The sequence below is a fragment of the Paenibacillus sp. B-A-8 genome, from assembly GCF_048572915.1.
GTDB lineage: Bacteria > Bacillota > Bacilli > Paenibacillales > Paenibacillaceae > Paenibacillus_AQ.
In genome coordinates this window covers 4,729,065-4,786,735 of sequence record NZ_CP183882.1, presented here as the reverse complement: position 1 = coordinate 4,786,735, position 57,671 = coordinate 4,729,065, and the positions used below count along the sequence as shown (strand labels likewise).

Annotated in this window: 56 protein-coding genes, 1 pseudogene and 2 riboswitches (2 of these 59 cut by a window edge); of the genes and pseudogenes, 44 read left to right on the top strand and 13 right to left on the bottom strand. The window is 43.7% G+C overall.

Translation table 11 applies throughout. The annotated features are described in order from the left end of the window. Positions 1-1,043: the 3' portion of an FtsX-like permease family protein gene (locus ACN6MV_RS21565; protein ID WP_419884794.1), read on the top strand. Its footprint begins 946 nt before the window's first position; the window shows 1,043 of its 1,989 coding nt (coding positions 947-1,989); its start codon lies off the left edge, out of view; it ends in the stop codon at positions 1,041-1,043. A gap of 36 nt (positions 1,044-1,079) precedes the next feature. Next, positions 1,080-1,301: a hypothetical protein gene (locus ACN6MV_RS21560; protein ID WP_042129712.1), complete on the top strand. Its 222-nt coding sequence runs from the start codon at positions 1,080-1,082 to the stop codon at positions 1,299-1,301. A 91-nt stretch (positions 1,302-1,392) separates the two neighbouring features. On the opposite strand, the gene ACN6MV_RS21555 is transcribed toward ACN6MV_RS21560, so the two are convergent. Then, positions 1,393-2,400, bottom strand: a complete 1,008-nt coding sequence (locus tag ACN6MV_RS21555) for an ABC transporter substrate-binding protein (protein ID WP_419884793.1) — start codon at positions 2,398-2,400, stop codon at positions 1,393-1,395. A 213-nt stretch (positions 2,401-2,613) separates the two neighbouring features. Between ACN6MV_RS21555 and ACN6MV_RS21550 the strand changes: the two genes are divergently transcribed. From ACN6MV_RS21550 to ACN6MV_RS21525, 6 genes are all read left to right on the top strand, one after another. Beyond that, entirely contained in the window at positions 2,614-3,672 is a 1,059-nt protein-coding gene (locus ACN6MV_RS21550) for a FecCD family ABC transporter permease (RefSeq protein WP_042129709.1), read from the top strand. A gap of 2 nt (positions 3,673-3,674) precedes the next feature. Then, complete coding sequence (locus ACN6MV_RS21545) at positions 3,675-4,709, top strand: FecCD family ABC transporter permease (protein ID WP_419886790.1); 1,035 nt, start codon at positions 3,675-3,677, stop codon at positions 4,707-4,709. A 43-nt stretch (positions 4,710-4,752) separates the two neighbouring features. Continuing rightward, on the top strand, positions 4,753-6,468 hold the full coding sequence (locus ACN6MV_RS21540) for an ABC transporter ATP-binding protein (RefSeq protein ID WP_375103472.1): 1,716 nt from the start codon (positions 4,753-4,755) through the stop codon (positions 6,466-6,468). Positions 6,469-6,510: 42 nt separating this feature from the next. After that, positions 6,511-7,551, top strand: a complete 1,041-nt coding sequence (locus ACN6MV_RS21535) for an NAD(P)/FAD-dependent oxidoreductase (protein ID WP_419884792.1) — start codon at positions 6,511-6,513, stop codon at positions 7,549-7,551. A gap of 141 nt (positions 7,552-7,692) precedes the next feature. Further along, on the top strand, positions 7,693-7,929 hold the full coding sequence (locus ACN6MV_RS21530) for a hypothetical protein (protein ID WP_042129705.1): 237 nt from the start codon (positions 7,693-7,695) through the stop codon (positions 7,927-7,929). 31 nt (positions 7,930-7,960) lie between these two features. Continuing rightward, positions 7,961-8,101: a hypothetical protein gene (locus tag ACN6MV_RS21525; RefSeq protein WP_419884791.1), complete on the top strand. Its 141-nt coding sequence runs from the start codon at positions 7,961-7,963 to the stop codon at positions 8,099-8,101. Between the two features lie 139 nt (positions 8,102-8,240). On the opposite strand, the gene ACN6MV_RS21520 is transcribed toward ACN6MV_RS21525, so the two are convergent. Continuing rightward, the gene (locus ACN6MV_RS21520; protein WP_249923658.1) at positions 8,241-9,266 is read right to left on the bottom strand and encodes an ABC transporter substrate-binding protein; all 1,026 of its coding nucleotides are present in this window, start codon (positions 9,264-9,266) and stop codon (positions 8,241-8,243) included. A 103-nt stretch (positions 9,267-9,369) separates the two neighbouring features. After that, positions 9,370-10,956, bottom strand: a complete 1,587-nt coding sequence (locus ACN6MV_RS21515; protein WP_419884790.1) for an ABC transporter substrate-binding protein — start codon at positions 10,954-10,956, stop codon at positions 9,370-9,372. Between the two features lie 231 nt (positions 10,957-11,187). Here ACN6MV_RS21515 and ACN6MV_RS21510 point away from each other — a divergent pair, with 231 nt between their 5' ends. The 5 genes from ACN6MV_RS21510 to ACN6MV_RS21490 all read left to right on the top strand — a co-directional run bounded on the left by ACN6MV_RS21510 (position 11,188) and on the right by ACN6MV_RS21490 (position 15,537). Beyond that, positions 11,188-11,547 (top strand): (2Fe-2S) ferredoxin domain-containing protein, encoded by a 360-nt coding sequence (locus ACN6MV_RS21510; RefSeq protein ID WP_042129701.1) that lies wholly within the window; start codon positions 11,188-11,190, stop codon positions 11,545-11,547. A 214-nt stretch (positions 11,548-11,761) separates the two neighbouring features. Then, a complete protein-coding gene (locus ACN6MV_RS21505) occupies positions 11,762-12,391 on the top strand; it encodes a GNAT family N-acetyltransferase (protein ID WP_419884789.1) in 630 nt (209 codons plus the stop codon). Between the two features lie 71 nt (positions 12,392-12,462). After that, positions 12,463-13,617 carry an AI-2E family transporter gene (locus tag ACN6MV_RS21500; RefSeq protein WP_419884788.1) on the top strand — a complete coding sequence of 385 codons (1,155 nt, stop codon included), beginning with the start codon at positions 12,463-12,465 and terminating at the stop codon, positions 13,615-13,617. A 19-nt stretch (positions 13,618-13,636) separates the two neighbouring features. Continuing rightward, positions 13,637-15,109, top strand: coding sequence for a carboxylesterase/lipase family protein (locus ACN6MV_RS21495; RefSeq protein ID WP_419884787.1), 1,473 nt, complete (start codon positions 13,637-13,639; stop codon positions 15,107-15,109). A 23-nt stretch (positions 15,110-15,132) separates the two neighbouring features. Further along, the gene (locus ACN6MV_RS21490) at positions 15,133-15,537 is read left to right on the top strand and encodes a VOC family protein (RefSeq protein ID WP_419884786.1); all 405 of its coding nucleotides are present in this window, start codon (positions 15,133-15,135) and stop codon (positions 15,535-15,537) included. 50 nt (positions 15,538-15,587) lie between these two features. On the opposite strand, the gene ACN6MV_RS21485 is transcribed toward ACN6MV_RS21490, so the two are convergent. Both ACN6MV_RS21485 and ACN6MV_RS21480 read right to left on the bottom strand, forming a co-directional pair. Then, positions 15,588-17,090 (bottom strand): N-acetylmuramoyl-L-alanine amidase, encoded by a 1,503-nt coding sequence (locus ACN6MV_RS21485; protein ID WP_419886789.1) that lies wholly within the window; start codon positions 17,088-17,090, stop codon positions 15,588-15,590. A 207-nt stretch (positions 17,091-17,297) separates the two neighbouring features. After that, positions 17,298-18,488 (bottom strand): substrate-binding domain-containing protein, encoded by a 1,191-nt coding sequence (locus ACN6MV_RS21480; protein ID WP_419884785.1) that lies wholly within the window; start codon positions 18,486-18,488, stop codon positions 17,298-17,300. 208 nt (positions 18,489-18,696) lie between these two features. Continuing rightward, positions 18,697-18,845, top strand: a riboswitch (FMN riboswitch). 126 nt (positions 18,846-18,971) lie between these two features. Between ACN6MV_RS21480 and ACN6MV_RS21475 the strand changes: the two genes are divergently transcribed. From ACN6MV_RS21475 to ACN6MV_RS21420, 12 genes and pseudogenes are all read left to right on the top strand, one after another. Continuing rightward, positions 18,972-19,931: a DMT family transporter gene (locus ACN6MV_RS21475; RefSeq protein ID WP_419884784.1), complete on the top strand. Its 960-nt coding sequence runs from the start codon at positions 18,972-18,974 to the stop codon at positions 19,929-19,931. A gap of 297 nt (positions 19,932-20,228) precedes the next feature. Continuing rightward, positions 20,229-21,980, top strand: a complete 1,752-nt coding sequence (locus tag ACN6MV_RS21470) for a sensor histidine kinase (RefSeq protein ID WP_419884783.1) — start codon at positions 20,229-20,231, stop codon at positions 21,978-21,980. 11 nt (positions 21,981-21,991) lie between these two features. After that, complete coding sequence (locus tag ACN6MV_RS21465) at positions 21,992-23,632, top strand: response regulator transcription factor (RefSeq protein WP_419886788.1); 1,641 nt, start codon at positions 21,992-21,994, stop codon at positions 23,630-23,632. Positions 23,633-23,741: 109 nt separating this feature from the next. After that, positions 23,742-25,445: an extracellular solute-binding protein gene (locus ACN6MV_RS21460; protein ID WP_042129687.1), complete on the top strand. Its 1,704-nt coding sequence runs from the start codon at positions 23,742-23,744 to the stop codon at positions 25,443-25,445. Between the two features lie 247 nt (positions 25,446-25,692). Beyond that, on the top strand, positions 25,693-26,583 hold the full coding sequence (locus ACN6MV_RS21455; protein WP_042129685.1) for an ABC transporter permease: 891 nt from the start codon (positions 25,693-25,695) through the stop codon (positions 26,581-26,583). A 24-nt stretch (positions 26,584-26,607) separates the two neighbouring features. Then, the gene (locus tag ACN6MV_RS21450; protein WP_042129682.1) at positions 26,608-27,486 is read left to right on the top strand and encodes a carbohydrate ABC transporter permease; all 879 of its coding nucleotides are present in this window, start codon (positions 26,608-26,610) and stop codon (positions 27,484-27,486) included. A 2-nt stretch (positions 27,487-27,488) separates the two neighbouring features. Continuing rightward, positions 27,489-28,535 carry a glycoside hydrolase family 53 protein gene (locus ACN6MV_RS21445; protein ID WP_349651472.1) on the top strand — a complete coding sequence of 349 codons (1,047 nt, stop codon included), beginning with the start codon at positions 27,489-27,491 and terminating at the stop codon, positions 28,533-28,535. A gap of 208 nt (positions 28,536-28,743) precedes the next feature. Further along, positions 28,744-29,406 (top strand): stage V sporulation protein AA, encoded by a 663-nt coding sequence (locus ACN6MV_RS21440; RefSeq protein ID WP_042129678.1) that lies wholly within the window; start codon positions 28,744-28,746, stop codon positions 29,404-29,406. Further along, on the top strand, positions 29,403-29,828 hold the full coding sequence (locus tag ACN6MV_RS21435; RefSeq protein ID WP_042129676.1) for a stage V sporulation protein AB: 426 nt from the start codon (positions 29,403-29,405) through the stop codon (positions 29,826-29,828). The genes ACN6MV_RS21440 and ACN6MV_RS21435 overlap by 4 nt, the downstream gene beginning before the upstream one ends. 834 nt (positions 29,829-30,662) lie before the next feature. Continuing rightward, positions 30,663-32,237, top strand: a pseudogene (locus ACN6MV_RS21430) (spore germination protein); the annotation flags it as partial. Between the two features lie 127 nt (positions 32,238-32,364). Continuing rightward, on the top strand, positions 32,365-33,699 hold the full coding sequence (gene lysA, locus ACN6MV_RS21425) for a diaminopimelate decarboxylase (protein ID WP_042129674.1): 1,335 nt from the start codon (positions 32,365-32,367) through the stop codon (positions 33,697-33,699). A 145-nt stretch (positions 33,700-33,844) separates the two neighbouring features. After that, complete coding sequence (locus ACN6MV_RS21420; protein WP_042129672.1) at positions 33,845-34,276, top strand: peptidylprolyl isomerase; 432 nt, start codon at positions 33,845-33,847, stop codon at positions 34,274-34,276. 58 nt (positions 34,277-34,334) lie between these two features. On the opposite strand, the gene ACN6MV_RS21415 is transcribed toward ACN6MV_RS21420, so the two are convergent. From ACN6MV_RS21415 to ACN6MV_RS21380, 8 genes are all read right to left on the bottom strand, one after another. After that, positions 34,335-35,093 (bottom strand): TIGR02206 family membrane protein, encoded by a 759-nt coding sequence (locus tag ACN6MV_RS21415; RefSeq protein WP_419884782.1) that lies wholly within the window; start codon positions 35,091-35,093, stop codon positions 34,335-34,337. 419 nt (positions 35,094-35,512) lie between these two features. After that, positions 35,513-36,652, bottom strand: a complete 1,140-nt coding sequence (locus ACN6MV_RS21410; RefSeq protein WP_419886787.1) for a stalk domain-containing protein — start codon at positions 36,650-36,652, stop codon at positions 35,513-35,515. Between the two features lie 30 nt (positions 36,653-36,682). After that, complete coding sequence (locus ACN6MV_RS21405; protein ID WP_419884781.1) at positions 36,683-36,949, bottom strand: hypothetical protein; 267 nt, start codon at positions 36,947-36,949, stop codon at positions 36,683-36,685. A gap of 20 nt (positions 36,950-36,969) precedes the next feature. Continuing rightward, the gene (locus ACN6MV_RS21400; RefSeq protein WP_419884780.1) at positions 36,970-38,349 is read right to left on the bottom strand and encodes an MBOAT family O-acyltransferase; all 1,380 of its coding nucleotides are present in this window, start codon (positions 38,347-38,349) and stop codon (positions 36,970-36,972) included. Positions 38,350-38,476: 127 nt separating this feature from the next. Then, positions 38,477-39,580, bottom strand: coding sequence for a sensor histidine kinase (locus ACN6MV_RS21395; protein WP_042129663.1), 1,104 nt, complete (start codon positions 39,578-39,580; stop codon positions 38,477-38,479). Further along, positions 39,577-40,287: a response regulator transcription factor gene (locus ACN6MV_RS21390; RefSeq protein ID WP_042129662.1), complete on the bottom strand. Its 711-nt coding sequence runs from the start codon at positions 40,285-40,287 to the stop codon at positions 39,577-39,579. The genes ACN6MV_RS21395 and ACN6MV_RS21390 overlap by 4 nt, the downstream gene beginning before the upstream one ends. A 73-nt stretch (positions 40,288-40,360) precedes the next feature. Beyond that, a complete protein-coding gene (locus ACN6MV_RS21385; RefSeq protein ID WP_419884779.1) occupies positions 40,361-41,320 on the bottom strand; it encodes an acyltransferase family protein in 960 nt (319 codons plus the stop codon). Positions 41,321-41,336: 16 nt separating this feature from the next. After that, positions 41,337-41,540: a hypothetical protein gene (locus tag ACN6MV_RS21380; protein WP_419884778.1), complete on the bottom strand. Its 204-nt coding sequence runs from the start codon at positions 41,538-41,540 to the stop codon at positions 41,337-41,339. A 174-nt stretch (positions 41,541-41,714) separates the two neighbouring features. Between ACN6MV_RS21380 and mscL the strand changes: the two genes are divergently transcribed. The 19 genes from mscL to ACN6MV_RS21285 all read left to right on the top strand — a co-directional run. After that, a complete protein-coding gene (mscL, locus tag ACN6MV_RS21375; RefSeq protein ID WP_042129658.1) occupies positions 41,715-42,119 on the top strand; it encodes a large-conductance mechanosensitive channel protein MscL in 405 nt (134 codons plus the stop codon). A gap of 232 nt (positions 42,120-42,351) precedes the next feature. Beyond that, a riboswitch (FMN riboswitch) is annotated at positions 42,352-42,527 on the top strand. Positions 42,528-42,741: 214 nt separating this feature from the next. Beyond that, positions 42,742-43,842, top strand: coding sequence for a bifunctional diaminohydroxyphosphoribosylaminopyrimidine deaminase/5-amino-6-(5-phosphoribosylamino)uracil reductase RibD (gene ribD, locus ACN6MV_RS21370; RefSeq protein WP_076119796.1), 1,101 nt, complete (start codon positions 42,742-42,744; stop codon positions 43,840-43,842). Between the two features lie 78 nt (positions 43,843-43,920). Further along, the gene (locus tag ACN6MV_RS21365; RefSeq protein WP_419884777.1) at positions 43,921-44,589 is read left to right on the top strand and encodes a riboflavin synthase; all 669 of its coding nucleotides are present in this window, start codon (positions 43,921-43,923) and stop codon (positions 44,587-44,589) included. 61 nt (positions 44,590-44,650) lie between these two features. Beyond that, entirely contained in the window at positions 44,651-45,904 is a 1,254-nt protein-coding gene (locus tag ACN6MV_RS21360) for a bifunctional 3,4-dihydroxy-2-butanone-4-phosphate synthase/GTP cyclohydrolase II (RefSeq protein ID WP_076119794.1), read from the top strand. Positions 45,905-45,940: 36 nt separating this feature from the next. Continuing rightward, positions 45,941-46,408, top strand: coding sequence for a 6,7-dimethyl-8-ribityllumazine synthase (ribE, locus tag ACN6MV_RS21355; RefSeq protein WP_036676377.1), 468 nt, complete (start codon positions 45,941-45,943; stop codon positions 46,406-46,408). A 135-nt stretch (positions 46,409-46,543) separates the two neighbouring features. Beyond that, positions 46,544-47,335: a segregation and condensation protein A gene (locus tag ACN6MV_RS21350; protein WP_076119793.1), complete on the top strand. Its 792-nt coding sequence runs from the start codon at positions 46,544-46,546 to the stop codon at positions 47,333-47,335. Beyond that, positions 47,304-47,906 carry an SMC-Scp complex subunit ScpB gene (gene scpB / locus ACN6MV_RS21345; protein ID WP_042129648.1) on the top strand — a complete coding sequence of 201 codons (603 nt, stop codon included), beginning with the start codon at positions 47,304-47,306 and terminating at the stop codon, positions 47,904-47,906. The genes ACN6MV_RS21350 and scpB overlap by 32 nt, the downstream gene beginning before the upstream one ends. A gap of 184 nt (positions 47,907-48,090) precedes the next feature. After that, positions 48,091-48,804: a DUF2953 domain-containing protein gene (locus ACN6MV_RS21340; RefSeq protein WP_042129646.1), complete on the top strand. Its 714-nt coding sequence runs from the start codon at positions 48,091-48,093 to the stop codon at positions 48,802-48,804. Between the two features lie 84 nt (positions 48,805-48,888). After that, the gene (gene ytfJ, locus ACN6MV_RS21335; protein ID WP_419884776.1) at positions 48,889-49,392 is read left to right on the top strand and encodes a GerW family sporulation protein; all 504 of its coding nucleotides are present in this window, start codon (positions 48,889-48,891) and stop codon (positions 49,390-49,392) included. A gap of 166 nt (positions 49,393-49,558) precedes the next feature. Further along, positions 49,559-50,758: a D-alanyl-D-alanine carboxypeptidase family protein gene (locus ACN6MV_RS21330; protein ID WP_076119791.1), complete on the top strand. Its 1,200-nt coding sequence runs from the start codon at positions 49,559-49,561 to the stop codon at positions 50,756-50,758. A 36-nt stretch (positions 50,759-50,794) separates the two neighbouring features. Continuing rightward, positions 50,795-51,460 carry a nucleoside recognition domain-containing protein gene (locus ACN6MV_RS21325; protein ID WP_042129641.1) on the top strand — a complete coding sequence of 222 codons (666 nt, stop codon included), beginning with the start codon at positions 50,795-50,797 and terminating at the stop codon, positions 51,458-51,460. Between the two features lie 52 nt (positions 51,461-51,512). Continuing rightward, a complete protein-coding gene (locus ACN6MV_RS21320; RefSeq protein WP_042129639.1) occupies positions 51,513-52,001 on the top strand; it encodes a spore maturation protein in 489 nt (162 codons plus the stop codon). A 66-nt stretch (positions 52,002-52,067) separates the two neighbouring features. After that, the gene (locus ACN6MV_RS21315) at positions 52,068-52,412 is read left to right on the top strand and encodes an N-acetylmuramoyl-L-alanine amidase (protein WP_042129637.1); all 345 of its coding nucleotides are present in this window, start codon (positions 52,068-52,070) and stop codon (positions 52,410-52,412) included. Positions 52,413-52,432: 20 nt separating this feature from the next. Continuing rightward, positions 52,433-53,191, top strand: coding sequence for a pseudouridine synthase (locus ACN6MV_RS21310; protein WP_042129634.1), 759 nt, complete (start codon positions 52,433-52,435; stop codon positions 53,189-53,191). 120 nt (positions 53,192-53,311) lie between these two features. Further along, complete coding sequence (locus ACN6MV_RS21305; RefSeq protein ID WP_042129633.1) at positions 53,312-53,833, top strand: redoxin domain-containing protein; 522 nt, start codon at positions 53,312-53,314, stop codon at positions 53,831-53,833. Beyond that, positions 53,833-55,518: a cytochrome c biogenesis protein ResB gene (gene resB / locus ACN6MV_RS21300; protein WP_419884775.1), complete on the top strand. Its 1,686-nt coding sequence runs from the start codon at positions 53,833-53,835 to the stop codon at positions 55,516-55,518. The genes ACN6MV_RS21305 and resB overlap by 1 nt, the downstream gene beginning before the upstream one ends. Next, positions 55,515-56,777: a cytochrome c biogenesis protein CcsA gene (ccsA, locus tag ACN6MV_RS21295; protein WP_419884774.1), complete on the top strand. Its 1,263-nt coding sequence runs from the start codon at positions 55,515-55,517 to the stop codon at positions 56,775-56,777. Before resB ends, ccsA begins: the two co-directional genes overlap by 4 nt. A gap of 77 nt (positions 56,778-56,854) precedes the next feature. After that, entirely contained in the window at positions 56,855-57,571 is a 717-nt protein-coding gene (locus ACN6MV_RS21290) for a response regulator transcription factor (RefSeq protein ID WP_036676174.1), read from the top strand. After that, a protein-coding gene (locus tag ACN6MV_RS21285; RefSeq protein WP_419884773.1) for an ATP-binding protein crosses the window boundary here: on the top strand, positions 57,572-57,671 show its 5' portion. 1,337 nt of this gene lie beyond the right edge of the window; 100 of the gene's 1,437 nt are visible here — the first part of the coding sequence; the start codon lies at positions 57,572-57,574; its stop codon lies beyond the right edge, outside the window.

Here is a 57,671-nt window from a genome sequence, read left to right as displayed (position 1 = left end):
ATATTTCCTATGCAGAAGTATTTGGAAAAAATAGTATTCCACTAGAGACACTCAACGAAATCACGGATCATGGTGCTACACCGCTGCTGTCACATCAAGAGCTGCAGTATATTGACTTGTTCTATTTTAAAGTGTTTTTGGACCAGAACATCAACACTTTAATCGGCAGTGATTATCATGTGGAGAATGGTCACTTTCTAAATCTTGCCTTAGTTGCTCGAGGCGAAGAATGGAAGAACCAAAGACCGGAAATGCCGACCTTCGATATGAAGCTTTCTACCGGGAACCGTACGTTACATTCACAAGGTCTCGTATTAAAAATGATATTTAATCCTGTGCCGAATCTCATGAATGGTCTTCATGTCATAGTAAACGAAGTTGATTATAAAGCGTTGAAAGCGGAGAATATGGATGCGATCGGGAGTCTTCAACTCCTAAATTTCAAGGATTGGAAAAAGACTTCAGGTATAGATGCTGAGCTAAATGCGGCTTTAGCCAAATATAATAAGGACCATACGAAATCCTGGTATGGAAATGATCGGCAAGAGGCGCTCGTATTTTCTACGAAGTCTAGAATAAGTGAGTATTTACAGTTGAAGGAGTCCGGCAAATTTGGGATCATCGTCATTACATTCGTTGGTCTAATATTCTTTGGGGCTTCTGGTATAGTGCTTCATTTCAGTATCCAGACCGATTTAGAGCGAGAGAGGATCAAATTCAGGAAGTTGAATAAGATTGGAATCACTTCTAAAGACGTGGCTCAAATGATTGGCGGCCCCTTAAAAGTGTTGTTTTTTCTCCCGTATGTACTAGGTATTGCGTTAGCTACTGTGTATGTTGTAAGTTCTTCAAGATTCGAAATGTCCGTAGCTCTGGCACCATTTTGGTTTTGTTTGTTAGTAGGTGGGGCTTATCTTTTATTTCAAGTCCTCTTTTATTATCTATATACCAAAATATATACTCGCAAGATGCTGGATCATCTCCAACTACTCGAAGTTCCCTTAACAGAACAAGATTCGACACCCATTTACCTTAAAATATGATAGTGTATAACATACAAAACTATAGGGGGATTCCATTTGAAAAAGATTTTTTCCAGAATTGCAGTCGCATTAATGATTTTGACCCTTGTTGCGATAGTCACCTGCTTTTATATTGGTGAATTCACCTATGCGTATGGATTAATTTTGGTGCTGTTTTTCGTATTTGCGGGGATGGGGCAGCTCTATAAGCTTAAAAATGATGAGTATATGTACAAAAAATTAAATAACACCGATGAGTATAATGGATATACTAGATGATATATATTTAACAGAAACTTCTTATGTATAATCAAAACACCCCACTTTAGGCGATGCCTAATCAGTGGGGTGTTTCTTTATGTGTCTATTCTTATTTCTTACCGTTACGCTCAAGAATCATATCAACGAACAGATCGATTTGTGCGGTAATTGCAATAGGATCATAGCGATAGAACGTATCAAAATCGTTGTAGAACAGATGGTCGTTCTTCGCAGCAGCAAGTCCGTTCCAAACAGGTGATTCCTTCAGCTCTTTCAGCTTATCGCCTTTTTTATCAGGATCATAAGTGGTTAGGAACATGTAGTCCGCTGCATATTCTGGCAATAGCTCCATGGACAGCTGCAGTGTTTGGTTGTCGTTGCTGTTCTTAGTAGGCATTTTCAGCTTAAGCGCATTATAAAGGGCTTGTCCACCACGACCAGCATTATTACCGAAGGTCCAAAGCTCACCTTTGTCAGTCAGCTCATAGATTCCGAAAGTATCATTTTCATTCACAATCCCTTTAAGCTTCTCACGGCCTTCAGCGGCCTTTTTCTCAAAGTCAGCTATGAATTGTTCAGCTTTGTCAGGTGCCCCTACAATATCACCGAACAGTTTTACGGTTTCATAGATATTCGTAGCAGTTCCGTAAGGGATATGAATGGTTGGCGCAATTTTGGATAAAGCATCGTAATTATCATCGTACATAACGACAATTAGATCAGGTGCAAGCTCTAAAGCTTTCTCAGCGTTGACTGGAGCACCGACATCTTGTGTGTTTTTGAGTAAATCTTTCAAGAAAGGGTTGTCAAAAGTACTAGGTTCAACTCCTATAACGTTAGCTCCAACGGAAAGCAATTCACCGCCATAATAATCGGTAACGATACGCTGAGGTTTAACTGGAATTTGCACAGTACCTTTGGCAGTTTCATAGCTGCGCATTTCAGCATTGGAAGCATCAGGAGCAGGCGTTGCCTCTGCACTCGGCGCAGTTGTTGCTTCGGTTGTAGCTGTTGGTGTATTAGATGAAGCATTGCTATTTCCCCCGCAGGCGGTCACAAATACGGACAATAACATTGTGAGTGCCAGGATGGGGAAGAGGGTCTTTCTTTTAAACATGGTAAACCTCCCTATGTATACATGCTAATTAATAATAATGAGAATCATTATCATTAATATTTTCAATTTGAACTTTATCAAATGCAAGAATGCCTGTCAATGCAATAAATTAAATAGTAGCAATTAAATCTATCTATTGCCAAACCTAGGAAATGTAATTTACAATAGGCTAATGATAATGAGAATCAATTTCATAGAAATAGGGTGGCATTCATGAATCAACAGATAACTTCCAGGATAGGAGCCGATAAAGGAGCTGTTAAACGAGAATTTCGTTCACGACCTTGGGCGGCAACATTAATCCTGGTTGGCGGTCTGGCGCTATTATTATTAGGTATCGCTGTTTCCGTCTCCTTTGGCGCAGCAGATATTAAGCTGTCTGTAGTGTGGTCAGCTGTATTCCACTTTGATCCGGAAATCATGGATCATCAGATTATTAGAGAATTAAGATTACCTCGTGTACTTGGCGGGGCAATGATAGGGGCCAGCTTTGCAGTTGCAGGTGCCATTATGCAAGGAATGACGCGAAATCCATTGGCAGATTCAGGTCTGATGGGTATCAACTCAGGTGCAGGATTTGCGCTAGCATTGTGTTTTGCTTTTTTTCCAAATTTATCGTTTATGTATTTGATTCTATATTCATTCGTGGGTGCCGGCGTTGGCGCGGGTGTGGTATACGGAATTGGATCACTTGCAAAGGGCGGATTAACTCCTGCTCGGTTGGTACTGGCGGGTGCTGCTTTTAGTGCGCTATTATCGGCACTCAGCGAAGGGGTAGCTTTATATTTTCACATTGGGCAAGATTTGGCTTTCTGGTATGCGGGAGGCGTGGCTGGAACGAAGTGGATTCAGCTCAAAATCATGTTCCCTTGGATAGGGGCGGCATTAATTGGTGCGATGATAATCTCCCGATCGATCACAATGCTCAGCTTAGGTGACGATGTTGCGAAAGGTCTAGGCCAGCGCACAGGGCTTGTGAAGTTGGCAGGCGCGTTAATTGTATTGATTTTGGCCGGATCATCGGTTGCCGTAGTCGGTGCAGTTGGTTTCATTGGACTTATTATTCCGCATTTAACACGATTTTTTGTGGGTGTCGATTACAGATGGATCATTCCTTGTTCGGCGATTCTTGGCAGTCTGCTTGCAGTATTTGCCGATCTAACAGCACGGATGATTAATCCGCCTAATGAAACGCCACTTGGCGCCATTATAGCACTGATAGGTGTACCTTTCTTCCTTTATCTTGCACGTAAAGAAAGGAGGGAGCTGTAATGATGGAGAAGACGACATTCGGTTCCTTCGAAGCCGCCAAAAACAAACGGGGCTTAATTATCATGATTTCGTTGGCTGTACTAATTGTGATTGCTTTTATTATTAGTATGAATACAGGATACATACGTTTGACTCCTATGGAGCTGATTAATACATTGTTCGGTAGAGGCACTGATAAGCAGGAATTAATCTTGTTTCAGTTTCGGCTTCCACGTATTGTGATCTCCGTTCTGATTGGTGCAGGTCTGGCAGTGTCTGGAGCTGTGATGCAAGGCGTCTTCCGTAATGCCTTGGCGGATCCTGGAATTCTAGGGATTAATGCCGGCGCAGGAATTATGGTGATGCTGTTAATTTCTTTTTACCCGACGGCGACCGCGGCTCCAGTGTATCTGCTGCCAATGGTAGCGTTCGTCGGTGCGGGGCTAACAGCTGCCTTAATCTATGCTCTAGCTTATAAGCGGCACCAAGGAATATCGCCTATGCGCTTACTGTTGACTGGTGTAGCTGTCGCAGCTGGGATGAGTGCAGCTATGATCGTGCTGACGCTCCGCTTAGATCCAGAGAAGTACCAGTTCGTGGCTACCTGGCTTGCGGGCAGCATTTGGGGAACAAGCTGGAAGTTTGTACTTTCTCTCCTGCCGTGGATTCTTATTCTGGTGCCTTATGTAATCTATAAGGCAAGAGTGATGAACGTACTGAATCTAGGGGAGCAGACTGCTGTGGGACTTGGTGCCGCAGTAACGAAGGAACAATTTCGACTTCTTGCGGCTGCAGTTGGGTTAGCAGCGGCGAGTGTCGCTGTCAGCGGTGGAATTGGTTTTGTGGGATTGGTCGGACCCCATTTGGCGAGACGGCTGGTTGGACCGAAGCATCAACTCATGCTTCCAACCTCGGCACTGCTTGGGTCACTGCTCGTTATTACAGCGGATACCATTGGACGCTGGATCCTTCAGCCGTCTGAGATTCCTACGGGTATCGTTGTAGCAGTAATTGGAGCACCATACTTTTTGTATTTGTTAGCCCGTACGAAATCTTGATGAAAGTAGGCTGATCTCTCACCAGAAGGAGCGAATTCTTACCATGTTGCGTCGTTTTTTTGCTTACTATAGGCCCTATAAGGGATTGTTTATTCTTGATTTTTCTTGTGCTATTGCTGCTGCACTACTAGAACTAGTCTTTCCATTAGCTGTTAACCGGGTAGTAGATGATCTGCTGCCAACAGGCAATTGGAGATGGATCCTCTATTCCTGCCTCGGCTTGCTGGGGATATATATTGTCAGCGCCTTTATGCATTTTGTCGTCACTTACTGGGGGCATAAGCTGGGGATTAATATCGAATCGGATATGAGAAAGAAGCTGTTTGATCGAGTACAAAAGCTGTCTTTCAACTTTTTTGACAATAACAAGACGGGTCATCTGGTATCCCGTATGACAAATGATCTGATGGATATCGGTGAGATTGCCCACCATGGACCGGAGGATCTCTTTATAGCAGTCATGACGCTGCTCGGTGTATTCGGCATCATGCTGAGTATCAATTGGCAATTAGCTATTCTGACGTTTGTGATCGTTCCGCTTATGATTTATTTATCCATGTACTTCAGCCGAAAAATGTCTAAAGCCTTTCACATCATGTTTGCGGACATTGCCGACTATAACGCTCGCGTAGAGAACAATGTGAGCGGGATCCGCGTTGTGCAAGCTTTTGCTAACGAGAATCATGAAATTTCCCGCTTTGCGGTGAATAATGAGCGCTTCCGTATTACGAAGCTGATGACCTATCGGATTATGGCATGGAACTCCTCTTTTAGCTTTGTATTGATGAAACTAGTCTCTTTATTTGTCCTACTGTGCGGAACCTATTTTGTGATTCAGAAGCAAATGACTTACGGTGAATTCATTGCATTTGTGATGTTGTCCAATGTTTTCTTAGGACCGTTGCAACAGATTAACTCAGTCATTGAGACGTATCCCAAAGGGATTGCAGGCTTCAAACGTTATCTCGAACTGCTGGAGACGGAGCCGGATGTTGCTGATGCACAAGATGCGAAGCCAGTTCATCATCTTACGGGGAATATAGCCTTCCATGATGTGGCTTTTGCCTATAGCGATAAAGAAAAGGTACTCGAGCATGTGAATCTATCAATTCCAGCAGGAGAGACCGTTGCTCTGGTTGGTCCATCGGGTGCGGGTAAGACAACGTTGTGTAGTTTGCTACCTCGCTTCTATGATGTAACTGAAGGCAACATTACTATTGATGGAATGGACATTTGCTCCATGACGCTTGAATCTCTCCGTTCCCATATTGGGATTGTACAGCAAGATGTGTTTCTGTTTGACGGAACGATCCGTGAGAATATTGCTTACGGGCGGTTGGGTGCCTCCGATGAAGAAATCTGGGAGGCAGCGCGGCGCGCTCAACTGGAAGAACTGATCAAATCCCAGCCTGCTGGGCTGGATACGATGATCGGGGAGCGGGGCGTGAAGCTCTCTGGAGGTCAGAAGCAGCGGCTGTCCATTGCCCGGATGTTCCTTAAGAATCCAACGATTCTCATTCTAGACGAAGCTACATCAGCACTGGATACTGAGACGGAGTCCGCTATTCAGGAGGCGCTTGCGGAGTTGTCACAAGGGCGTACGACGCTTGTTATTGCACATCGGCTGGCAACGATCAAGAATGCCGACCGTATCGTTGTTGTTGCGGAAGGCGGTATCGCAGAACAAGGCAGACATGAAGAACTGTTACAGACAACCGGAATTTACAGCCGATTACACGAGGCTCAGTTTGGGGCGTAAGCAGCTCAGAACATCGATAGAATATACTATTGGAGGGACATAATGAACAATCAACTGGAATTATACGATGTAACGATTATTGGCGGCGGACCTGCTGGGATGTATACAGCTTTTTATAGTGGAATGAGAGACCTAAAGACGAAATTGATTGAAGCGAAGGATGAGCTCGGGGGGAGAATGCTCGTATATCCTGAGAAAATGATTTGGGATGTAGGTGGGGTAACACCTGTACTATGTAGTCAATTGATAGATCAGCTTGCTCAACAGGCACAGACCTTTGACCCTACGATTATTTTTGGACAGCAGATCACGCATCATGAGCGTCTGGAAGATGGAACTTATATTCTGACCTCGGCTACAGGTGAGCAGCATTGGACTCGTACGGTCATCCTGGCTATTGGTTACGGAATTTTACAAATGGCTAAGCTCGAAATTGAAGGTGCGGACCGTTATGAGGTGACGAATCTTCATTATACCGTTCAGGAGCTAGAGCCATTCCGTGGTAAAATAGTACTGATCTCCGGCGGAGGAGACTCCGCAGTAGACTGGGCGAATGAACTGGAGTCCATCGCAGCAAGTGTAACGATTGTACACCGTCGCGAACAGTTTGGTGGTCATGAGAAAAATATTGTGCGAATGAAGGAATCCTCAGTTAATGTTCGCGTGCCCTACGCAGTAAGCCAATTACACAGCAGTAATGGTGAGACCATTGATCAGGTTACGATTAGCCATATCGAAACAGGTGAGAGTGAGCAGTATGAGGTAGATGCTGTTATTGTTAATCATGGCCTGAAAAGCGATTTTGGTCCGTTACGGGAATGGGGCATTGATATGGGCGAGTGGTGTGCGAATGTGAGCGGAAAGCTGGAGACGAATCTTCCGGGTATTTTTGCAGCAGGTGACTTTGTGGATTATAGCAGTAAGGTCCGGTTAATCGCCGGAACCTTTACCGATGCAGTGCTTGCGCTGAACAGCGCCAAACTGTATATGGACCCCTCTGCACCTAAGGCTGCATATGTTTCTTCTCACAATGAGCGGTTCAAAGAGAAGAATAAGGCGCTTGGCGTCGTTGATGACCATTAATACCGGTAACTTCTCAAGGTATAGAGTTGGAGTTTAGTGTTGAGCGTATAGGGTTTCTTATCCATTTCGAGCGGATAGAAGCCTTATGCGCCTTCTTTATATTTCAAGGTTCAAAGCCGGATGTTCTGGAAGGGAGAAGAAATGAAGCCACACAATCATAACGTGATTCATAGAAATTATAAGTTAGAAGAGGCTGGAATACGCAAGTGTGGAGACATGCATACATCTAATCCTCTTATTGTCAGATCGCCGCTCTTTCTGGCTCCGCTGGACGGAACGGTTCATATTATTGTAGAAGGCGAGGTCGTGATTCTAAAAATAGGTGAAATCCTTTTCTTAAACCTAGGCACGACTTATCAAATGAAAGGAACATCCTGATCTTGTACAAGATGTCGCTTTTAAAGAAGGCTTGGCGTCTCTTTCACACGAAGCCATCCCAGAGTATCTAGGGGAAGCTAATTACGATGTCAAAACCTATTACTTCTCGGATGCTTATGCACTGGACAAGCAGCTTGATGAGATTGTAGCAGTGCTGAAGTCTTTTCAATAAGTTTAAACTCCAATTATGAGATAAAATCTCTTCAGAATGTAATGAGATTTTTGTAGGAATTATAAAAGAATAAAGGGATGTCTGCTAAGCCTCTATGGCTTCGGACATCCCTTTTTACTCTTGCATTATTAATTATTTATTATTTATTATTTATTAGCCAATCGGCGAGGTCTTCGGTCTGGGTTAATACCGCGATAGGGTCATAGTACCAGGAACGTTCTTCTTTCCATACATAGAGGTGTCCATTTTTGACAGCAGGAAGGTTGCCCCAGAATGAATCTGCCTTGTAATCCGCTTCAGTAAGGTTGTTGGAGGTTAAGATAATATAATCTCCGGCATACTTAGCAAGCGCTTCTTTTGAGATTTCCGCCCATTGCTTCTCCATAATCTCTGCTGCCACAGCTGTAGGCGGCTTGCGACCTAACGCCTGATAGATGGGTTGTCCACCTCTACCAAAGTTATCACCATAGACCCAGATGGATTTCCCACCGTCTTCCATGATGGAGAAGGTTGCATCTGCCGGGAGGACCTTGTCCACTTTTGCTTTAGCTTCGGCTATCCGTTTGTCATAATCTGCAAGCCAAGTCTTTGCTTCTTGTTCCTTTCCAAGGAGCTCTCCGAAATAGGTTAATTCTGCATGAGCATCTTTTAGATCCCCGTAAGGCACAATGATGGTAGGGGCAATTTTGCTAAGCGTTTCATAGCTTTCTGCTTGTCCCGAAATAATCAAGTCAGGATTTAGTGCGATGATTTTTTCTGGTGACATTTTACCGTACGCTCCTGTGTCTGCAACACCGGTAAGAGCCTCCTTATAATACATATTTTCTAGGGTCAAACCTGGAGCTCCGATTGGAATAGTATCAAGTGCTATTAGACTTCCCAAGTATTCCTCAGCGACAATTCGTTTAGGATGAACAGGGATTTCAACATCACCTTTTACGGTATTTACTGTTTTGACAGTAGGGGTTTCAGCACTTTCTGCTTCTTGATTCTTTTCGGTTGGTGTTTGGGTTGCTGCTGAATTACTTGTGTTGCTGGTACCGCCTGTATTCTCCACCGAAGTATTGGAATTTCCACAAGCTGAGATGATTAGAATTAACGTCAGCATGAGGGGAAATAGAAGCCAATGATTCCGTTTGGTAGTGTTCTTTTGTAGATTATGCAATTTGTTGTTCCTCCTATGGTAATTGATTATCATTCTCAATAAAAACTTTACAATCTTCTTTGGGTATTTACTATGGACGAATATGATCTTTGCTTGTGCATATTTATGATGTCATCACACGTAGCAATTCTTGAAGCTGTGCTTGAGAAGACAATGGATCAAATCCATAGAACATGTCCGCTTGGTTCAGAATGTATACCCGGTTGTTACGAACTGCATCTAATTGCTTCCAAGTACGGGAATGCAGAAGGCGAGTGAGGCGATTTCTTCCCTCTGATGATGATGGGATGCTAGTGATAATAATATAGTCTGCAGGATAGTTTCCGATTTCCTCAATAGATGAAACAAGATACCCGGAGTCCATTATTCCGTTCTCCATAATGATGGATGGTGGTTTGAATCCAAGATCTCCGTATAAAATCTGGCAACCCCTTCCGTAACTGCTACTGAAACAATACGCTGCTCGGGAACTAAGCTCCCAAACGATGGCTGTCCCTCTTTCCGATCCTATCGAATGGTTCAGTTTCTTATTGGCAGCATGGCAGAGCCCATCGTAATGACCTAACCATTTTTCTGCTCGCTCCCGCCGATTGACTACATCGGCGATCAAACCAAATTGCTCTCGCCAGCTCATTTGCATAAAGGGGAGTTCAATAACCGGAGCAACAGGAGTCAGGAGCTTATTCTCAGGAATACTGTAGCTGATAATGACATCTGGCTCTGCTGAGGCTACTGAATCGAATAGGAGGGAAGAACTACCTTCGCTCATTATTAGTTGTTTGGAAGGTGGAACTTGCTCTAAGCTCCGTTGCCAATCGGAATAAACGCCGAGTTGAGGCATAATTTCCAGTACCCGTAGGATAGCCGTGTGATTGTAGTTCAAGGCTACAATTTTTTTGTTCATGTGCTGATAAGCTGTAGGTGAAATACCGACAAGTTGCTTGAATTTACGGCTCAGATAAGTCCCTTCTTCATAACCAACCTCGTGGGCTAGAGTTGTTAGATTTGGGGAACTTGTGAGGATTCGTTGCTGCGCTTTACGGATTCTTAATAGAGTAATATAAGCACTAAAAGTTTGACCCATGATTTTACGAAAGGTACGAGAGAAGTGTTCGGGGCTTACTCCAGCTAACGTAGCCATCTGCTCCCGTGTGATATCTTCGTTGTAATGAGCTTCTATGTATTCAAATACAATTTCAAGCCAGCTTCCTGATCTCTCCTTTTTTGTAGCCAGTTCCTGATAAAGCTTCGCAATGAATTGAGTGAACAGCTGCTGAACCTTAAACGGTTTCCGATCATCTGGTTCTATCCAAGCACTGTAAAGCTCACCGGACAGTGCCGACAATTGTGTGGAAGCGGGGTCTAATGAGGAGCTGACAGTTAGAAAATAATCCTTATGCCTACGGTTGGCCATGGTGGTGTACTCTATCCATATTCCATGTAACTGTAGCTCTGTTTCCAGCTTCAAATCTGAAGATACGCCAAAAGTAAGGATGCTTCCGGGTTTGACGCTGTGAAGCTCACCATCTATCTCAAGCTGACCTATGCCTTCCCAGACAATCATAATAATAGAGTTAGCTGCTGGGATGTTATCGGTTAGGAAGTGTGAGAGGCCTGTTAGACTACTAATCTTGACTGGCATATAAAAAGAATGGGAATGATGTGGCATCCCGCCGGAATGGATAGGCATGTTTGATATCGCTCCCTTTTTTCAGTGATAATCATTCTCAATTATAGTATACCAGTCTTTCTTTCTATTGACTATAATGGCGCTTATGATAGTGTTTAGAATAATCCGCTAACAGAATTATGTTAACGAATAAGAAAGTAAATATTGGACCCCCGCAAAGTACCTGAGTATGCATCGAAGCTAAGCCTCACTTTGTGGGTATATTTTAGGCATGAAAGGAATGGGGATTTCATGACAACTTGGAATTTACAAGGAACCGTAAGTCATTTGTTGATATGTAATGGTAGCAGCTGCAAGAAACACAAAGGTGAGGAAGTAGCTGAAGCGATAGAAGATGAGATTGAGAAGCAAGGTGCACAGAGTCTTATTCATACGACGGTAACTCGTTGTAATGGTAGATGTTCAGATTCCTGCGTTGTGATTGCATACCCTGAAGGGGTTTGGTATAAAGAGATCACTCCCAAATTAGCGAAGTCGTTAGTACGGAAGCATTTACAGGGTGAGAAACTTGAAGATCATCTACTGTATACATATGATGGTCAGCTGATTGCAGTGGATGACAAGGGAGCTAAAGGGAAGAAGAAAAAATAGCCGTCCATAAATGAAGCTTGGAAGCAAGGGGAATTCGTAGGATATAAGGTTGGAACACCGCCAAAGCGCTGGCGGTTTTTTTATCTTTTCAGAAGGGCAATAGCGTTCCTTTTTGTTCAGCCCGGGATTATGATTGAATGAAAGGAAGATCTAGGGGGAATAGACATGTTTAAGAGGTTTACTGTGAATAATCATGTTCTGGATCTTACAGGATATGGGACTGGAACAGATAAGAGATCTGATACAGAAGCTAGTCGAGTATGTGAAGGATCATGACTTTCCAGGCGTGTCAGGTGAGCCAGAAACGGCACAGTTATTTGCGGAAGCTTTTTGTGAATTTCATGAGAAATTTTTTCATACATATATGATGCTTGAGGCTTATCACTGCCTAGTGGTAAAGAAGCCCGCAAATGTTGAAGGATACTTACGACTTGCGACTGAAGAATACAGTATTACGATTGCAGAATTCATGGCAAGCTTCTCAGAGGATGCTTTTGGCAAACCTGTTCAGCCTAAATTGATGTTTCCAATGGCTAAAGAGGCTGCTAGCTCAGGGAGGTTGTATCTATGGGTTGTAGATGATATCCCAGTCTCTATGGCTAACATCGCTCACCAGACTTCGAGACATGCTCGAATAAATGATGAATATACGCCTCGCGCTCATCGAAAAAAAGGGTATGCTAGCGCAATCGTGGCAGAAATATGTTCACAATTGCTCCATGAAGAGGTAACACCAATGCTTTATGCTAATGCCAAAAACCCGGATTCCAACAAAGTATATCAATCGATTGGTTTTGTGGAGGCGGGCAGAATCGCGGACATCAAATTTGACTTGCGCCCCTAACGTTGACTATGCTATTAAAAAGTGAATAAAATAACACTTCATATAAGGTGGCGCATGGGGGAGAGGGTACGATGGAGAGGCTGCAGGTGTGGCCGGAGAAGTTTAAAAAGTTTTTTCTGAACAATAAATTTGTGGTAAGCTTACTTATTTTATTGTTAACTGGGTTAACTATCCTAGTGTTCTCAAAGATACCGTTTATTTTCACTCCTATATCTGTATTGCTGCACACAGTGGCTGCACCATTGTTACTATCGGGTATCGCTTATTACTTGCTGAATCCGCTAGTAGACCGAATGGAAAAAAGATTCAGGATGAAACGTGTATATGCAATCATCATTCTTTATTTGATAATTGCGGGCATCATCACGCTAATTCTGGTTATGGTGATTCCAATTCTTCGAACGCAATTATCTGGTTTGATCGACGATTTTCCAAGGTATAGTGACTTGATTCAGGAACGGTTTATGAACCTGACAGGCAGTGAATTCTTTGGTCAAATTCAAGATAGTATAGGAACCAACCTAAGTGAAATTACCAGTAAAATTACGGCTTGGGGCACTTCTTTTCTGAATAATGCACTAACAGGTGTAGGGAGCTTCGTCGGAGCCGTTACGGAGATTGTGCTGGCGGTGGTAACGACACCGTTTATTCTATTTTACTTGCTTCGTGATGGAAAAAGATTGCCGGATTACATTTTGAAATTTGTACCTACCGCGCTGCAGCCGCAAACTCGGATGGTAATGTCGGAAATGAACGCCCAGGTATCTTCCTATATTCGAGGACAAATTATAGTAAGCTGCTGCATTGGTGCACTGCTCTATATTGGCTATTTAATTATTGGTCTGGAGTATTCACTTGTTCTTGCCATTGCCGCTGCTTGTACAGCAGTTGTTCCTTATTTGGGTCCGGCAATTGCTATTACACCGGCATTAATTGTGGCTATGGTCACTTCACCATTTATGCTGCTGAAGATGATCATCGTCTGGACAGCTGTACAGCTGATTGAAGGGAAGTTTATCTCTCCGCAAATTATGGGCAAGACTCTGAAGATTCATCCGATCACGATCATTTTTGTGATTATTTTTGCCGGAAAAATGTTCGGCATTCTTGGTATTATCCTTGCAGTTCCTGGTTACGCGGTGCTCAAGGTCGTATTTACACATATTTTTCAATGGTTCCGGTTCCAGTCCGGATTGTATAAGCAGATTGAAGAGAATAAGGAATAACGTGGAAGGGTGAAATGTAATGGTAGGACCGATAGCAGTAACCTCTTACGGTAAGCTTCAAGGACGAGAGGAGGGTGGCGTGAACGTTTGGCGTGGAATCCCTTTTGCCGCTCCGCCAGTTGGAGGGCTTCGATTTCGTGCGCCGCAGCCACCAGAAGCTTGGAGCGGAATTAGAGATGCTTCTGAATTTGGTCCAGTTAGCCATCAGCCAGCGGATAAGAAAGGTACGCGTTTCGGCGGCTTAACGCCTCGTCATGCTGAGGATTGTTTATACTTAAATGTATGGTCACCTGCGTCCCAAGGTGAGGCACTTCCTGTAATGGTCTGGATTCATGGGGGGACATTTGTGACTGGTGCGGGTAGTCAGCCACAGTTTGACGGCACTAGCTTCGCGGAGCACGGGAATGTGGTCTTGGTGACGATTAATTATCGATTGGGACCGTTTGGCTTTATGCATCTGTCTTCACTTGGTGACGGATTTGCTTCAAATCAAGGCTTGCTGGATCAAATTGCCGCACTGGAATGGGTAAAGCTTAATATTGCCGCCTTTGGAGGCGACCCGCAGCGAGTCACGGTATTCGGAGAATCAGCTGGCAGTATGAGTATCGCTGCACTATTGGCTATGCCTGCTGCGAAGGGATTATTTGCAGGGGCGATTATGCAAAGTGGAGCTGCTCAAACGTTGCCAAATCAGCAAGGAAAAGATATTGCAATAGCACTACTTACTGAACTAGGTATTTCTCCTAAGGGAGATACTAGCTTACTTAGTACATTCTCAGCGGAACAAATTATTGAAGCAGCCACAAGAATGACCATTAAATTAACGGGTGGTTCAATAGGCATGTTATTTCAGCCTGTCATTGATGGGGATACGCTTCCTCAAGATCCTGCACAGGCTGTAGCATTAGGATCGGCGCAGGGTATCCCATTGCTCATAGGAACCAATCGAGATGAGGGTAATTTATTTTTCAGGGGAGAAACACCTGGTGCAGATTTTGATGAATCGCTTAAGGCGCTGGAGCAGATGATGGGAACTGGAAGTTTAGCGGAGGTTGCCAGTCACTATTCTTCTACATGGGAGGGACAGGCGGAGATTCTAACGGATCTTTATTTCTGGGGAACCTCTATATCCTTAGCAGAGAATCAATTGGCCCATGCGCCTGTCTGGATGTATCGTTTTGATGGGACAGTTCCTGGTCATCCACTGTTAAATAAGGCAGTACATGGTGCGGAAATTGCCTATGTTTTTAACAATCTGTCTCATGTAACTCGCTTGGGTGCGGAAATTACACCGGAGATGCAAAAATTGGCTGACAGTATGCATGCGGCATGGATTGCCTTTGCTCATCGAGGAAACCCAGCTACAGCTGAGCTATCATGGCCTGAGTATACGCTGGAAGAACGTGCAACTTTGATCTTTGATGAAGAGATGCGAGTAACTAAAGATCCCGATTCAGAGAAACGCAAGAGAATTGTCTCTATCTTGGTGTGAGAAGTTTGAGGGGATGAATGAGGATGAAGGTCCAAGGATTTAATCATGTGACGGTAAATGTGAGTGATTTATCACGTTCGTTGAATTTCTATACAGGTATTTTGGGTCTTCAGCTAATCCACAAGGGAAATACAGATGCCTATCTGGAATGGGGAAGTGCGTGGATTTGCCTCATTGAAAATCCTGAATTTACCAAATCCATAGATAGTGTAATTGGGATAGACCATATTGCCTTTAGCATAGCGGAGGAACATTTCGAGGAAGCTGTTCAGATATTGCAAGCCCACGAAGTGCGATTGATCAGGGGACCTGTTAAACGGGGAGTTGGCTGGACGGTTAACTTTCTCGACCCAGACGGTGTACAACTGGAGCTGCATACCTCCAATCTAAGAGAACGAATGAGCGTTTGGAATAATAAACAAGAATAAACAGACAGGGGAGCTTCTCAGCCAATAATGGCTAATGGGCTCCCCTTTTTTTATCGACCTAAATATTCCTTGATCCCTGAAACTACGGCACTTGCTACTTTGTTCTGAAAGTCTGCGGTGTAGAGTAGGGCTTCATCCTTGGTATTACTTAAGTAACCACATTCTAAAAGAATGGCAGGCATTTTAGTTTCTCTTGTTACATGATAATTCGCTTGACGAACCCCTCGATCCTGAAGACCGGTAGCGACTGAGAGATATTTATGAACGGTTTGAGCGAATAACAAGCTATCATTACGCGTGTAGTAGGTCTCTGTGCCGCTAGGGTTGCTCTTACCACCCACCGGGATACTATTGGCATGAACAGAGATGAACAGATCAGCCTTTACCTTATTGGCCAGGTTAGATCTATCCTGCAGAGTCGGGTATGTATCATCACTTCGAGTGAGCACAACCTCGATATTTGGCTCTTTCTTTAGTAATTCTGCAATTTTTAATGCTGTTGGTAAGGTAAAATCTTTCTCTTTAAGCTTGTTAACACTTGAACTCCCTGGATCTTTCCCACCATGCCCTGCATCAATGACGATTACCTTCTTATCTGTGTTGCCGGTAGCTGGCGGAGGCGTAGTAACCGGTACTTCAGGTAAGGTGGTTTCAGGAGTTGTAACGCTAGTCCCATTTAGATCCACTATAATAAGTCCATCGTTAGCATTTATCAAGCTATAGCTGTTAGGGCTGTTCAGATCAATAACGATCCGGATCGTAGATGGAGAACTACTGAATAATGAATAACGAATGGTTGAGACATTAGGATATTCGGCAATCGTCAACTGTCCACTTTGGTTTTTTCCGACGGAAAGGTTCTGATGAAAGCTGTCGCCAAAGCTGGTGTTTGGTAAATCTACGACAATCCGGTCCTTATCTGTCATAGTGAATACACTAGGTGTTACACTACCGTTCACCGCAAGGATTAGTTTGTTATCGACGAAGCTAAGATTAGTGAGTGCTGTAGTCGATGTATCTCTGTCAGTTGCTGTGTTACCATTGGATCCGTTATTGGAGGGTGCGGTTACAGATGTATCTGGAACTGTAGTTTCTGCATCGTCTCCGCCAATCTCGGGTGCTGGAGAAGTTAAATATACCGTTTTGGTCACATTATCCCAACCGACAGTGGTTCCTGTCTGCTCTCCAACGAATCTTAAAGGTACGAGGGTTGTGCTACCGCTGAGAAACGGAGGGTTGTCCAATTTTACTTGGTTCCCTGAAGCTTCTGCCATCGCATTATTCACAATAAGCTTTAATGTAGTTCCTTTTTGCTCAATGATTGCAGTCTTGGTCACGTTATCCCATTTCACGGTATAACCAAGCTGCTCCGCAACGAGGCGAAGTGGAACCATCACGCTTCCATTTACAATTTGAACCTGTGCGTCTTTTGAAATCTTAAGATCATTGCCGTCTAGATTGATGTGTGTTTCTGCAGAGCCGGCATAACCAGTTCCTGGATGAACTAGCACCAACAAAAGCAGCAGTAACGCCAAAAAACCAAACTTCTTCATCTGCAATCCCTACCATCCCCGTTTCTTGGTTTCTAGCAATTCTTACTTTTTCTTCCTTTGATGCAGTTTGGGCTTATATAAATCTTAAACGACAATAGTTTCCAAAAGTTGCGCTCTTTTAGAGTGAAAAAGGAAAAATTTCGGTATAAAATGCAAAAAGAGAGCTTTCCCAAACATTTGGGCTAGCTCTCTTCCCCTAAGAATATTTTATTTTATAGAGGTATAACCAGTTTTCTCTACCAATTCCTGACCCTCAGCAGATTGAATCCAATCTAGAAAGGGCTGGATATTTGGGTTATCACTTCCAGCTGTTACAGCATAAAACTCTGTAGCCAAAGGGTATTGTCCATTGCGAATACTCTGCTTGTCGGGCGTTACACCATCTACGGCCAGTAGTGTAATTTCCCCGCTTTGATTCATTTCCGAGGCATAGAATAAGAAGCTGTAACCGAGTGCGTTTTTATAGTTGCGATAGCTGGAGGTTTGTTGAATGATTCCGCTCATAATATCTGCCACATCTTCCTTAGGTGGTGTCATAAGCGGAGTGTCTCCCATAAACTTTTGCAGCATCGTCTGGCTCCCACTATCCTCTGGTCGTTGAAAAGCGCGAATTCGGTTATTGGCGCCCCCTACATCTTTCCAATTGGTGATCTCACCCGCGTAAATATCTTTGAGCTGAGCGGTGGAAAGTCCAGTTACGTCATTTCGTTTATTTACAAAAAATACGAATGCCTCACGGCCGATCGGTGTGAGGTTCAGCTCGACACCTTTTAGTTTTGCTTGTTTCTGCTGTGCGAGAGAAGGAGCCGCAACAAAAATGATATCCGTCTCACCTTCAATTAGTCTTTTGTAAGCTTCGGGCGTGCTGCTGCAAATCACTTGGCTTTTTTGAAAATCATAGGGATTATAGCTGCCCTCAGGATAAGCAGACTGCACAAAAGCTGAATAGAGTGGGTAAAGTGCGGTTGCGCCATCCAATTTTGGTAGGTTGCTATCGATACGATATGTAGAAGGTTTATCCAAATTCACTGCTTTGGTATTCTCCGCAAAAGGTTCGTATTGTACCAGATTAACTTCTCGATCATCGACCGTGGCAATACTGTTGATATATGCTTGTTTGATCTCATATCCTGCGGTTACGAGCACACTAAGTCCGAGGATGGATAACAATACAATATTGCTTGTTCTTCGGGATAACACATTAAATATAAGGAGTACAACATAAATGGCTATCACCAGAGATAAAACCGCCACAAGTGGAGTATAAAACATTAGTCCCCCGTAAAGCGCGGTAATTATCGAACCTATGAATCCTAAAAAAGCTATGACTCCGACAGCAAAAAAGGAGAACAATAATTTCGTCCAGAATGACTCCTTCATCCAAAATGATTCTTTCATAACAACCTCCTTGTACTTATTGTTAAAGTATGGAAAAATAACATAATTTCATTATACAGTAGCTTTTTGGATGAGACAGTATAATAATATCGAAAGAATATGTAATAAAAAGCTGTAATACATGAAAGATTTATGTATATTTTCATAAAGTACTGGACGAATGGCAAGAAGAGGTTTATTCTGAGATTGTGAAAAAAACAACGGAATACAAGATTCTCGGGGTAGGGTGAAATTCCCAACCGGCGGTAATGTTCAAAGCGAACTGAGCCCGCGACTCACTTGTTCTGCTTGCAGAGAAGTGACTGATCTGGTGTAACTCCAGAGCCGACGGTAAAGTCCGGATGGGAGAGGATCATAAGATAAAGGCGCTAGGAGTCTATCCTGTACGTCTTTATTGATAATGCCCCCGAGTCGACCTTTTAAGGTGATTCGGGGGTTTTTGGTCTCTTATCGAGGGTTTGTATCGACAAGGAGAATGGAATTATGAGTAATGTAACAGCGTCATCATCAGTTAATAAGGTAAGCAGCACGTCGCCGTTACGCAGTGGGTTTTGGCTCGTTGTGTTCGGTGCAGCACTATGGGGTGTTGATCCGCTCTTTCGTATTATCCTCTTAAAATCTTTGACCTCATCGCAAATTGTTCTTTTGGAGCATGTGGTGCTTTTCTTGGCTGCTTCCCCTGTTCTTTGGCGTCACCGGGCGGAGTTAAAAGGCATTGGATTTCGCCAGATTGGAGCTTTGCTAATTGTTTCCTGGGGAGGTTCTGCCGGGGCGACCATTCTATTTACAATGGCTCTTTCCAGTGGGGACTTGAATGCAGTACTGTTGCTGCAAAAGCTTCAGCCGATATTCGCTATCGGTCTTGCAGCCTTAATTCTTAAAGAACGTCTGCCTAAAAATTTCGGAATCCTCATAATTGTGGCACTGGTAGGAACCTATCTGTTAACCTTTGGCTGGAGTATCCCATTTGGACACGTGAATAACTTTATCGGTGTTAGCAGTTTGATGGCTTTAGGAGCCGCTGCACTGTGGGGTGGATCTACAGTAATGGGTCGTTACCTGCTTGGGTCTATGAAATATGAGACAGTGACTTCCCTGAGATTTATATTGGCGCTGCCTTTGCTCTTCGTGATTACCACACTAGAAGGAGCTCCTTGGCAGATTAATGGCGGGTTTGGCGCATCTGCTGCCATAGCCATAAATCTGTTGCTGCAAGCTTTGCTTCCAGGACTACTCAGTATGTTAATGTATTACAAAGGGCTCAGCACTACCAAAGCATCCTTCGCTACATTGGCTGAACTAAGCTTTCCGATGACAGGAGTAATAATTAACTGGATCGTATTCCAGCAGCTCGTCACCCTACCGCAAATTATCGGGTTCGCGTTGATCTGGACCGCTTTATTCTTTATATCGAGTCAACAATCTAAACCGCAAACGCTCTGATCAAACTCTCAATGAACAGATTGTACTATTTAAAGGGATGACTGGAATGCCTAGAGGCTTTCAGATCATCCCTTTTTGTATGTCTTTACCTTACATTCGACTGCAAAAACTGCAGAAATGTTTCTTACGTAGCATATAGCGTAATAATTTAAGCCTTTACAATAGAGAGGACGATAACAGTACTTGAACAGGAACTTGCCTGTCTACCTCAATTTTTAGTGAGAAATTGATCTATGCGTTCAGGAAGATTATTTGTACAATAGAGGCTATGACATTTGAGTCGGAGTGTGAAGGAAAGTGTATAGATATAATTTATTTACCAAAATCGTGAGTATCATGGTCATCATGCTAATTCCAATTACGATCCTCTACTTCTATTCCAACAAGACGACCACGGATGTGCTACGTACGGAGTTAAATACTTCGAACAGCAATCAGCTGAGTTTTTTTCAGAATCAAGTAGAGAGCAACATGGAACTATTGTCATCTTGGCCGATCCTGCTAATTCATGATCCTGATATTTTGAGCCTAAAGGATACTTATTTGAAGGGAACGCATTTGAACCTGGATGCGATAAACCTGATCAAGCGGATTCAGACCAAAATCAGTATCCAAGAAAGCTCCTCCAACTGGAAGAGTAAATTGTATCTATATTCACCGTCCATCCATCGAATGGTTTCAGAGAATGATGCAATACCATATTCGGATGAGGATCTAAAGCGGGAAGTAAAGTCAGGCTGGCATGTAGAGAAGATCACTGAGCAGGATGGCGACCATTTTGTGTTCTCTTGGTTTTCTTTTACACCCTTTATGTCAGAGTTCTCTCCTGAAAAGGTCAATACGATTATGAAGGTGGAGTTCGACAGCCGTAACATCGAAGATATGCTGGATAAATTCAAAAGTGACGGCAGGAGAGATCCTTTTTATTATAAACAGGGTACTGGACTTATCTTTAACCGCAGTGCCGACAAACTGCTAGCTGAAGAGTTGGTAGAAAGACTGGAACAAGAGCAGCTGAAGCAGAGCGAGAATCGTACAGTGAACATAAAAGGTGAGTCTTACAGTGTGAACATCGTCTATTCGGATAAAATGGGCTGGTATTTAATCGATTATATGCCGCTGTCAGAAATACTGCATCCGATTCAGACCTCCAACCGCTTATTCTATTTTGCTATTGGTGCATTGTTATTAATGAGCTGTCTCGTAGCCTATCTATTATATGTTCAGGTGCAAGTGCCCGTTAGGTTGTTGGTTGGAGGTTTCCAGAGGCTGAAGCAAGGGGACTACTCAACGCGGGTGGAAATCAAAGGGAAGAATGAATTCAGCTTCCTATCCGGACGGTTTAACAGTATGGTAGAACAGATTCAGATGCTGATAGAGAACGTGTTAATGGAAAAAATTCATGTTCGAGAAGCTAGATTAAAGCAGCTTCAATCTCAGATTAATCCGCATTTCTTCTATAATTGCTTCTCATTTATTACAAGTATGGCGAAGCTCGATAATATGGGTGCTGTCGTTGGGATGTCGCATAATTTATCCCGTTATTACAGATATACGACTCGCCAGGAACGTGATTTAGTCGCTTTATCCGAAGAAACGGAATTTGTGACTCACTATCTGGAGATCCAAAAAATGAGGATGAGCAGACTTCAGTATGAAGTTCATATCCCGCAGCAAATGCGGAAAAGAGATCTTCCACCGCTGGTGCTTCAACCTTTGGTTGAGAATGCAGTGATTCATGGGATAGAGCCTGTCTCTAAAGAGGGGCTGGTGCGAATTACGGGTTCATGTAACGGAAGAGTCATGGTACTAACGGTTGATGATGACGGAAAAGGCATGACCCCAGAGGAGATTATCGAATTAGAAAATAAGCTAGGTAAGGCAATGGATGAAGAAATGGGCTGCGGGCTTTGGAATGTGCATCAGAGAATGCGGCTGCGTTTTGGTGAGGATGCAGGGTTGACTATTGCACCATCACCACTCGGTGGATTACAGGTCAAACTTCAGTGGTTATTACCGCTAACTGACAATAATACGGATGACATCTAGGAGGGAATATGATGATAGAGATATTGTTAGTCGATGATGAGCCCTATGTAACGGAAAGTCTCGCCCGCACGATTCCGTGGGACGAGATTGGTGTAAAGCAGGTACATCAGGCGGCGTCGGGTGCTGAGGCACTGGAGATCTTGGAGCAGCAGGATATAGATATCATGGTTACAGATATTTCTATGCCGGGGATGTCCGGTTTGCAATTAATTGAAACGGTAAGCGAGAGATGGGTGGATATCCGGTCGATTCTGCTGACAGGTTATTCTGATTTTCAGTACGCTAAGAAGGCGATTCAGCTGCAGGCTTTTGATTATATTTTGAAGCCAGTCAGTGATGAGGAGTTTATTAAAAGTATCTCAGGAGCGATTGAATCTCTAAAAGACGAATGGGAGGCACATGATAAATATCATTTGCTACTCTATAATCGCAAGGCCGATTACAGTGTCTTGCGGGCGAATTTGATGCATGAATTACTTCTTGGCAGAGTGCTGTCTGAGCGGACACTTGCCTTAAAGCTTAAAGAATATGAAATCTCATTCGAATCGGATGTTGAAGCGTCGATGTTATTGATTCAGCTGGGTAAACATTATGCTGCCATGGATCATCATTCGGTCTCCTTAATGGAATATGCCATCGGCAATATTGCCGAGGAGCTCTTCAAGGAGCAGTTCCATGTCTGGTTCTGCAAAGCACCACATGATTGTTTGATTTTGCTTGTGGAACTGAAGCCAGTTATCCAGCGGGAGTTAGAAAAGTCGAATAATTACGATGCAGCGAGACAACAAATCCTTAAGTCAGCGATAGCTAATTTCAGAACTAGTGTTAGCAATTATCTAAAGGGTGAGATTTCACTTATCGTAACGGAGTGGTTTGCTTTCCCCGAAGGGATGACGGCTGCCTATCGAAGTGGCCTAAGTTCTATGTATTTGACAACACATAATGAAACAGGCTCGGTACTTTATCTGGAGGACCGTCATCTTCAGGAAATGATGAGTATTAAATCGCTCGAAAGCCTTTATCGTCCGCCAACGCTCATTCATTTGCTGGAATCTAAACAATGGGATACAGCCCGGCAGAAGATCGCGGATGTGTTCCGAGATATGGAGAATGCACGCTTTTCAAGTGAGCATCTGTATGAGGTCTTTTTGTCCATTACCAATGCGTTCATGTACATTGCTCATAAAGGAGGGCAATTCATCTCGCAAATCGACCAGTATGCGTTCGACCCAATGCTGACACAGAGCATTATTGTTTCTTTTGACAAGCTGAAGGACTGGGCGTTTGATATGCTAAACAAGCTTCAAAAGGAACTCTCAGAAAGTGATCAGAATACGAAAAGTTACATTATTAAGCAGGTACATGAGCTGGTGGGAAACCATTCTGGGCATGATCTGTCGGTCAAGACGATAGCGGATCATGTATATCTGCACCCTGTATACTTATCTAAAATTTATAAAGCAGAGACAGGAGAAGGACTCGGAGACTATATTATCCGCATGCGGATGGAACGTGCACTATATCTGCTTAAGAACACTAACAAAAAAATCTATGAAATCACTACTGAACTTGGATATCAGAATCCGCAATATTTCAGCAAAATGTTCAAAAAGCACTACAATATGACACCAAATGAATTTCGTGACGGATAGAGAGGTTGAGAAAGGTGCAGAAACCTTGTTTAAATGACGTATTCGACATCATCTCCGTTCCCTATAATTAAGTCATAACCAACACTTAAGGAATCTAAGGGGGAACAAAATGAGCGCGATGAAGAAAAAGAGATGGCTACCGCTCCTGTGTATGAGTATGCTTTTGGTAGGTAGCCTTGCAGGTTGCTCGAGCAATAATGCTGCTGATGGAAAGAATACAGCTGGTGATACGACCACAAATACAACTTCAAATTCTGAAAACGCCTACAAGGATAAATATGATCCTGAGGTAACTATTACAACAGTATGGGGTGTTGACCCTGAGCTTAAATTCAAGAACGGGGAAAGCATTGAGAATAACGTAGCTACAAAGTGGACAAAAGAAAAGTTCGGCATCAACATTAAATCACTTTGGTCCATCACTGATACGAATGGTGCATTTGGAACCAAGCTGCGCCTGTCGATGTCATCAGGTCAGGAAATGCCTGATGTTGTAACCATTGGTACAGGTGATAGCACGATTGCTCAGGATTTGATCGATTCCGGTATGTATGCTGAAGTGGGAACGTTGTTCGATAAATACGCTTCAGCTACTTGGAAAGAAGCCATGGCACAGGATCCTAACGTATGGAACCAATACAGCCGCGATGGCAAAAGAATGGGTCTACCTGTACTTGATTACGCGTACAACCATGATTACATTCTTTGGATCCGCCAAGATTGGCTGGACAAGCTTAATATGCAAGCACCTAAAACGATCGATGAGCTAGAAAAAGTTATGGATGCATTCAAGAATCAGAACCCTGATGGCTTGGCACCAGATAAGGTAACACCGCTCAGTATCGGCTTTAAGACATCAATGAACACTTGGATGGGCGATCCTTCCTGGATCTTCGGTGCTTACGGAACGCTTCCACAGCAATGGAATCTTGATGCTGATGGTAAACTGGAATACGGCTCTGTAAATGCGGGAATGAAGCAAGGGCTGGAAAAAATGAAGGAATGGCTCGCAAAGGGATACATTCCTCAAGAAGCAGCACTATGGGATGAGAACAAAACAGCTGAACCAGCAGTGGCGGGTACGGCAGGTATTCTCCCAGGACCTTACTGGATGAGCGGTTGGCCGCTTCAGGATACTGTGAAGAACGCTCCGGATGCTGTATGGGCTCCAATTGAAATTCCAGCAGGACCAGATGGTAAAGTTATGCGTCACGGTACACAGTTCACCAACGGTGTAACGCTGATCAGCACTAAGATGAAAAATCCAGAAGCATTCTTTACCTATCAAAACTATCTGTTCGATAACTTCGCTGATCCAAAGCCTGGTAGCGAGCTGGATAATGGTCTCTTCGCAGGTTATGACTATGAACTGGATGCAAACGGTAAGATGATTGACAATGAAAAAATTGCTGGTGGTTATGTGAACAGCGTTCGTTATATGCTGGTTCGTGACGGTGCCCGGATTCCGGATGCCCAAATGAAAGCCCTGCTGAACCTCGCAGATGGCGGAGAACCAACCACTCGTCTGGAGAAGGATGTAGCTGTAAACTATGGTAAGGATACTCCTGCAGCTGCAAAGGTTCTGTTGGCGCAAGAGGATAAATCCTTCAAGAATATGTTCACAGGTCCTACTACTGAAACTATGAAATCGAAGATGGATTATCTGAATAAGATCGAGAACCAAACGTTTAATGAAATCATCTATGGCAATAAACCACTAGAAGCTTTCGATACCTTCGTAGCGACCTGGAAATCAGGCGGTGGAGACCAAATCACCAAAGAAGTAAATGATTGGTATGACAGCGTAAAATAATGCTCTGATAAGGGTATAAGTAGCACCATTCGGGACTGTTCCCTCGGCTTTTTATTAAGCTGTAGGAACGGTCCCTTTTTGCGTTAGCGGCTACTTGAAAAGGTGTATATTAGGATCAATTTCTAAGTGGTAAAGAGATTGGTTTTGTACCATATATATTGGTTTTGCTCGCTATTTGGTGAATCCTGTCGTTGCTATAATTTGAGTATGGTTACAGAAGAACTTGACACGATATGGGGGACCAAGGATGAGAACACTTAAAAAAACATGGCCATTTCACTTAATGTTACTGCCGGCGATGATCTTCCTGATCATCTTCAGCTTTATACCGATGGGCGGAATTGTGATGGCATTTCAGGATTATAAGCCATGGCTAAAAATTTCGGGATCAGCGTGGGTTGGATTAGATAATTTCCGCTATCTATTTGAACGTAATGACAGTATGCAGGTCATTTGGAACACTTTGATTATTGCCGTTCTGAAGATGATCTTCAATTTGGCTGTGCCGTTTGTGTTCGCCATTCTATTGAATGAGATTCGCAAGGTTTATATACAGCGTACAATTCAGACATTAGTTTATTTACCTCACTTCTTGTCTTGGGTCATCCTTGGCGGGATCTTGCTAGATTTGCTTGCTACAGATGGCTTCGTCAATCAGATCCTCGGCAGTATGGGGATTAAACCCATCTTTTTCTTAGGAGATAATAACTGGTTCAGGTTCACGGTCATTCTCACGGATGTATGGAAGGAATTTGGTTATAACACGATCGTCTTCCTGGCTGCTCTAGCAGGAATTAACCCTTCATTATATGAAGCTGCTGAAATAGATGGTGCAACCCGCTGGAAACAGACACGTTTTATCACAATGCCTTCTCTACTGCCAATGGTTGTTGTGGTAGGTACTCTGGCTCTCGGAAATGTATTGAATGCAGGGTTTGACCAGATCTTTAACCTCTACAATCCGCTGGTCTATCAGAAAGGCGATATTATCGACACCTTCGTATACCGTACAGCGATTCTGAATGGTGAGATGGGCTTTGGAACAGCAATCGGACTGTTCAAGTCAGCCATTAGTATGGTATTGATCCTTGTTTCGTACAGCCTGGCTAAGAAATGGGCAGGATATCGCATTTTCTAAACTACCAAAGGAAGAGGGAGACCTATGTATTACAAAACTAGAGGTTATCGTATTTTCAACATATTCAATACTTGTTTTCTAATTCTACTCGCACTCATGTGTATTGTTCCTCTGATTCACGTATTAGCTGTATCTTTCAGTGCCAAGTCTGCGGCTGACGCCAACCTGGTGGGCCTGTGGCCAAAGCAGTTCTCTCTGGAAGCTTATAAAAAGACAATGAATAATCCGATATTCCTACACTCCATATGGGTATCCGTGCAAAGAACTGTACTCGGAACCGGACTCACACTACTGATTACTTTTTTGGCAGCGTATCCCCTATCAAAGGAAAACTCGGCCTTCAAAGGTCGGAATGTATATTCCTGGTTGTTCGTTTTCAGTATGGTGTTCAATGGTGGTCTGATTCCATTCTATATTGTTATCCAAAAGATTGGCTTAATGGATTCCTTCTGGGTACTCGTTCTGCCAGGTGCGGTGAATACATTCTTGGTCATTCTGATGCTGAACTTCTTCCGGGGCATTCCTAAAGATCTGGAGGAAGCTTCGTTAATAGACGGAGCAGGACATTTCCGAACCTTGTTCAGCATATACTTACCGATTTCATTACCATCGATTGCGACGATTGCATTGTTTAGTATGGTGTTCCATTGGAACTCCTGGTTCGATGGCCTATTGTATTTGAATAATTCCAAGCAGTTTCCGCTGGCGACCTTCCTTCAGACCGTTATCATTCAACGGGATATGAGCTCCATGAGCATTAATCCGAAGGAAATGGAATTGATCTCGCAGACAACGGTTAGAGCCGCGCAAATCTTTATCGGGGCTGCTCCAATTCTAATCGTATATCCATTCTTGCAGAAGTATTTTGTTAAAGGGATGACACTTGGTTCTGTAAAGGAGTAGGGATGATGATAACGACATTTATCAATGGAATGGACATCTCGTTTCTGGATGAAATAGAGCAGGGTGGAGGCAAGTTCCACAGTAGCTCTGTTCGGACGGCTGAGGAGGGCGAGGATTTACTCCATATCCTTAAGGACAATGGAGTAAATGCCATCCGCCTGCGGATTTGGAATGACCCTCCTGGGGGCTTTTGCAATTTGGAACGTACGCTGGTTATGGCTAAGCGAATCAAGGACGCAGGGCTTAACTTTCTTCTGGATTTTCATTATTCAGATAAATGGGCCGACCCCGCTAATCAATGGAAACCAAAAGCTTGGGAGTTACTTGATTTTAGTGGTTTGACATCTGCTGTGTACGAATATACTCGTGAAGTTCTTGAGGCGTTGCAGTCTCAAGGTACCCTTCCCGATATGGTGCAGATTGGGAATGAGATTACGCCAGGCATGTTATGGGGAGAGGGCAAGGTAGATGGAGATAGTGATACTCCGGAACAGTGGGAGCAATTCACTACGCTAGTTAAAGCGGGTATAGCGGGTGCGAAATCCGTCGATTCTGACTTGTCCATCATGATCCACATTGACCGCGGGGCTGATCATCCGACTAGCCGTAACTTTTATGATAGGTTCTTGGAGCATGGCGTTAATTTTGATGTTATCGGATTATCTTTTTACTCCTGGTGGCATGGTACTTTGGACGACTTGCAGCATAACCTGAACGAATTAGCGATGCGTTATAACAAGGATATCATTGTGGTGGAAACAGCCTATCCTTGGACGCTGAATGCACCTGAGGGTTTCTCTGTAATTGTTAATGAGGAATCCCAGCTACATGAAGCTTATCCAGCCACAGTAGAGGGTCAAGCTAACTATATGAAGGATTTCATTAGCGTAATTGAGAATACACCTAACGGAAAAGGCATCGGCTTTTATTACTGGGAGCCCGCCTGGATCCCTTCGCAAAAGGAATGGTCTGTCGGTCATGAGAATGGATGGTCCAATTTAGCTCTGTTTGATTTTGAAGGTAAGAAACTGGATTCTCTTCAATTCTAGAGAGATCATAAGGAATAACAAAAAAGACAGCTTGAGGGAAATCACCTTGAGCTGTCTTTTTGTTGATTATCAAACTCATACCTTTGAGAGGTCAGTTTCCATTCATGGAAATTGATTTCAGCCTAAAGAGTAAAATTAAGGCTTTTCTCCCATACTACCGTTATCTTGCACCGGAGCTACTTGACCACAACCTTTAGGAGGAATGCGGATGAAACAACATTCTGCTCCCGCCATCTATATACAGCTTAAGAATCGGGTGACGGTGCCCAAAGGTAAAGGTGTCACATTGGGTGATATTGCATTTCTGATTGCGGAGCCTGAGCTGAAAGAGTCGCTGGAATCTATTCTGCTAATGAAGCCAGAGCAAAGTGACGGCAATCTAATTTTGATTGATCTCTTGATGGTGATTCCCCGCATTTATGAACTGGTGCCAGAAGCGGATATTGAGCCGATAGGTGAAGGCAGAACGATTGTGCAGATTGAGAGTCCGGTGGAGAGACGTAAGCCTTCAATAGCGATGTTTGTTTTAGTGTGGCTACTGCTGTTCTTCGGGTCTGCGCTGACAATCATGAATTTCCATGCGGATGTAAACATGCAGGAGGTCCAAATCCGAATTGTGGAGATGATCACCGGTCATCGGGATGAACATCCGGTTGTTTTTCAGATTGCATATTCTGTAGGCATCGGCTTTGGGATGGTCATTTTTTTCAACCATTTATTTAAGAAAAAGTGGAATGAGGAGCCTACACCGTTAGAAGTGGAAATGTACCTGTATCAGAAAAATATCGACCAATACGTCATCAATGAGGAGTACGGTAAAATGAGGCGCCGTGTAGAAACTCAACCAGAGAACACGGAGGAAGGAAGATGACGGCACCTATAACACTGGGATTGAATTTGCTGCTGGGTATTGCAGGTGGAATCGCTGTAGGCGGCGGTGTGATCGCTTTATTTGTGGTGCTTGACATGGTGCCCCGTCTGGCTCAATTAACCTCTTCTTACGATAAAGTACATTGGTACGAGGGTGCGATGGTAGTCGGGTCATTGGTAGGTACCGTGAGTGATTTTTGGAATTGGAAAATATCTTCAGGTCCTTTAGTTGAACTGGGTATAGGCCTATTTGACGGGATTTTTGTCGGGATGCTCGCTGCAGCATTGACCGAGGTATTAAATGTGCTGCCGATACTCGCTAAACGCTTGAATATGACACATTATCTGTTCGGGCTGTTGATGGCGATGGTAAGCGGGAAGGTCGCGGGTTCTTTGTTCGACTGGTTTGTATACCGACAGTAAACAGGGGGTTATGGAATGAGCAAGTTTATTCACAGCGGTGATTCAGTGCCGGATGATGATCATCAGGAGGAAAATGCTGCGGCTGCCGCAGCAATGAAGAATACTGCATCCGAGCTAGTTGCTGATCACACTGAAGCAGATACTGCTTCTATGGCCAGTGACATCGCAGCTGCTGATCCGAGTCAAGGCCAGCAAGATGCCGAAGCATCAGATGAGCTCGGGACAGAAGAGCAAGGTGCAGAAGCGTCAGCGCAGCCACAGTCTGGGCAGCAGGATGCGGAGGCGTCAGATGAGCTCGGGACAGAAGAGCAAGGTGCAGAAGCGTCAGCGCAGCCGGATTCTGGGCAGCAAGATGCGGAGGCGTCAGATGAGCTCGGAACAGAAGAGCAAAGTGCAGAAGCGTCAGCGCAGCCGGATTCTGGGCAGCAAGATGCGGAGGCGTCAGATGAGCTCGGAACAGAAGAGCAAAGTGCAGAAGCATCAGCGCAGCCGGATTCTGGGCAGCAAGATGCGGAGGCGTCAGATGAGCTCGGAACAGAAGAGCAAAGTGCAGAAGCATCAGCGCAGCCGGATTCCGGACAGCAGGATGCGGAGGTGTCAGATGAGCTCGGGACAGAAGAGCAAAGTGCAGAAGCGTCAACGCAGCCAGAGTCTGGGCAGCAGGATGCGGAGGCGTCAGATGAGCTCGGCAATCAGGAGCAGAATGAGCCTAGTAAAGGATTTTTTGCCAGATTATTCGGCTTAGATTCAGACTCGGAATCCGAAGATGAGGCACAAGATCAGAATGCCCAACAAGCACCAAAACCCAAGCCGACTAAAAAGCAAGCACGGCAAGAGTCACAAGACAGCACCAACCAAAAGGGAATCAGTAAACTGCAAAAGAAACGAGATAGCGAGCACTCTAACTCGTTAAAAGAGTCCGTCATTTACTGGCAAGGAAATGATGAAATTTCAACTTCCTTACAAGATACAAAACATACACTTAATGAGGTAATCGGGCTCGGAACTAGCTTTGATGTAACGTTTAGAGAGATGTCCTTTGGCGGTCATAAGACAGCTCTTCTCTGTTTAAGTGGATTTACTAATGCAGATGTAACGGATGAGATCCTAAAACGTCTGACCTATCTCACCTCTGAGAATCTGTCTACGGGTGTACTGTCTAGCTTTATGAATGAATATGTCCCTCACATCCAGGTGGAGGAGGGTAATTCGTTAAGTGAAAGTATCGAGAAGGTACTAGAAGGTTTGAGCGTACTATTCATCGAAGGTGAGAACAAGGTTATCGTCATGGATACTCGTTCTTACCCTAGTCGCAGTCCCGACGAACCTTCGATTGATCGGGTGGTACGCGGTGCACGCGATGGATTCACAGAGACTCTACTGAGTAATATTTCGCTTGTCAGAAGACGGATTCGTGATCCGGGGTTGAAATATGAGATATTTCAGGTTGGACGACGAACACAGACGGATGTCTGTGTGGCTTATATTGATGATATCGTTGATAAAACACAGGTTAGTTCTGTTATCGAAAAAATCAACAGTATTGATATCGACGGCATTCCTCTGGCAGATAAGCAATTGGAGGAGGCAATTATCGGGGGCGGTTGGAATCCATATCCTATGGTGCGTTATTCTGAACGCCCTGACGTAGTGGCCTCTAATTTATTAGAGGGACGGGTTGTAGTTTTCGTGGATACGTCACCAATCGTTATAGTTCTTCCGACTACATTTTTTGATCTCTGCCAGCATGCGGAGGAGAATCGTCAGACGCCTTTTATGGGAACGTACTTGCGGTGGGTTCGTTTCATCGGAATATTTGCTTCCATGTTCCTGCTACCGCTATGGATGTTGCTTGTCATTCATCCTGAGCTTAAGCCGCCTGTACTGGATTTTATTGGTCCCCAAAAGACGGCAAGAATTCCTCTAATTGCCCAGTTTCTTATTGTGGAGCTTGGGGTTGATTTACTGCGGATGGCCGCAGTACACACACCGACACCTTTAGGATCAGCGATGGGTCTGATAGCGGCGATATTGATTGGTGATATAGCTGTCCAGAGCGGATTGTTTGTCAACGAGGTAGTTCTATATATGGCGGTGGCTTCCATAGGTATGTTTGCGACCCCAAGTTATGAACTGGGTCTTGCGAATCGAATAGTCAGGCTTGGGTTATTGTTAGCCGTGGCGGCATTCCAGGTGCCAGGATTTATGATTGGCACGACGCTACTGACTATTTTCCTAACTACCCATCGGTCCTATAACTCCTCTTATATGTGGCCGTTTATACCTTTTAATGCAAAGGCGATGAGTGAAATTCTATTGCGAAAGCCAGTTCTAAGCTCGAAGACAAGGCCGTCTTTCAATAAAACAAGAGACAATACAAGAATGCCGCCTAATCAAAAGAATGATTAACAATCGTAGGAAAATACAAAACTACTGCAAATTAGTCCATTCAATGGAGTTCCCACTGTCTGTTATACTGAATACACTAAAGACAGGGTGGAACCTTGATATTCCACAGAAATTGGAGGACTAAAGAATGTTTCTACACGGTACTAGCCGAATTAATGATGCTGGGCATCTGGAAATCGGCGGATGTGATGTAACTGAATTGAAAGCGGAATATGGAACCCCGCTATATATACTGGACGAGCAATTGGTTAGACAACGTTGCCGGGAATATATGGATGCTTTTAAATCCTCTGGACTTGGGTTCCAAGTAGCTTACGCAAGCAAGGCGTTCTCAGTAATGGCTATGGTTCGTTTGGCTGATGAAGAAGGCTTGTCGCTTGATGTTGTATCTGATGGCGAGCTTTATACTGCTTTGCAAGCAGGCTTTCCTGCAGAACGCATTCATTTTCACGGCAACAATAAGACATCTGAAGAGATCGAAATGGCGATTGATGCCGGGATCGGTTGCTTTGTAGTTGATAATTTGGTGGAGCTTAGCCTTTTGCAGTCGATTGCATCACGTAAAGAAGTTGAGGTTAACATCTTATTACGTGTGACACCAGGTGTCGAAGCACATACGCATGAGTACATTACAACAGGTCAGACCGATTCCAAATTCGGTTTTGATATTGGAAACGGTTCTGCTTATGAAGCAGTTAAAGCGGCAGTCAGCAAAAAGAATTTAATATTGCTGGGCGTACATTCCCATATTGGTTCTCAAATTTTTGAAACGGATGGATTCCAGCTTGCTGTTGAACGTGTAGCGAGTTTTGCTCGTAGTGTTAAAGAAGGTTTGGATGTGGACTTCCGTGTAGTAAACCTAGGTGGAGGTTTCGGTATTCGTTATGTAGAGGGTGATACCCCGTTACATGTTTCTGAATATGTAGCTGCAATTACGGATGCGGTGAAGACTCATTTTGCTGGAATTTATAATGCTTTGCCTGAAATCTGGGTCGAACCGGGCCGCAGTATCGTTGGAGATGCAGGTACTACACTTTACACTGTAGGTACGAATAAGGATATTCCAGGTGTGCGTAAGTACGTTGCCGTTGACGGTGGGATGACTGATAATCCACGTCCTGCATTGTATCAATCTAAATATGAGGCATTACTTGCGAATCGTGCGAATGAAGAGGCTACAGAAACTGTATCCATCGCTGGTAAATGCTGCGAGAGCGGAGATATGCTGATCTGGGATGTAGAACTGCCTAAGGCAGAAAGTGGCGATCTGTTGGCTGTAGCCTGCACGGGTGCTTACAATTACTCCATGGCGAGCAACTACAACCGGCTTCGTCGTCCGGCTTTAGTGTTCGTTCAGAACGGACACAGCGATCTTGTAGTGCGTCGTGAAAGCTACAATGATCTTATTGCCAACGATATTGTTCCTGAGCGTATCGCTAAACAAGCCGCTGTTGCTAAGTAACAGGGACTAATGTTAGGTGGACAAAATTGGGAAGGCAAAAAGAGCAAGCAGGAATTACTCCTGCTTGCTTTGCTTTGTGCGTGGTTTCATAGTAATATAATTGAGGTATTCTAATTTTGTTAATTTTGAAAGGGGTCATTTACATATGGCAAAGCAAGCGAAAATTACTCTTGAAACAGGCGGCGTAGTGCTGATCGACTTGTTCGATCAAGATGCACCAAACACTGTAGCTAACTTTGAAAAGCTAGCAAAAGATGGTTTCTACAACGGATTGACATTCCACCGCGTTATTCCTGGTTTTGTTGCTCAAGGCGGATGTCCTAACGGAACTGGATCCGGCGGTCCAGGATATACCATCAACTGCGAAATCAATCCAAACAAACACGAGCGTGGCACACTTGCTATGGCGCATGCGGGTAAGAACACAGGCGGAAGCCAGTTCTACATCTGCTACGCTCCACAACCTCACTTGGATGGAGTACACACTGTATTCGGTAAAGTAGTTGAAGGTATGGATCTTGTTGATGCTTTCAAAGGACGCGACAAAATGACTTCGGTAGAAATCATCGAAGCTTAAGAATATTTAATTTAAAAAGGCCAGCCTTTGGATTATCGGAGGCTGGCCTTTTTCGCATTTAATTAGGAAGCCGACCAATTCGTTTACGCCTCGAATTACGCCGCTCTGGCACCCAGAAAAACACTAAATACATAAGCAGAAATACAATGAAGGCAAATAGCTCCTCAACTAGCAGGTAATAAGGATAAGGTCCGAAATAATCCATTACAGAATAAGTACTGGGCTTATGAGATAGGAACATGTAATTAGATCCTAGGATATAATTGGCGATCCAGACACATACAGCCACGACGTTAAGGCCAAGCATAGTGAACCAAAGTGATTTCCAGGTTGGTTTATAGCCCTCAATCCAGGTCATATAAAGAGAAGCAAGAATGATACCACCATGAGCTACAAAGAACAGTGAAAATCGAAAATGAGGGAACGGATAGACCAGATTCGGTGTGAGTAAAGCAATGAATGCTCCACCTATTCCGGCAAAATACAGAAAGGAGTAAAGTCTTCGGCTGCGTGTAATCAGCATGATAATGGATAGTAGTAAAGTAATTCCGCATAGTTCGAGCGGTAATGATGAGCTGGATTGCCATACCTGCTGAGAGAGATACCATATTTGAAGTCCCGCTTCTGAGAACATAAGAATAACAATCAACAGCAAGCGAACACTTTGCCGAAGTCTCACGTCCGTGCGAATTTCGAATCTGAAACCGTAAAGTAGTAGACACACCAATGCAATGATAGACAGAGCAATCCAATGTGAAAGGGAGAACATAATAAAATCCTCTGTACGCTGTCGATCAAAGTAAGATGAAAGATGCATGAACCAACCTCCTTTGGACATAAAAATACTCTGAAAATTTACTTGGTATTTTGAATTTTTTCATTTCTGTAAATCCATAAAATGGATAAAGATATGTACATATATATTCTGTCAACTCCGCCACAAAAGGAAGACTTTTCATTATTTTAACATAAGATTGGGCGATGGGCGTGGAATTACATAAGAAGCATTCGGCATAGAGTAGTGACAGAGATTAAGTTTTAAGAGGGGATCCAAAGACAAAAAAACAAATTGGAAAAGGAATTGGAGGCTTTATTTCATCAACGAATCAACTCGTAAGTGAAAGATCTGAGATCATTCGAATTTGAAATGAAAAAAGCATCCGACATCTAAATGCCGGGTGCTTTTTTACGTATGTCCAAAAATGTTGGGAGGAAGTTGAAATGTACCGCGTTATTCTATGAATTAAGAAGGTAGCGTAGCCAATCACCTTCTCGTTCAACAGAAACGTTCCATCCAAGATGCTCTGCAACAAAAGCAACGGGAACTAACACTTTTCCTCCTGCAAGTAGTGGAGCGGTATCCATTGCGAGAGTCTGTCCATTTACTAACGCCTCAGTATTACCAATAGTCATAGTAACGTTATTCCCACCCGAAGTAAGTGATACAGTTTTGGTAGCTGCGTCCCAATCTATTGAAGCGTTCAGGGCTGTTCCGATTTCTTTGGCAGGTAACCATAACTCTTCATTCCCTTGGACTAGACGGGTGGTAAATGCCAGAGGTTCACCGTTTACTTGTACACTGCTACGATAGACATTGCCGTTGCTATCGATGACAGCACTTTCCGCTTGTTCTTCCAGAAGTGTGTTAAATGCTTCTATGTTGCTGGACGTTACACGATATTCCGAACTATCCTCTCCTATAGCTTCAGCGATCCAGGTATTCACCTCACCATTATGATGACTTAAATCTTTATACAGATCCAGATTAAACGTCCACTCGGATGTTGTCTGGAAATCATAGAGCTTCACATTGGGGTATTGCTCAAATTGCTCAAACATCCATTGCCGCATAACTAACTGATTGTTGAAACGAACGGGATTACTGGAGTACCAGGCAACCTGCCGCATTACGCTGTAAGGGGGATAGTAAAAATAGAATTGAACATCTGGATATTCCTCTATTAGAGATCGAATATACGTATTGAAATAAACCTTTACTTGATCAAGGCTTTCCTCATTCGTACCGTAATCGATCTCTTTGTCACAAGCTTTAAAATAAGACTCAGCAACGTATTGCTTGCCGAATACTACCTTATCATTCCAATTGTACAAAGTTTCTAAATCCTGTTTCGTTTGACCACTCAGCGTACTTTTGATACTTCGAAAAAATTGTTTATATACGGATGAATTAAACCAATATTTATAGTCAGTCCATAGCTTACCGTCATACAGATAGTCAGGGAAATCTTCTTCTTCCTCTGCGGTAGCGAGCTTCAATGAGAAATAGTCCAACCCCCAAAGCACTTGTTTTACTTTCCCTGTCTCCAAGGCGAGTTTAGCGATTTTATAATGCTCGTCAACGGTTGAACCCTCCATAGACAACTTTAAGGTTGTTCCACCTAAGCTTTAGTCTACTTGAGACGGAAGAAAGTTTTCTGTCATGGATGTACCGATGATGATATTGTCGTAATCGTAATTTTTGGCTAAGCCTGGATTCTGGTAACGTTCTTGTTCCGACAGAAGCGGCGTATACCACGAGGGGCGATGATAGAATTGCAGCGGGTCGATAAATGCGGTTATCAGCGCTGTTACAAAAGCTAACAGAATGAAAAAAAGCATAAAATAACTTACGAACCGTTTCGATTTTGTATGAATCCCAGGAGATGTACGCATAATCAGCCTCCATAATATTTTTAAAAGTTAAAGTATAAAAAGGTCGTAATTCGATTGAAGAACAGCAGCGAGAATACGATTATAAATGCCATTACAAAAGCCGTTTTCCGGCTATACTGTAAATTGCGTTTGTTCCAGATATGACGAGGATTCCAGAGAATAATTGTCAATAAGATGAGAATCAGAAGGATTGCCCATTTCAGCGTCCCTATAGACTGTAAAGATATCCCGTTAAGACCGCTCATCCCTTTTAATAAATGAATCGCTTGAGACAGGTGCTCAGATCGGAACAATACCCATGTGATATTCACGAAGATGAAGGTGAGTAGCCATGAGAACCACTTGGGAAGGGGGAAGCCCCAGCGTCCCCAAATTTTCTCCACAGCTTGTCCGACACCATGCAGAAGCCCCCAGAGAATGAACATCCAACCTGCACCATGCCAAAAGCCACCAATCAGAAACGTGATCACCACATTTCGAATTGAAATCCAAAATCCTTTCCGGTTGCCCCCTAGTGGAATGTAAATATAATCTCTAAGAAAATGGCTGAGTGTAATATGCCAGCGTCTCCAGAAATCGCGAATACTTAGCGCACGGTAAGGGGCGTTGAAATTTTGAGGCAAGCGGATGTTGAACAACAATGCGGTTCCGATCGCCATATCCGTGTAACCGCTGAAGTCGTAGTAGAGCTGTAAAGTATAAGAGAGGACAGCTACCCAAGAATCTATAAAATGAGCCGCGGTAGCAAATCCATTGTCAGCATAACCGGCCAGAGTATCTGCTAGGATCACTTTTTTTCCAAGACCAATACTAAATAATAAAATGCCTTTTCGTACGTTGTTCCAGTTCCAGACCTTATTTCGCAGCCTATCAAACTGAGGCATCATGTCCTTGTGATGGAGGATGGGACCGGAAATCAAGTGCGGGAAAAAGGTCACAAACAGCGTGTAGTTCACAAGACTGTATTCACGCGCCTGATTTCGGTAAGCGTCAACAAGATAAGCGATTTGTGTAAATGTGAAGAAGCTTATGCCTAATGGCAAAATAAGATGGTGAAGAGGAAGATTACTTCCTGTAAGTCCGTTCCAATTCTCTATAAAAAAATCAGTGTATTTGTAATAGCCAAGTAGTAGAATATTTGCAATTAAGCTAAAGATTAGAAGAGGTCGACGTCTGCCGGCAGATGCGGTATGAATGAAATGACCCATAGCGTAGTTAAACAAGATGGATAGCAGAATTAAAGGCACGTACTTTAAGTTCCAGTATCCGTAGAACACCAAAGAGGCAAGGGTCAGCCATACTTTTGCGTAGAACAAGAGACGAAAACGATTTAGAATGAAATATCCTCCTAGCACAACAGGCAGAAAACCAAACATAAAGAGATATGAATTAAATAACATAACTAACAATCCTCACTTATAGCAGTTTTGGTATGGAATCACTATAAGTCACAGATCTTAAGCCTTTATGTTATGAATTCTTATCTTTTTCTTAATGGATGAGATTGTAAAAAAATCCCCGCAAGCATCATTCGCTCGCAGGGAAGGAAGTCTCAAATTCAGTTTGTTTACGTGAGCTTTTAGCAGAAATCGTTCCACCGTGAAGCTCTGTGATGCTCTTGGCAATCGCGAGTCCTAGACCACTTCCGCCAGTCTCTCTGGAACGTGACTTATCTACGCGATAAAATCGTTTAAATAAGTGTGGGAGGTCCGTAGCAGGGATTGGATTGCCGTAATTCGTGCATGTAGCAATCACTCTATCGTCTTTTCTATAGACAGAAATATCTAGAATCTTACCTTCTTTACCGTATCTAACCGCATTGGTAAATAGGTTCTCATATAACCGTACCAACTCGTCCGCATCACCATAGATAATTAAAGGGCTCTTATCTGTATGAATACGGTAGGTCATATCCGCTTGCTCTAGTACGGGAGCGAATTCCTCGACAAGCTGTTCGAGCAGCTTTCCGAGATCTACAGGCTCTATATTAAGAGGGAGACCGCTGCTGCTAACCCGTGTATATTCGAATAAATCGTCGATTAGTTTTTTTAGAGTCAGTGATTTCTCATAGGCAATATTCACATAATAACGCAGCTCAACCTCATTCTTATAACGATCCTTCTCCACATACTCAAGGAATCCGAGCACAGAGGTTAGCGGGGTTCGGAGATCATGGGATACACCAGTGATTAAGTCGTTTTTGGCTTTCGCAGCTGCTCGTTCTTCCTCTATAGCGGATTTTAGCTTGCCAGCCATGAGGTTCATATTTTCGGCGAGTTTACCGAGTTCATCCGTACCTGTTACTGTTACCTTGAAAGATAAATTGCCATCGGCAATCGCTTGAACTCCGCTTGTAATGTTATGAAGCTTTTTTGTGGTACTTCTGGATAGCTTTAGGATAAAAAAGATAAACAAAGGAATCCCAATAAGAATCACTATTGGCGTAGAACCGATGTTATTGATTACCCAGAGGATGAGTTTAACCCCAAAAAAGGAACGCGAAGGATTTAGCCATATTAAAAGGGATGTCCCATAATAACCCATCAATAAAATTGCTGCTGTAAGTGCTAAACTTGTTAAGCTGAAGCCAACTATTTTCCAGGAGAGGGTATCGAATCGTTTGAAATTCAACTAGAAGAACCTCCCTTTTCCAGTTTGTAGCCAACGCCCCATACCGTTTTCAAATATTGTGGTTTTCTCGGATTAGCTTCAATTTTTTCTCTGATTTTTCGAATGTGTACCATGAGCGTATTATTGCTCTCGAGAAATTGCTCTTTCCATACTTTGGCGTAGATTTGCTCCATGCTTAGTACTTGTCCCCTGTTACGGGCGAGCAGCTCCAGAATTGCGAACTCTCTCGGAGTAAGTTTAACGGGCTGATCATCCACGCTAACTTCATGCGTCACCGAGTTAATAACTAAGCCATCAATGATGATTTCATCCTGTTTGGCACTTAGATCGACCATGTAATTTCGGGTTCTGCGCAGCTGGGATTTAATTCGGGCAACGAGCTCCAGCGGACTAAACGGCTTCGTAACATAATCATCCGCACCTACACTGAGTCCTGTGATTTTATCTAATTCCTGACCCTTTGCTGATAACATAATAATCGGGAATTTTTGTGTTTCTCGAATTTTTATACAAGCCTCTATACCGTCCATGTTGGGCATCATAATATCTAGTACCATTAGGTCTATCGTTTCTTTTTTGATAATTTCAAGTGCTTCCAGTCCGTCTCGAGCAGTTAACAGGCGATATCCTTCGTTCTCCAGATAGATCTGCATGAGCTTGATAATCTCGGCTTCATCGTCAACCAAAAGCAGTGTTGCGTTGTGCATGATTCAGCGTCCTTTCTTGCTTGTAAAGCAATCGTTCTACAAGAAGTATACAATATATTCACGTTCAAAATACTTATTTAAAGGCTGGCGATGAGCGATGTGAAGTCGTGTGTGATCCTTCTTTTTTGTTCTGTGATACATTTCCGAAAAGCACCCAGGCAAACGGCAAATAACGTGCTAAAAGACTAACGGCGATCCAAGAAAAGCCTAGAGCTATAATAAAGCCGCCGACATACCAGAGATGCAGAAGCCACGAAGTACTGATTGTTGGAGAAAGTTGTCTGTATAGCAGTAAGAATAGCGGATGTATCAGATATACACCAAATGAAAACGATCCTAACCGCTCAAGCGGTTGGTATAAGAATGAAAGTGATGATTTTCTCAACAGAAACCGTGCAACAGACATTAAAACTAACAGGCTTGTAAATGCAAAAGTACTGTATAGCAGTTCATAAATCAACGAGTTGAATGAAGTGCCATATCGTCGATTTTGGTAATATAACATCGTGTGAGAAATTCCTGAGGTTAACCAAATCGCCCAAATTCCTCGAAACACCATTCCAGGCGGATTATTCTTTTTAGTTTGCTCTGATCGATGCGCCTCAATCCATGTTTTAATCTGTGGATAATACATTCCGAGCCATGCACCTAACATGTAATAGGAGAAATAGGTGAGGCACCAGCTGCCTCTGTTTGCGACTTGAAAATGATATTTATTAGCAAGGATGAAACCCCATTGGATGAGAATTCCTGCGACAATAGAGTATTTACGAATCTGCGGATAACGTTTGAACAAGAGCAGAAGAAAAGGGAATAACAGATAGAATTGCATGTTGATGAATACGAAATAGAGATGAGTATAGGCTTTACCAGTGAAAAGCTTAACAAAAAAATTCCGAATCAACTCTCCATTGAAAGGTGAACCGACTGCAAGCTGCGTTAACGTGAAATAAAACAATGAGAACATGAAGTATGGAAGCAGGATGTAAAGGAATCTTTTTTTGTAGAATGAGGTCAGAAGCGCTTTATTCACAGGTCTCTCATTATAATTATAGAAAAGCACAAAGGCACTCATCGCGATAAAGGTCGCCATATTTCATAAAAATATTCAGGAAATTGTAGATAGCAAAATAACGCGAACCTGTCATTTGTAAAGTTGCATATGAGGTGGCATGAACAGTGACTACAGCTATAATACAAAGAGCACGAACGAGCTGAAGCTCTGGAATTTTTTCTTTTTTCAGAGTTGTCATGATAGAAATCTTCCTTTCATGTAGTTCGTAATCCTTATTTAACAAGAGATTTCTTAACAACGGCGGCAGGTAAAAGTAAAGGTAAACTTAATAGTTTCTTAACAAGTCTTAAGATTTGGGAAGCTACTATGCTATAATAATTTCAAATTCGATAGGTTGGAGGGAAATTGGAAGATGTGGAAAGAGTTTAAAGCTTTTGCCCTGAAAGGAAATGTGTTGGATTTAGCGGTTGCTGTAGTAATCGGAGCAGCTTTTGGTAAAATTGTGACTTCATTAGTGTCAGACATTATAACGCCGATCATTGGCTTAATAACAGGTGGTATAGATCTCAAGGATCGGGCTCTGAATGTTATGGTGATGGAGAATAAATTATCTATCCCGTACGGTCTATTTTTACAGGCAGTGGTTGATTTCTTTATTATTTCCTTCTCAATCTTTATGGTGATCAAGCTAGCAAACAAATTTCAACGTAAAGAAGCGGTTAAAGTCGAAGTAGTGGAGACTCCTGCACCTGCCGAGGATATCGTACTGTTGACTGAAATTCGTGATTTGTTGAAACAACAAGAACGTGGTTTGTAATTGGAAAAAGAAAGCAAGGAGCGCTTGGAGATATTAGTCCTGGCGCTTTTTTGCTTTCTTTTTTATTCGTAAATTTGTTTATAAAAAACAATGTCGTTTCTTCTTGTAATCACCGTACATCTTAGAATTAAGTTACAAATTTTAAGTAAATATATTAAACGCACTTGCATTTCGATGGTGTAAGTGATAATTTTGTTAGTAAGGAAAACTTGAACCTCAATTAAATAAAGGATCAATCCTTCAGGGCAGGGTGTAATTCCCTACCGGCGGTGATGCTGTTGTAGAGTGCTTAATTATTAAGTTTATCTACCGCGCTTAGTCCGCTACCCGGCTCGCGTTGTTGACGCGAACGGTGGACCCGGTGAAATTCCGGGACCGACAGTATAGTCTGGATGGAAGAAGGAGAGGTTAACCGCTTGTCTGTATAGACAGGTGGACTGCAGTGTTTTCATTTATTATGTGCGATATTTCACAATTGCCGTCGATTGACGGTTATTTACGCACACTTTTATTTGGACTGCCGATAAACTCTCACATAACCCATCTTGAACTCCTCCTGGAGAATGAGATGGGTTTTTCTGTTTTTTAAATCAGATAGACAGTAAGGGGATAGGAGGACGAGATGGACAACATGAATGACGAGTTTTATATGTCGCTGGCGCTGGATATGGCAGAACGGGCCCAAGGGCAGACGGGAATTAACCCGGTTGTTGGCTGCGTTGTTGTAAAGAATGGAGCTATGATTGGGCTTGGAACTCATTTGCAGCGCGGAACAGGTCATGCTGAGGTGCATGCCTTGAATATGGCGGCAGGTCAAGCTAAGGGTAGCACTGCCTATGTCACACTGGAACCGTGCAGTCACTATGGCAAGACTCCTCCTTGCAGCCAAAGGCTAATCGATGAGGGCGTAGCCAGAGTGGTAGTCGCTTGTGAAGACCCTAACCCTCAAGTGGCAGGCCGCGGGGTTCAAATGCTACGCGAGCATGGCATTGAAGTAGAAGTAGGGTTGCTGCGTGATCGTGCGCTGCGGCTGAATGAGCGGTTTATCAAGTATATTTTGACCAAACAGCCGTTTGTGACGCTCAAGAGTGCCAGTACGTTGGATGGCAACCTGGCTACCAAATCAGGTGATAGTAAGTGGATTTCGAACGGAGAAGCGCGGGAGATTGTACATACACTGCGGCATCGGCATCAGGGGATCATGGTCGGTGTGAACACAGTGATTGCAGATAATCCTTCACTGACGACAAGAACGGAAGTGCCTGGGATTAACCCGGTGCGGATCGTGATTGATTCTGGACTACGTACTCCATTGGATTCAGCAGTAGTAAGTGACGGTCTAGCGCCTACTATCATCGTGACAACAGAAGCTGCAGATGCTGACAAGAAAGCTGCTCTGCTTGAGGCAGGGGTACAAATCGTTATTAGCGGTGCAGGACCACGGGTGGATTTGAAGGCTGCTATGGTAACGCTCGGCGAGATGGAAATTGGATCAATTTTACTTGAAGGCGGAGGTACGCTAAACGGTGCGATGCTTGAGAGTGGGTTGGTTGATCGAGTGATCCTCTTTTTTGCTCCAAAGATTGTCGGCGGTGGTGCTAATGCGAAAGGGACCTTCGTATTTCCAGGTGTAGAGCTGATGAAGGATGCGATTTCTCTGGAGGGATTGGAAGTAAAAGTGCTCGGAGATAATGTATGTATCAGCGGTACTCCGGTACGCTAAAGCGAATGCTTCTGATGTAAGTTAAGAACGAAGTGTTTTCTTTAAAGTAATGCTTACAAAACTTTTAGGAGGGAAAGCATGTTCACTGGATTAGTCGAAGAAGTTGGCACTTTGAGAAGTGTCTCCACCGGTGGAGAAATGATGGTGCTGAACATTGCCGCTTCGGTCATCATGGATGATCTGAAGATTGGTGACAGTGTATCGGTTAATGGCGTCTGTCTTACAGCGACAACTTTAGGCGAGAACTATTTTACAGTGGATGTCATGCCTCAGACCTATCGAAACAGTAACCTGAAGGAGCTGCGTCCTGGCAGTCGGATGAATCTGGAACGAGCAATGGCAGCCGGAGGCCGATTTGGAGGGCATATTGTTCAGGGTCATGTGGACGGCACAGGTGTTATCAAAAGTGTGAAACGTGATCAAAACGCAGTAGTATATGAGATCACGCCAGATCGCAAATCACTGTTCAAATACATCATTCCTAAAGGGTCGATCACGATCGATGGCATTAGCTTAACTGTAGTAAAGACGACCGCTTCATCGCTGACTGTATCCATTATTCCGCATACGTTGGGGGAAACTGTGTTAACTTACAAGCGGGCAGGAGACAGTGTAAATATAGAGTGTGATGTCCTTGGTAAATATGTCGATCATCTTATGCATTATGGCTCGACTGGACAGGATGAAGAAAGTGACAGCAGCTCTGGGATTAGCCATGATTTCTTGGCTGCGAACGGATTTGTTTAAATAAAGAGTAAGCTTACGAGGACGGAAACAACCTTGGTAAAGCTATTAGGAGGATAGAATCATGAGCGAACAATCGAAGAAGGAAAGTGTCTTGGACCCGATTGAAGAAGCTATTTATGATTTAATGCGCGGCAAAGTCATCATCGTAGTGGATGATGAAGATCGTGAGAATGAAGGGGATTTTATAGCTCTTGCTGAACGGGCGACACCAGAAGTCATCAATTTTATGATCACTGAGGGACGTGGTTTGGTCTGCATGCCAATTACCGCAGAACGTGCGGAAGAACTTGAACTGCAGGCCATGGTCAGCCACAATACAGATAATCATGGCACAGCGTTTACCGTATCCGTAGACCATATCGATACAACTACTGGTATATCTGCAGGGGAAAGATCCTTGACTGTAAAGGCCATGATTGACCCTAAAGCGAAGCCGTCTGATTTCCGTAGACCTGGCCATATGTTCCCGCTGATTGCGAAAAAAGGCGGCGTATTGCGCCGTTCCGGACATACAGAGGCTGCTGTTGATTTAGCCCGTATGTGTGGTGCATATCCAGCCAGTGTGATTTGTGAAATCATCAAGGAAGATGGCTCGATGGCTCGGTTGCCTGATCTAGTTGAGATTGCTAAGAAGCATGATCTTAAATTAATCAGCATCAAAGATCTCATTCACTATCGGAATGAGAAGGAACAGCTCGTCAATCGCGAGGTGTCGGTGCGTCTGCCTACCGATTTCGGTGAGTTTCAGACCATTGCTTATACAAATGAAGTGGATGATAAAGAACATGTAGCATTGGTGAAGGGCGATATTTCAGGGGATGAGCCAGTGTTAGTACGTGTACATTCCGAATGCTTGACGGGGGATGTATTTCACTCCCATCGCTGCGATTGCGGTCCGCAATTTGAAGCAGCGCTTCGGCAGATCGAAGCTGCCGGTAGAGGGGTATTGCTCTATATGCGCCAAGAAGGTAGAGGTATTGGTCTTATTAATAAGCTTAAAGCCTACAAGCTGCAAGAAGAAGGACTAGATACCGTAGATGCGAATCTTAAGCTTGGTTTTCCAGCAGATTTACGTGATTACGGGATTGGAGCACAAATTCTGAAGGATCTAGGTATAAGTCAAATTCGTCTCTTAACGAACAATCCTCGAAAGATCAAAGGATTGGAAGGCTATGGATTGGAAGTTGTTGAACGCGTGCCAATACAAATGCCGGAGAATAAAGATAATACTAATTATCTCCATACGAAGCAGGCGAAGCTTGGACACTTGTTGTCTTTTGACGACATTGAACAAAATGAGGATTCGAAAGTATAACCATACATTATAAAAAACGAAGGGTAGATGATTGATATGCCGAAATATTTAGAAGGACATTTAGTTTCTGAGGGGTTAAAATACGGAGTCGTAGTAGGACGTTTTAATGAATTTATTACCAGTAAGCTTTTATCCGGTGCACTAGATGCATTTAAACGCCACGGTGTTGGTGATGATGAGGTAGATGTGGCTTGGGTTCCAGGTGTGTTTGAAATTCCGTTGATTGCTCAAAAAATGGCGGAAAGCGGTAAGTACGACGCTGTAATCACTTTAGGAACAGTTATCCGCGGTTCTACAACACACTATGATTATGTATGTAATGAAGTCGCTAAAGGCGTAGCCGCGATTAATCTTAAAACCGGCGTGCCGACGATTTTCGGGGTAGTTACTACTGAAAACATTGAACAAGCCATTGAGCGTTCAGGAACTAAAGCAGGGAATAAAGGCTGGGATGCTGCGACTGCTGCGATTGAAATGGCGAATCTTAACAAACTGTTTAAGTAAGACAGCTATTGACGAATCAGTTGAATTCGTGCTTATTTATAGTATAAGAAGAAAGCATGGATTATAAAGCCCTTTCTACTTGTGTAGCGTCCCTTTGGGCGCTGCACTTTACTTTTTTTGGCGGGAGGATGCTTCGTGACTGTATTGTACAAGCTGGAAACGTTTGAAGGTCCGCTGGATCTGCTTTTGCATTTAATTGATAAGGCGGAAATCGACATCCAGGACATTCCGGTCGCCGAGATCACCGAACAGTATATGGAATACCTGCGAAGTATGCAGGAGCTTGAACTGGATATTACGAGTGAATTTCTCGTGATGGCTGCAACCCTATTATCTATAAAGAGCAAGCTATTGCTGCCCAAACCACCGGTCATTGAGATCGATGATTTTGAATATTACGAGGAAGATGAATTTGATCCACGAGCTGAGCTCGTTCAGCGACTGATTGAGTATCGTAAATTCAAGAGTATTGCTGTTCATTTAATGGATATGGAGAGCGAGCGGAGCTTGATTTTTACGAAGGAACCGGAGGATCTGGGTCCATTCGTGCCTGAAGAGATCGACCATACGCTAAAAGGACTACATACTTCCGACCTTATAGCTGCTTTCCGTAAAGCACTAAGTAAGGCGGCAAGAAGGTCTTCTTACCAGCGGATCACCCGGGACGAAATATCGGTAAAAGATCGTATACGTGATGTATCGGATGCTCTGCAGCGCAGAGGAAAGGGCGGAAGGCTCCATTTCTCAGCACTGCTTCACGATGAAATGGCGCGACACGAAATCGTAGTTACTTTTCTTGCGATTCTGGAACTAATGAAAATGAAGGCGATTTTTTGCTACCAAGAGAAATTGTTTGATGACATCGTAATGGAGTGGAGAGGAGGAGAACACTTCAATGGATTACAAAACGCTGAAATCGATTATTGAAGGCCTGTTGTTTCTATCAGGTGATGAAGGAATCTCCGTACGGCAAGTCGCCGAGATTACGGAGCAGCGGCCAGAGCTTGCGGCTGGAGCATTAGAAGAACTGAAAGAGGATTATGTAACTCAGGAGCGGGGGTTACAGGTAGTCCAAATTGCCGGGAATTACCGGCTGGCTACATTGCCTGAGCATGCCCATTATTTTGAGCGATTGGCTTATTCCCCATCTAGATCCACTTTGTCTCAAGCCGCATTAGAGACATTGGCGATTGTGGCTTATCGTCAGCCGATTACACGGGTGGAGATCGAAGAAATTCGAGGTGTGAAATCTGAACGTGCAATTCATACGCTGAATAATAAGGATTTGATCCATGAGGTAGGTCGTGCGGAAGCGGTAGGACGTCCAATCTTGTATGGCACGACTAAATCATTCTTGGAAAGCTTTGGCCTTGCAAGTCTGAATGAGTTGCCAGAACCATCAAACTTCGAATCCACGGATAATTTGGAAGAGGAAACGCAGCTATTGTTCAATAAGCTGGATACTCAAATGACGTTCGAGGATATAGAGGAACCTTAGTTTTTTTGTAATTCCGCAATTATTTATATTGCTGGGACAGCCCATAAACCATTCATATGGTTTATGGGCTGTCCCTATTTTTTTTGAAGAGGCACTTTTTTAACCAAACCCCGAATTTTTTCCAGCTTAAATTGCCATACTAAACCAAAGGTTCCCATTATTTCGGTTTCTTGGAGGTAAATACGTGACGTTATGGCTTGGAATTCCCCTCGGATTGCTGGTGTTGGCAATGATCCTGGTTCTGTCTTCATCTATCGATTTCCGCATCCGGTGCTATAAACATGACAAAAATGATCTGCTCGAGTTAGATGTTAAGACTCTTTTTGGTCTAATCAAACTCCACTATGAACTGCCCCGATTGGTCTTTAAAGGATTGGAGCAAGGTGTGATCGGGAAGTTTAAAGAGACGGGATCCGCGACTACAGGTGTTGATACTGTGAAGGAAGAGCAATTCGATAAAAAAAGATTTGAGCACTGGCGGGACAATATACAACTAGCAGTGAAGTCTACACGCGGATTGAAAAAATGGTTTAAGGAAACCGTATCTCATGTCAAAATATCAAAGCTCGACTGGTCCACGGATTTCTCACTTGGTGATGCAGCTGACACTGCCATAGTATCAGGGGCCGTATGGGGATTGAAGTGGAGCATCGTTGGATTTATTTCGCAGTGGGTCAAATTGAAATATAATCCACGAGTGTTTGTAAAGCCTGTTTTTCAAGATGAGCATTCTTTTTCAATGGAGTTCGTATGTGAGGGTAAAATGTCCGTTTCCTATGCCGTATACGCATCAATGAAGCTCCTTCTACGTGTCTTGAGAGAGACAGGGGGAATCAGTAAATGGAGAAAGTTACTAAAACGGATGCGCAGGGAGCCTCATGGGCAAAGTTTAGAATGAAAGTTACATACAAATGTGTGGATGTGGGGATGATAAGCGCTGTAGAAGCATGAGAAATCGTACTCAATCAAAGGAGGAAACAATATGAGCGACCATCCTATTCAGGGCCTAATGCAAACAGCGATGGAAAATATCAAGGGTATGGTAGATGTTAATACGATTGTTGGAGATCCAGTACAAACACCTGACGGTAGTATTATTCTCCCGATTAGTAAAGTGGCCTTTGGATTTGCTGCAGGGGGTAGTGATTATCGAGTAGAGGATTCTATAAGTGGATCCAGCTCCCAAGGCGGTGTCAAAATGCTTCCATTTGGTGGCGGTAGTGGGGGCGGTGTCTCCATCAGACCAATTGCTTTTCTAGTGGTTGGTAAGGATGGGGTAAACATTGTGCCACTCGACAATCAAACGCATTTGTTCGAAAAAATTATCGATGCCACGCCTGGGCTCATCGACAAAATCCAGACCATGTTCCAAAGCAGCAGTTCTTCAGGTCAAGCTGGGTCAACTGCTACACAAGCACCACAAGCACAAGCATCACAAGCACCTGCTAAACCCGATCCAAATACATCCCAATCTTCAACACATTAGGTACACATAATTGTTCAAATAGCCTCGGGGATATCGCCTTACATCAGGCGGTGTCCCTTTTTGTGTGGAGAGGACATACCCTAAGGCTGGTCCGCATACACTTGTACAACATAAGCATGAAATGAATGACTTTACTTAAGAACCGATAAGAATCCGGAGGATAAATATGAAGACAATAACCCGTAAATTTCCAATCGCCTTATTACTGAGCATTGTGTTGTTTCTTCTGACACCGCTAACCTTGATCCATGCGGAGAACAGCTCCATATCTACGCATGCAAGGGCAGCAGCGCTGATTGATGTGGAATCCGGGCGTATTCTGTATAGCAGTCGAGGAGATGAGCCTATGCTTATTGCCAGCCTGACTAAAATAATGACCGCCCTCATCGCTATTGAGAATGGCGATTTAGCATCCAAAGTCAAAGTTGGCAAAAATGCCTTCGCCAAAGAAGGCTCCTCAATTTATTTACAGCAAGGAGAAGAGATGACGCTGGAAAATATGTTGTATGGTCTAATGCTGCGCTCAGGGAATGATGCGGCAACAGCGATTGCTGAACATATTGGCGGATCTGAAGAAGGGTTTGTATACCTGATGAACAATAAGGCTGAAGAGCTAGGATTGAAGAATACTCATTTTGCTAATCCGCATGGTCTTGATGCTGAAGGCCATTATTCGAGTGCTAACGACTTAGCCGTTCTGACGGCTTATGCTCTTCATAATCCTGTATTTAAGCAAATAGTGAAAACGCAGGAGAAAACTGCAGACAATCCAAATGAGAAATGGGATTACAAATGGAGAAACAAGAATAAAATGCTGTATTTATATGAGGGAGCGGACGGTGTAAAGACAGGGTATACCAAAAAAGCGCTACGCTGCCTTGTCAGCTCGGCGACTAGAAACGGTCAGCAACTTGTCGCAGTGACAATAAATGATGGCGACGACTGGAATGATCATGCTTCACTACTAAACTTCGGGTTTAATCACTATCCGCTAAGGACATTGATCGAACGTGAGGATCCCGTAAGCGGTTATGACTTCGTGACAGCTAAAAAATTTGCCTATCCTCTCGGACAAGGCGAACAGGATAGAGTGACCACCAAACTTGTCCTAAATCAGATGCCTGCAGCATCAGATAAAACTGTAAGATCAAACTTTGGACTGCAAGGGGTTCTCGTACTAAATCTAGGTGACAAAGAAATAGGCCGGGTTCCGGTGTATACACGAGAGTCCTTACCACCGGAGGAATCCGCTTATACTAAAAAATATAGTGCAACTCAAGCACACACTTATCCTGCGAATAATTGGTTTCAGGCTTTAGGAAGTGCACTGAAGGCGTTATTTAAATTGGGGGAAAGCTCCAAGTAAGCAGATAGGCTGAATAATGAAGAGGGAGGCGTATCCATGATTAACGGGATTTGGCTAGGAATGATCATCATCGGTTTTCTGTTCGCCGCCGTTAACGGCAGAATGGATGAATTTACAGCCGCCGTATTCGACGGAGCTAAGAGTGGGGTTACAGTAAGCTTCGGTTTAATAAGTGTGCTTGTATTCTGGCTTGGAATTATGCGGATCGCAGAGGATGCTGGTTTGCTTAAAAAAATAGCCAAGATACTTGGTCCAATTGTATCCTTCCTCTTTCCAGATGTGCCGAAGGGTCATCCTGCGATCGGTTATATCCTCTCCAACATGAGCGCTAACTTGCTTGGACTAGGCAATGCGGCTACACCTATGGGGATCAAGGCGATGCAGGAGTTACAGAAGCTCAATCCTGATAAAGATACGGCAACGCCAGCTATGTGTACCTTGCTTGCGCTTAACACGGCAAGCATTACGCTTATTCCCGCGACATTAATTGCGATTCGATTGAATTACAATTCGGCAGATCCTGCTGGAATAGTAGGCACGACCCTCGCCGCAACAGCTGTGGCGACCCTTGCGGCGATAGCGGCTGACCGATTCTTCCGAAGGATGACATTGCTGCGCAAACCTCCAAAGCCGCCATCAGCAAAGTCTGGTTCTGCCTCATTGGCGAAGACGTCGCTGCCTAATTCTTCTTTGAAAGGGTGAGCATGACTTGTACCAGTTAATCAGTCTCATATCGGCATGGGCGATTCCGGTCATGATTACGTTCATCCCACTCTATGCTTATACGCGTAAAGTCCCAGTGTATGAGTCGTTTGTTGAAGGGGCAAAGGATGGGTTTGGTACGGCAATCGCGATTATTCCCCATCTCGTGGGGATGCTTGTAGCGATCAGTGTTTTTCGTGCATCGGGTGCACTCGACTTCCTCATGGGATTTATATCTCCTGCTCTGCAAGGGCTTGGCGTCCCTCCAGAAGTACTGCCACTTGGCCTTCTGCGGCCCCTCACAGGGACAGGCTCGCTAGCTTATACCACAGATCTGATTCGCGTTCATGGTCCAGATTCTCTAATCGGCATGATTGCCTCTACCATACAGGGCAGTACGGATACAACACTCTATGTATTAACAGTTTATTTTGGCGCCGTAGGCGTGCGTAACGGCCGCTACGCACTTAAGGTAGGTCTATTCTCCGATGTCGTTGGCTTCGTTGCAGCGATCGCGGTCTGTCTCCTGCTTTTTGGGTAGGCGGCGTCACCCCCTATCCTTCCTCGACATATGCTAATTCAGCAATGTGGAGGGAGGCAATCCGCTATGATTTATAAAGGTTTTATTCTGCACCAGTCTCGCTGTACTTCCATTAACGGCAAAGGTTTTGATTTCTGGGTTGGAGTGGACGGAGCCATTTACGCGGCACCGCTACTGACCGATCCGGAGTATATTCACATCTGCTTGGAAGGTGATTTCAGCAGGGAAGATGGAATTCCTCCATTATCTGGCAGGAAGGAACAGCTATTTGCAACGGGTAAACTCATTCTAGAATTGGTAGAGCGCTACCAAATCTCCCCTTTAATCATCGAACCCCACAATAAATACTGCCCAGGAGCATTTTTTCCATGGAATGAACTTGTGATTTATCCCTCTGATGGTTATCATTAATCTGAGGTGACTAGTCGAAAATGGAAAGATTACAGAAAATTTTGGCGCAGGCCGGTGTGGCGTCCAGACGTAAGTGTGAAGAAATGATTTTGGCCGGTAAAGTGGAAGTCAACGGGGAACTCGTAACTACGCTTGGCACGAAGGTGGACCCCGCAACAGATATTATTAAAGTCTCCGGTAGACTGATCCGGGGCGAGAACAAAATCTACATTATGTTCAACAAACCTAAAGGAGTAATTACAAGTGCTTCCGATCCAAAGGGTCGTAAGGTTGTAACGGACTACCTTAAAGGAATTACAGAACGGGTTTACCCTGTAGGCCGTCTGGACTACGATACGGAAGGTTTGCTGCTGTTAACAAACGATGGGGATTTCGCTAACTTGCTTACCCATCCTAAGCATCACGTACCTAAGACGTATCATGCTACGGTCAAGGGTATACCGCACGGAACTGCATTGGACAAGCTAAAGGCTGGGATCAAGCTGGAAGATGGTATGACAGCGCCTGCCGAAGTAGAGTACAAAGATATCGATGAAGTGAATAAAGAAGCGGTAATCAGCATTACGATTCACGAGGGACGTAACCGTCAGGTACGACGCATGTTTGATGCGATTTCACACCCCGTCATCCGTCTGAAACGGATTTCTTTCGGGGATATTATGCTGCAAAATCTTAAACGCGGATCCTACCGTCATTTGACCAAAGATGAAATTAACCATCTGCAGCAAATTGCTAAAGCAGGATTGCTAAAAGAAAGAACTCCACGTAAAGAGTCATAAAGACACAGAATATTCACAATTGAGCCCCCTAATACTGTGACTAAATTCGCTATAATGTTCATAGGATGTTCACACCTTACAACATAAGTATGAGTTGCGTCACAGAAGGGGGCTTTACATGTGGGTAAAGCGAGAAAACCAATTCAAATCGTAATTCTGTTTCTAATCGTTCTAGTGGGTGGTTATGCAATTGGCTCCTCTGTATTTGGTGGAAGTGGTAAGCCAGAGGAAGGTAGTAAAGCGCCTGCCATTGATTTGCTAGGTCTAGATGGACTTGGGCATACATTAGACGAGTATAAGGGTAAGGCTATTGTGCTGAATTTCTGGGGCTCATGGTGCACACCATGTGTGAAAGAAATGCCGGCCCTCCAAGCACAATGGGAGAAATGGAAAGATAAGGATGTAGTCGTTATAGGAATCAATGTAGGTGAAGATCAGATGACTGTCGAGAATTTTGTGAAGCAGGTCGACATTGATTTTCCGATTCTGATGGACACGGGACGAGATGCTGTGCGAAGTTATGGTATTTCTCCACTTCCAACTACTTTCTTTATTAATCCAAAGGGTAAAATTGACAGCATTCATATCGGCCAGCTTGATTTAGATTCACTAGATGATCAAATTGGAAAGCTGGTGGATTGATGAGTGAACGCGAGGCTTTTATAACCAATACCAAATGTGAATGCGGCCACCAGAATCCTGTAGGTACTGTTCTGTGCGAAGCATGCGGAAAACCGCTTGGCAAAGAATCGGATTGGGGCGAGAATCTGGAAATGCGTTATGACGGTGTAGCCCGTCGTTCGCAGCGTGTTAATCCAGGCATGATTGATCGCGTATGGAACTTTTTTTCATCCGTCAAAATAGCGATTTATCTAATCGTATTGACACTGTTAGGCTCTATGCTGGGCACGATATTTCCTCAGGAGAGTACTTTTCTTAATATTGATGCATCTAGTTATTATAAGCAGGAGTATGGAACAGCAGGGGACATCTACTATAAGCTTGGACTTTCACATACATACGAATCCTGGTGGTTTGTAACTCTACTCGTAATGATTGGTGCTTCACTTGTCATTTGTAGTTTGGACAGAGTACTTCCGCTATATAAGGCATTAACTAGACAGAAGATTCGAAAGCATCGTCAGTTTTTAACTCGGCAAAAGGCCGTGCTAGTCACTGAAGTGCAAGAAGAACCAGAAGCTTGGGTTGCTAGGGTGGTTCAACCTATGCGTAAAAAGGGCTACCGAGTCAAAACAGATGGAGGAGCTCTGCTAGCAGAGAAGCACCGTTTCAGCCGCTGGGGACCTTACGTAATACATATTGGTTTGATTATTTTTTTACTTGCTGTATTGGCAAGAGGATTGCCGGGTCTCAACATGGATCAGCATCTAGCTTTCCCGCAAGGGGAGATTACACAGATTCCGGATACGACCTACTATTTAAAAAACGAGAAATTCACCGTAGAGTTCTATACAGATGAAGAGATGCCTGAGGAGTTTCGAGGCAAAAAAATCCTTCCAAAATTATTCCAAACTAAAGCAGTGCTATATAAATGTACCGCAGATTGCGGAGATCCTACTAAGGAACCGCAGCTTGCCGAGGTGACAACACATGATATCCAAGTAAACTCACCTTTGGATTATAAAGGATTGAAAGCGTATCAGTTTGATTATGATTTAACGCCTGTGCTGCGTTCCGTACAGCCTGTGCTTAAGAACTCCACCACAGGGGAGTCTTACGGTAAATTCAAACTGGATATGAAGAATCCGCAGCGTACGATAACAGCGGGACCTTATACGATGACTTTAAAAGAGAAATATATGGATTTTGGACTAAATGAGGATGGGCAGCCGATATCTAAGTCGCCGTATCCGAATGCACCAGCATTCTTGTTCTTGATTCAAGGACCGAATTTGCCAGCGGAAGGTCAGCAGTACTTCTATTTTCCTAAGCAGGTAGATAAGTCTCAGTTTCAGCAGGTTGCTATTAATGATAAGCTTGGCGGCAGCAATAGATTTCTTGAGCTTGAAGTGGACAACATGAGCGATGTTGATTTTTCGGAATCGACTACATACTTGAATATACGTAATGATCGTGCAATGCCTTTTGTATGGTTAGGTGCAGCAATTGTGATGCTGGGTTTAATCCTTGGATTCTACTGGCAGCATAGACGCATCTGGCTTACCGTTGTAAACGGAGAGCTAATACTCGGAGGACATACGAACAAGAATTGGTTCGGTTTCCGCCGTGAGATCGTTTCTATTTTAGAAAAAGTAGATATGGTAGTCGATGAAAAATCAATAGATAATGGAGGAGGCCTTACATGAGCTTGCTCGATATCAGCAGTGCTGTCTTTATTGCCGCATTCTTATTATACAGCGGGTCGTTTATGTTATTCACTATCGCTATCATGGGTCGCAAGTGGTCGGGCCGCAAGCCAGAGGAGCATACTGCTCGATGGGGTAAAATAGCTTTTATTGTATCTTCTATAGGTCTTATCTTTCATCTTATTTATTTCTTTACGCGCTGGGCTGGTTCAGGGCATATTCCAGTCAGCAATATGTATGAGTTCATGACTTTCTTATCTATGATGGTTATGGTAGCCTTTACAGTGATGTATGCGATCTATCGTAAGGTTATTCTCGGACTGTTTGCAGTTCCAATTAGTATTATTGTGATGGCATACGCAGCTGTTTTTCCACAGGAGGTTCAGCCGTTAATTCCATCTCTGCAATCGAACTATCTCAAGATTCACGTAACCCTGGCAGCGCTGGGTGAGTCCTTTTTCGCAGTAGGATTTGCGGCAGGGCTGATGTATCTGCTGCGGACTGTTAATTTTTCCAGTAAAGAAAAGGTGGATCGTAAACAACAAAGGCTGATTGAATTTACTCTCTTTTCAATCATTGTTATAATTGGGTTTCTGGGTTCAGTTTTTGCTTTCCGCGGAGCAGGCTATGAGACTGTTTTTGTCCGTCCCAACGTTACGATTGACAGCGCAGGGCAGGAAAATAGTACAATAGAGAAAGTGAGTTATCGAATGCCGCCGATTGTGGCCCCTCACAATAGCGAAATTGAAAGCTTCCAGTCGTTTCTTGGCATGAAAGAACCTTTCTTTGAAGCTCCTTCATGGATGAATGGTGTGAATGCTGGCCGGAAGTTTAATACTGTAATCTGGTCGATTCTTTCAGGATTACTCCTTTACGGAATTCTTCGCTTGATCGTACGTAAGCCACTAGGCGCAGCGATTCACCCGGTAATGGAGGGAATTGATGAAGGCGATCTAGATGAGATTACGTATAGGGCGATAGCCATTGGCTTTCCTATTTTCACATTAGGCGCTTTGATTTTTGCAATGATATGGGCGCAAATTGCCTGGGGAAGATTCTGGGGATGGGACCCCAAAGAAGTCTGGGCACTCGTTACTTGGCTCTTCTACAGTGCTTATCTTCATTTACGATTAGCTCGTGGATGGCAAGGGCGAAAATCTGCTTGGCTTGCTGTTCTAGGCTTTTTAGTCGTAATGTTTACCTTAGTTGGCGTTAATCTAGTCATCGCCGGACTTCATTCTTATGCGGGGACGGACTGAGCATAGTTTACCTGCTAACACAGCACAATGGATTTAAGGTTACGTTCTACTGTATTTGATGAAGGGGTTGTTGTGAAATGGCAGATCATTTAAACAGAATTCTGGTAGTGGATGATGAAGAACGCATTCGCCGCCTGCTTAAGATGTATCTTGAAAAAGAAGGCTATGAAATCGATGAAGCAGAAGATGGAGAAATCGCTCTTCGTAAAGCAACTGCAAATGACTACGGTCTGATTTTGCTGGATGTTATGCTGCCTGGCATTGATGGAATGGAAGTGTTGACCCGACTCAGAGGGGTCAAGTCAACACCAGTCTTAATGCTTACAGCTAAAGGCGAAGAGATTAATCGTGTACAGGGCTTTGAGATGGGTGCTGATGACTATGTCGTGAAGCCATTTAGCCCTCGCGAAGTGATTTATCGCGTGAAGGCCATTATGCGCCGTTCTTCGGCAACTGCATTTTTGTCCAAAGAGAGCAACTCCAGTAATAACATTGTATTTACTCATCTTATTATTGAGCATGACGCACACCGGGTTACTGCTGGCGGTGAAGAAGTGAGTCTGACACCGAAAGAATACGAACTGCTGCATTATTTGGCGATTTCGCCGGATAAAGTATTCTCTCGTGAAGAATTGCTTAAAGATGTTTGGAATTATGAGTTTTTCGGAGATTTACGTACTGTAGATACCCATGTTAAACGTCTTCGTGAAAAACTGAATAAGGTATCACCGGAATCTGCGGCGATGATTACTACCGTATGGGGTGTAGGCTACAAACTTGAGGTACCTAAATAAGTGAACTTCTGGAGAAGTCTTGTCGGTAAGCTGTGGGTTACGATCATCTGCCTGGTCGCTGTCGTACTGATTACACTCGGGTTGTTTCTACTTCCCTATA

Coding starts and splice junctions, on each gene's coding strand:
- ACN6MV_RS21555 (WP_419884793.1), bottom strand. CDS start 2,400: ATGTTTAAAAGAAAGACCCTCTTCCCCATCCTGGCACTCACAATGTTA.
- ACN6MV_RS21550 (WP_042129709.1), top strand. CDS start 2,614: ATGAATCAACAGATAACTTCCAGGATAGGAGCCGATAAAGGAGCTGTT.
- ACN6MV_RS21545 (WP_419886790.1), top strand. CDS start 3,675: ATGGAGAAGACGACATTCGGTTCCTTCGAAGCCGCCAAAAACAAACGG.
- ACN6MV_RS21540 (WP_375103472.1), top strand. CDS start 4,753: ATGTTGCGTCGTTTTTTTGCTTACTATAGGCCCTATAAGGGATTGTTT.
- ACN6MV_RS21535 (WP_419884792.1), top strand. CDS start 6,511: ATGAACAATCAACTGGAATTATACGATGTAACGATTATTGGCGGCGGA.
- ACN6MV_RS21530 (WP_042129705.1), top strand. CDS start 7,693: ATGAAGCCACACAATCATAACGTGATTCATAGAAATTATAAGTTAGAA.
- ACN6MV_RS21515 (WP_419884790.1), bottom strand. CDS start 10,956: ATGCCTATCCATTCCGGCGGGATGCCACATCATTCCCATTCTTTTTAT.
- ACN6MV_RS21510 (WP_042129701.1), top strand. CDS start 11,188: ATGACAACTTGGAATTTACAAGGAACCGTAAGTCATTTGTTGATATGT.
- ACN6MV_RS21505 (WP_419884789.1), top strand. CDS start 11,762: ATGGGACTGGAACAGATAAGAGATCTGATACAGAAGCTAGTCGAGTAT.
- ACN6MV_RS21500 (WP_419884788.1), top strand. CDS start 12,463: ATGGAGAGGCTGCAGGTGTGGCCGGAGAAGTTTAAAAAGTTTTTTCTG.
- ACN6MV_RS21495 (WP_419884787.1), top strand. CDS start 13,637: ATGGTAGGACCGATAGCAGTAACCTCTTACGGTAAGCTTCAAGGACGA.
- ACN6MV_RS21490 (WP_419884786.1), top strand. CDS start 15,133: ATGAAGGTCCAAGGATTTAATCATGTGACGGTAAATGTGAGTGATTTA.
- ACN6MV_RS21485 (WP_419886789.1), bottom strand. CDS start 17,090: ATGAAGAAGTTTGGTTTTTTGGCGTTACTGCTGCTTTTGTTGGTGCTA.
- ACN6MV_RS21480 (WP_419884785.1), bottom strand. CDS start 18,488: ATGAAAGAATCATTTTGGATGAAGGAGTCATTCTGGACGAAATTATTG.
- ACN6MV_RS21475 (WP_419884784.1), top strand. CDS start 18,972: ATGAGTAATGTAACAGCGTCATCATCAGTTAATAAGGTAAGCAGCACG.
- ACN6MV_RS21465 (WP_419886788.1), top strand. CDS start 21,992: ATGATAGAGATATTGTTAGTCGATGATGAGCCCTATGTAACGGAAAGT.
- ACN6MV_RS21460 (WP_042129687.1), top strand. CDS start 23,742: ATGAGCGCGATGAAGAAAAAGAGATGGCTACCGCTCCTGTGTATGAGT.
- ACN6MV_RS21455 (WP_042129685.1), top strand. CDS start 25,693: ATGAGAACACTTAAAAAAACATGGCCATTTCACTTAATGTTACTGCCG.
- ACN6MV_RS21450 (WP_042129682.1), top strand. CDS start 26,608: ATGTATTACAAAACTAGAGGTTATCGTATTTTCAACATATTCAATACT.
- ACN6MV_RS21445 (WP_349651472.1), top strand. CDS start 27,489: ATGATGATAACGACATTTATCAATGGAATGGACATCTCGTTTCTGGAT.
- ACN6MV_RS21440 (WP_042129678.1), top strand. CDS start 28,744: ATGAAACAACATTCTGCTCCCGCCATCTATATACAGCTTAAGAATCGG.
- ACN6MV_RS21435 (WP_042129676.1), top strand. CDS start 29,403: ATGACGGCACCTATAACACTGGGATTGAATTTGCTGCTGGGTATTGCA.
- lysA (WP_042129674.1), top strand. CDS start 32,365: ATGTTTCTACACGGTACTAGCCGAATTAATGATGCTGGGCATCTGGAA.
- ACN6MV_RS21420 (WP_042129672.1), top strand. CDS start 33,845: ATGGCAAAGCAAGCGAAAATTACTCTTGAAACAGGCGGCGTAGTGCTG.
- ACN6MV_RS21415 (WP_419884782.1), bottom strand. CDS start 35,093: ATGCATCTTTCATCTTACTTTGATCGACAGCGTACAGAGGATTTTATT.
- ACN6MV_RS21410 (WP_419886787.1), bottom strand. CDS start 36,652: ATGGAGGGTTCAACCGTTGACGAGCATTATAAAATCGCTAAACTCGCC.
- ACN6MV_RS21405 (WP_419884781.1), bottom strand. CDS start 36,949: ATGCGTACATCTCCTGGGATTCATACAAAATCGAAACGGTTCGTAAGT.
- ACN6MV_RS21400 (WP_419884780.1), bottom strand. CDS start 38,349: ATGTTATTTAATTCATATCTCTTTATGTTTGGTTTTCTGCCTGTTGTG.
- ACN6MV_RS21390 (WP_042129662.1), bottom strand. CDS start 40,287: ATGCACAACGCAACACTGCTTTTGGTTGACGATGAAGCCGAGATTATC.
- ACN6MV_RS21380 (WP_419884778.1), bottom strand. CDS start 41,540: ATGACAACTCTGAAAAAAGAAAAAATTCCAGAGCTTCAGCTCGTTCGT.
- mscL (WP_042129658.1), top strand. CDS start 41,715: ATGTGGAAAGAGTTTAAAGCTTTTGCCCTGAAAGGAAATGTGTTGGAT.
- ribD (WP_076119796.1), top strand. CDS start 42,742: ATGGACAACATGAATGACGAGTTTTATATGTCGCTGGCGCTGGATATG.
- ACN6MV_RS21365 (WP_419884777.1), top strand. CDS start 43,921: ATGTTCACTGGATTAGTCGAAGAAGTTGGCACTTTGAGAAGTGTCTCC.
- ACN6MV_RS21360 (WP_076119794.1), top strand. CDS start 44,651: ATGAGCGAACAATCGAAGAAGGAAAGTGTCTTGGACCCGATTGAAGAA.
- ribE (WP_036676377.1), top strand. CDS start 45,941: ATGCCGAAATATTTAGAAGGACATTTAGTTTCTGAGGGGTTAAAATAC.
- scpB (WP_042129648.1), top strand. CDS start 47,304: ATGGATTACAAAACGCTGAAATCGATTATTGAAGGCCTGTTGTTTCTA.
- ytfJ (WP_419884776.1), top strand. CDS start 48,889: ATGAGCGACCATCCTATTCAGGGCCTAATGCAAACAGCGATGGAAAAT.
- ACN6MV_RS21330 (WP_076119791.1), top strand. CDS start 49,559: ATGAAGACAATAACCCGTAAATTTCCAATCGCCTTATTACTGAGCATT.
- ACN6MV_RS21325 (WP_042129641.1), top strand. CDS start 50,795: ATGATTAACGGGATTTGGCTAGGAATGATCATCATCGGTTTTCTGTTC.
- ACN6MV_RS21320 (WP_042129639.1), top strand. CDS start 51,513: ATGATTACGTTCATCCCACTCTATGCTTATACGCGTAAAGTCCCAGTG.
- ACN6MV_RS21315 (WP_042129637.1), top strand. CDS start 52,068: ATGATTTATAAAGGTTTTATTCTGCACCAGTCTCGCTGTACTTCCATT.
- ACN6MV_RS21310 (WP_042129634.1), top strand. CDS start 52,433: ATGGAAAGATTACAGAAAATTTTGGCGCAGGCCGGTGTGGCGTCCAGA.
- resB (WP_419884775.1), top strand. CDS start 53,833: ATGAGTGAACGCGAGGCTTTTATAACCAATACCAAATGTGAATGCGGC.
- ccsA (WP_419884774.1), top strand. CDS start 55,515: ATGAGCTTGCTCGATATCAGCAGTGCTGTCTTTATTGCCGCATTCTTA.
- ACN6MV_RS21290 (WP_036676174.1), top strand. CDS start 56,855: ATGGCAGATCATTTAAACAGAATTCTGGTAGTGGATGATGAAGAACGC.